The sequence below is a fragment of the Leptolyngbya sp. FACHB-261 genome, from assembly GCF_014696065.1.
In the GTDB taxonomy this organism is placed as follows: domain Bacteria; phylum Cyanobacteriota; class Cyanobacteriia; order FACHB-261; family FACHB-261; genus FACHB-261.
In genome coordinates, this window is sequence record NZ_JACJPL010000018.1 from 1 (window position 1) to 57,073 (window position 57,073).

General features: G+C 52.2%; 55 protein-coding genes and 3 pseudogenes (1 of these 58 cut by a window edge). 25 read left to right on the plus strand and 33 right to left on the minus strand.

All coding sequences use genetic code 11. The features are described 5' to 3' along the window. The 5 genes and pseudogenes from hetR to H6F94_RS09335 form a co-directional block, all read left to right on the plus strand. A pseudogene (gene hetR, locus H6F94_RS09315) lies at positions 1-541 on the plus strand (heterocyst differentiation control protein); the annotation flags it as partial. A gap of 345 nt (positions 542-886) precedes the next feature. Then, positions 887-1,630: a hypothetical protein gene (locus H6F94_RS09320; RefSeq protein WP_190801969.1), complete on the plus strand. Its 744-nt coding sequence runs from the start codon at positions 887-889 to the stop codon at positions 1,628-1,630. A 195-nt stretch (positions 1,631-1,825) separates the two neighbouring features. Then, positions 1,826-3,652 carry a peptidoglycan D,D-transpeptidase FtsI family protein gene (locus tag H6F94_RS09325; protein WP_190801970.1) on the plus strand — a complete coding sequence of 609 codons (1,827 nt, stop codon included), beginning with the start codon at positions 1,826-1,828 and terminating at the stop codon, positions 3,650-3,652. A gap of 496 nt (positions 3,653-4,148) precedes the next feature. Then, positions 4,149-6,569: a WD40 repeat domain-containing protein gene (locus tag H6F94_RS09330; protein WP_190801971.1), complete on the plus strand. Its 2,421-nt coding sequence runs from the start codon at positions 4,149-4,151 to the stop codon at positions 6,567-6,569. 114 nt (positions 6,570-6,683) lie between these two features. Beyond that, a complete protein-coding gene (locus tag H6F94_RS09335) occupies positions 6,684-8,012 on the plus strand; it encodes an FIST signal transduction protein (RefSeq protein ID WP_313949254.1) in 1,329 nt (442 codons plus the stop codon). On the opposite strand, the gene H6F94_RS09340 is transcribed toward H6F94_RS09335, so the two are convergent. The 3 genes from H6F94_RS09340 to H6F94_RS09350 all read right to left on the minus strand — a co-directional run bounded on the left by H6F94_RS09340 (position 7,966) and on the right by H6F94_RS09350 (position 12,147). Then, positions 7,966-8,460: a GNAT family N-acetyltransferase gene (locus H6F94_RS09340; protein ID WP_190801972.1), complete on the minus strand. Its 495-nt coding sequence runs from the start codon at positions 8,458-8,460 to the stop codon at positions 7,966-7,968. The genes H6F94_RS09335 and H6F94_RS09340 overlap by 47 nt on opposite strands. Positions 8,461-8,662: 202 nt before the next feature. Continuing rightward, positions 8,663-10,384, minus strand: coding sequence for a diflavin flavoprotein (locus H6F94_RS09345; RefSeq protein ID WP_190801973.1), 1,722 nt, complete (start codon positions 10,382-10,384; stop codon positions 8,663-8,665). A 26-nt stretch (positions 10,385-10,410) separates the two neighbouring features. Then, positions 10,411-12,147, minus strand: coding sequence for a diflavin flavoprotein (locus H6F94_RS09350; RefSeq protein WP_199320317.1), 1,737 nt, complete (start codon positions 12,145-12,147; stop codon positions 10,411-10,413). 280 nt (positions 12,148-12,427) lie between these two features. On the opposite strand from H6F94_RS09350, the gene H6F94_RS09355 reads away from it, so the two are divergent. The 5 genes from H6F94_RS09355 (at position 12,428) to H6F94_RS09375 (ending at position 17,613) form a co-directional block, all read left to right on the plus strand. Then, positions 12,428-12,652 (plus strand): hypothetical protein, encoded by a 225-nt coding sequence (locus tag H6F94_RS09355; RefSeq protein ID WP_190801974.1) that lies wholly within the window; start codon positions 12,428-12,430, stop codon positions 12,650-12,652. Positions 12,653-12,838: 186 nt separating this feature from the next. After that, positions 12,839-14,833, plus strand: a complete 1,995-nt coding sequence (gene htpG / locus H6F94_RS09360; RefSeq protein WP_190801975.1) for a molecular chaperone HtpG — start codon at positions 12,839-12,841, stop codon at positions 14,831-14,833. 237 nt (positions 14,834-15,070) lie between these two features. Next, positions 15,071-15,226, plus strand: coding sequence for a hypothetical protein (locus H6F94_RS09365; RefSeq protein ID WP_190801976.1), 156 nt, complete (start codon positions 15,071-15,073; stop codon positions 15,224-15,226). 242 nt (positions 15,227-15,468) lie between these two features. Then, the gene (locus H6F94_RS09370; RefSeq protein ID WP_190801977.1) at positions 15,469-16,221 is read left to right on the plus strand and encodes a Crp/Fnr family transcriptional regulator; all 753 of its coding nucleotides are present in this window, start codon (positions 15,469-15,471) and stop codon (positions 16,219-16,221) included. A 1,191-nt stretch (positions 16,222-17,412) separates the two neighbouring features. Further along, positions 17,413-17,613, plus strand: a complete 201-nt coding sequence (locus H6F94_RS09375; protein WP_190801978.1) for a hypothetical protein — start codon at positions 17,413-17,415, stop codon at positions 17,611-17,613. 321 nt (positions 17,614-17,934) lie between these two features. Here the strand turns inward: H6F94_RS09375 and H6F94_RS09380 are convergent, their stop codons facing one another. Then, positions 17,935-18,264 (minus strand): histidine kinase dimerization/phospho-acceptor domain-containing protein, encoded by a 330-nt coding sequence (locus H6F94_RS09380; protein ID WP_190801979.1) that lies wholly within the window; start codon positions 18,262-18,264, stop codon positions 17,935-17,937. Positions 18,265-18,706: 442 nt separating this feature from the next. Here H6F94_RS09380 and H6F94_RS09385 point away from each other — a divergent pair, with 442 nt between their 5' ends. The 3 genes from H6F94_RS09385 (at position 18,707) to H6F94_RS09395 (ending at position 20,094) form a co-directional block, all read left to right on the plus strand. Beyond that, complete coding sequence (locus tag H6F94_RS09385; protein ID WP_190801980.1) at positions 18,707-18,853, plus strand: hypothetical protein; 147 nt, start codon at positions 18,707-18,709, stop codon at positions 18,851-18,853. Positions 18,854-19,362: 509 nt separating this feature from the next. Continuing rightward, positions 19,363-19,746, plus strand: a complete 384-nt coding sequence (locus H6F94_RS09390; protein WP_190801981.1) for a hypothetical protein — start codon at positions 19,363-19,365, stop codon at positions 19,744-19,746. A gap of 12 nt (positions 19,747-19,758) precedes the next feature. Beyond that, positions 19,759-20,094, plus strand: coding sequence for a hypothetical protein (locus H6F94_RS09395; protein WP_190801982.1), 336 nt, complete (start codon positions 19,759-19,761; stop codon positions 20,092-20,094). 34 nt (positions 20,095-20,128) lie between these two features. Here the strand turns inward: H6F94_RS09395 and H6F94_RS09400 are convergent, their stop codons facing one another. From H6F94_RS09400 to bchI, 4 genes are all read right to left on the minus strand, one after another. Further along, positions 20,129-20,581 carry an SRPBCC family protein gene (locus H6F94_RS09400; RefSeq protein ID WP_190801983.1) on the minus strand — a complete coding sequence of 151 codons (453 nt, stop codon included), beginning with the start codon at positions 20,579-20,581 and terminating at the stop codon, positions 20,129-20,131. Between the two features lie 78 nt (positions 20,582-20,659). Continuing rightward, positions 20,660-21,634, minus strand: a complete 975-nt coding sequence (locus H6F94_RS09405) for a sensor histidine kinase (RefSeq protein ID WP_190801984.1) — start codon at positions 21,632-21,634, stop codon at positions 20,660-20,662. Between the two features lie 224 nt (positions 21,635-21,858). Next, a complete protein-coding gene (locus tag H6F94_RS09410; protein ID WP_190801985.1) occupies positions 21,859-22,359 on the minus strand; it encodes an AAA family ATPase in 501 nt (166 codons plus the stop codon). A 27-nt stretch (positions 22,360-22,386) separates the two neighbouring features. Next, positions 22,387-23,478, minus strand: a complete 1,092-nt coding sequence (bchI, locus tag H6F94_RS09415; RefSeq protein WP_190801986.1) for a magnesium chelatase ATPase subunit I — start codon at positions 23,476-23,478, stop codon at positions 22,387-22,389. Between the two features lie 545 nt (positions 23,479-24,023). Here bchI and acpS point away from each other — a divergent pair. From acpS to H6F94_RS09430, 3 genes are read left to right on the plus strand one after another with little or no spacing between them, the layout of a single operon-like run. After that, the gene (gene acpS / locus H6F94_RS09420; protein WP_313949255.1) at positions 24,024-24,464 is read left to right on the plus strand and encodes a holo-ACP synthase; all 441 of its coding nucleotides are present in this window, start codon (positions 24,024-24,026) and stop codon (positions 24,462-24,464) included. Next, a complete protein-coding gene (gene pipX / locus H6F94_RS09425; protein ID WP_190801987.1) occupies positions 24,461-24,730 on the plus strand; it encodes a transcriptional coactivator PipX in 270 nt (89 codons plus the stop codon). Before acpS ends, pipX begins: the two co-directional genes overlap by 4 nt. 3 nt (positions 24,731-24,733) lie before the next feature. Then, positions 24,734-25,459, plus strand: a complete 726-nt coding sequence (locus tag H6F94_RS09430; protein ID WP_199320318.1) for a YggS family pyridoxal phosphate-dependent enzyme — start codon at positions 24,734-24,736, stop codon at positions 25,457-25,459. Positions 25,460-25,514: 55 nt separating this feature from the next. On the opposite strand, the gene H6F94_RS09435 is transcribed toward H6F94_RS09430, so the two are convergent. Beyond that, the gene (locus H6F94_RS09435; protein ID WP_190801988.1) at positions 25,515-26,417 is read right to left on the minus strand and encodes a CoB--CoM heterodisulfide reductase iron-sulfur subunit B family protein; all 903 of its coding nucleotides are present in this window, start codon (positions 26,415-26,417) and stop codon (positions 25,515-25,517) included. A 4-nt stretch (positions 26,418-26,421) separates the two neighbouring features. After that, positions 26,422-27,441, minus strand: coding sequence for a succinate dehydrogenase/fumarate reductase iron-sulfur subunit (locus H6F94_RS09440; protein ID WP_190801989.1), 1,020 nt, complete (start codon positions 27,439-27,441; stop codon positions 26,422-26,424). A 482-nt stretch (positions 27,442-27,923) separates the two neighbouring features. On the opposite strand from H6F94_RS09440, the gene H6F94_RS09445 reads away from it, so the two are divergent. Continuing rightward, complete coding sequence (locus H6F94_RS09445; protein ID WP_190801990.1) at positions 27,924-28,355, plus strand: AbrB/MazE/SpoVT family DNA-binding domain-containing protein; 432 nt, start codon at positions 27,924-27,926, stop codon at positions 28,353-28,355. 82 nt (positions 28,356-28,437) lie between these two features. Here H6F94_RS09445 and H6F94_RS09450 read toward each other — a convergent pair whose 3' ends face one another. Both H6F94_RS09450 and H6F94_RS09455 read right to left on the minus strand, forming a co-directional pair. Further along, positions 28,438-29,142 (minus strand): DUF429 domain-containing protein, encoded by a 705-nt coding sequence (locus H6F94_RS09450; RefSeq protein WP_190801991.1) that lies wholly within the window; start codon positions 29,140-29,142, stop codon positions 28,438-28,440. A gap of 54 nt (positions 29,143-29,196) precedes the next feature. After that, positions 29,197-30,543: a dihydroorotase gene (locus H6F94_RS09455; protein WP_190801992.1), complete on the minus strand. Its 1,347-nt coding sequence runs from the start codon at positions 30,541-30,543 to the stop codon at positions 29,197-29,199. A 134-nt stretch (positions 30,544-30,677) separates the two neighbouring features. Between H6F94_RS09455 and H6F94_RS09460 the strand changes: the two genes are divergently transcribed. Continuing rightward, a complete protein-coding gene (locus H6F94_RS09460) occupies positions 30,678-31,817 on the plus strand; it encodes an iron-containing alcohol dehydrogenase family protein (protein ID WP_190801993.1) in 1,140 nt (379 codons plus the stop codon). Between the two features lie 55 nt (positions 31,818-31,872). Here the strand turns inward: H6F94_RS09460 and H6F94_RS09465 are convergent, their stop codons facing one another. Then, positions 31,873-32,949: a glycosyltransferase family 4 protein gene (locus tag H6F94_RS09465; RefSeq protein ID WP_190801994.1), complete on the minus strand. Its 1,077-nt coding sequence runs from the start codon at positions 32,947-32,949 to the stop codon at positions 31,873-31,875. Between the two features lie 604 nt (positions 32,950-33,553). Here H6F94_RS09465 and H6F94_RS09470 point away from each other — a divergent pair. After that, positions 33,554-34,033, plus strand: a complete 480-nt coding sequence (locus tag H6F94_RS09470; protein ID WP_190801995.1) for a response regulator — start codon at positions 33,554-33,556, stop codon at positions 34,031-34,033. A gap of 24 nt (positions 34,034-34,057) precedes the next feature. On the opposite strand, the gene H6F94_RS33220 is transcribed toward H6F94_RS09470, so the two are convergent. Both H6F94_RS33220 and H6F94_RS33225 read right to left on the minus strand, forming a co-directional pair. After that, positions 34,058-34,771 carry a Crp/Fnr family transcriptional regulator gene (locus tag H6F94_RS33220; RefSeq protein ID WP_190801996.1) on the minus strand — a complete coding sequence of 238 codons (714 nt, stop codon included), beginning with the start codon at positions 34,769-34,771 and terminating at the stop codon, positions 34,058-34,060. Between the two features lie 306 nt (positions 34,772-35,077). Next, on the minus strand, positions 35,078-35,794 hold the full coding sequence (locus H6F94_RS33225; protein ID WP_190801997.1) for a Crp/Fnr family transcriptional regulator: 717 nt from the start codon (positions 35,792-35,794) through the stop codon (positions 35,078-35,080). A 223-nt stretch (positions 35,795-36,017) separates the two neighbouring features. On the opposite strand from H6F94_RS33225, the gene H6F94_RS09485 reads away from it, so the two are divergent. Both H6F94_RS09485 and rppA read left to right on the plus strand, forming a co-directional pair. Beyond that, a complete protein-coding gene (locus tag H6F94_RS09485; protein WP_190801998.1) occupies positions 36,018-37,217 on the plus strand; it encodes an aspartate aminotransferase in 1,200 nt (399 codons plus the stop codon). Between the two features lie 454 nt (positions 37,218-37,671). Then, positions 37,672-38,361, plus strand: coding sequence for a two-component system response regulator RppA (gene rppA, locus H6F94_RS09490; protein ID WP_190801999.1), 690 nt, complete (start codon positions 37,672-37,674; stop codon positions 38,359-38,361). A gap of 176 nt (positions 38,362-38,537) precedes the next feature. On the opposite strand, the gene grxD is transcribed toward rppA, so the two are convergent. The 10 genes from grxD to purS all read right to left on the minus strand — a co-directional run bounded on the left by grxD (position 38,538) and on the right by purS (position 45,023). Continuing rightward, entirely contained in the window at positions 38,538-38,861 is a 324-nt protein-coding gene (gene grxD / locus H6F94_RS09495; protein ID WP_190802000.1) for a Grx4 family monothiol glutaredoxin, read from the minus strand. 78 nt (positions 38,862-38,939) lie between these two features. After that, on the minus strand, positions 38,940-40,484 hold the full coding sequence (locus H6F94_RS09500) for an ATP-binding protein (protein ID WP_190802001.1): 1,545 nt from the start codon (positions 40,482-40,484) through the stop codon (positions 38,940-38,942). Between the two features lie 60 nt (positions 40,485-40,544). Continuing rightward, positions 40,545-40,874, minus strand: coding sequence for a hypothetical protein (locus H6F94_RS09505; protein WP_190802002.1), 330 nt, complete (start codon positions 40,872-40,874; stop codon positions 40,545-40,547). Positions 40,875-40,900: 26 nt separating this feature from the next. Beyond that, on the minus strand, positions 40,901-41,290 hold the full coding sequence (locus tag H6F94_RS09510; protein WP_190802003.1) for a hypothetical protein: 390 nt from the start codon (positions 41,288-41,290) through the stop codon (positions 40,901-40,903). 528 nt (positions 41,291-41,818) lie between these two features. Continuing rightward, positions 41,819-42,235 (minus strand): hypothetical protein, encoded by a 417-nt coding sequence (locus tag H6F94_RS09515; RefSeq protein WP_190802004.1) that lies wholly within the window; start codon positions 42,233-42,235, stop codon positions 41,819-41,821. Between the two features lie 153 nt (positions 42,236-42,388). Continuing rightward, positions 42,389-42,700: a DUF3288 family protein gene (locus tag H6F94_RS09520; protein WP_190802005.1), complete on the minus strand. Its 312-nt coding sequence runs from the start codon at positions 42,698-42,700 to the stop codon at positions 42,389-42,391. A 3-nt stretch (positions 42,701-42,703) separates the two neighbouring features. Continuing rightward, the gene (purQ, locus tag H6F94_RS09525) at positions 42,704-43,405 is read right to left on the minus strand and encodes a phosphoribosylformylglycinamidine synthase subunit PurQ (protein WP_190802006.1); all 702 of its coding nucleotides are present in this window, start codon (positions 43,403-43,405) and stop codon (positions 42,704-42,706) included. A 35-nt stretch (positions 43,406-43,440) separates the two neighbouring features. Continuing rightward, the gene (locus tag H6F94_RS09530; RefSeq protein ID WP_313949274.1) at positions 43,441-44,286 is read right to left on the minus strand and encodes a glycosyl hydrolase; all 846 of its coding nucleotides are present in this window, start codon (positions 44,284-44,286) and stop codon (positions 43,441-43,443) included. Between the two features lie 31 nt (positions 44,287-44,317). Next, positions 44,318-44,728: a beta-galactosidase gene (locus H6F94_RS33230; RefSeq protein WP_313949256.1), complete on the minus strand. Its 411-nt coding sequence runs from the start codon at positions 44,726-44,728 to the stop codon at positions 44,318-44,320. Positions 44,729-44,756: 28 nt separating this feature from the next. Next, positions 44,757-45,023: a phosphoribosylformylglycinamidine synthase subunit PurS gene (gene purS / locus H6F94_RS09535; RefSeq protein WP_190802008.1), complete on the minus strand. Its 267-nt coding sequence runs from the start codon at positions 45,021-45,023 to the stop codon at positions 44,757-44,759. A 260-nt stretch (positions 45,024-45,283) separates the two neighbouring features. Here purS and H6F94_RS09540 point away from each other — a divergent pair, with 260 nt between their 5' ends. From H6F94_RS09540 to H6F94_RS09555, 4 genes and pseudogenes are all read left to right on the plus strand, one after another. Further along, positions 45,284-45,457 (plus strand): hypothetical protein, encoded by a 174-nt coding sequence (locus H6F94_RS09540; protein WP_190802009.1) that lies wholly within the window; start codon positions 45,284-45,286, stop codon positions 45,455-45,457. An 87-nt stretch (positions 45,458-45,544) separates the two neighbouring features. Beyond that, positions 45,545-45,772: pseudogene (locus tag H6F94_RS09545) on the plus strand (PDZ domain-containing protein); the annotation flags it as partial. 290 nt (positions 45,773-46,062) lie between these two features. Beyond that, a pseudogene (gene lepB / locus H6F94_RS09550) lies at positions 46,063-46,570 on the plus strand (signal peptidase I). A 463-nt stretch (positions 46,571-47,033) separates the two neighbouring features. Further along, entirely contained in the window at positions 47,034-48,464 is a 1,431-nt protein-coding gene (locus H6F94_RS09555) for a protein adenylyltransferase SelO (RefSeq protein ID WP_190802011.1), read from the plus strand. An 8-nt stretch (positions 48,465-48,472) separates the two neighbouring features. Here H6F94_RS09555 and H6F94_RS09560 read toward each other — a convergent pair whose 3' ends face one another. The 8 genes from H6F94_RS09560 to H6F94_RS09595 form a co-directional block, all read right to left on the minus strand. Beyond that, positions 48,473-49,747, minus strand: a complete 1,275-nt coding sequence (locus H6F94_RS09560) for a tetratricopeptide repeat protein (protein WP_190802012.1) — start codon at positions 49,745-49,747, stop codon at positions 48,473-48,475. Positions 49,748-49,966: 219 nt separating this feature from the next. Further along, entirely contained in the window at positions 49,967-51,409 is a 1,443-nt protein-coding gene (locus H6F94_RS09565) for an ArnT family glycosyltransferase (RefSeq protein WP_190802013.1), read from the minus strand. A 159-nt stretch (positions 51,410-51,568) separates the two neighbouring features. Beyond that, a complete protein-coding gene (crtC, locus tag H6F94_RS09570; RefSeq protein WP_190802014.1) occupies positions 51,569-52,471 on the minus strand; it encodes a cyanoexosortase C in 903 nt (300 codons plus the stop codon). 29 nt (positions 52,472-52,500) lie between these two features. Beyond that, positions 52,501-53,091, minus strand: coding sequence for an HpsJ-like protein, cyanoexosortase C-associated (hpsJ-C, locus tag H6F94_RS09575; protein WP_190802015.1), 591 nt, complete (start codon positions 53,089-53,091; stop codon positions 52,501-52,503). 209 nt (positions 53,092-53,300) lie between these two features. Then, positions 53,301-53,963, minus strand: a complete 663-nt coding sequence (locus H6F94_RS09580) for a PTPA-CTERM sorting domain-containing protein (RefSeq protein WP_190802016.1) — start codon at positions 53,961-53,963, stop codon at positions 53,301-53,303. A gap of 447 nt (positions 53,964-54,410) precedes the next feature. Then, a complete protein-coding gene (locus H6F94_RS09585) occupies positions 54,411-55,367 on the minus strand; it encodes a beta-1,6-N-acetylglucosaminyltransferase (RefSeq protein WP_190802017.1) in 957 nt (318 codons plus the stop codon). A 52-nt stretch (positions 55,368-55,419) separates the two neighbouring features. Beyond that, the gene (locus H6F94_RS09590; protein WP_190802018.1) at positions 55,420-56,616 is read right to left on the minus strand and encodes a glycosyltransferase family 4 protein; all 1,197 of its coding nucleotides are present in this window, start codon (positions 56,614-56,616) and stop codon (positions 55,420-55,422) included. Beyond that, on the minus strand, positions 56,613-57,073 hold the 3' end of the coding sequence (locus H6F94_RS09595; RefSeq protein WP_313949257.1) for a glycosyltransferase family 4 protein. It continues 688 nt past the right edge of the window; only the last 461 of its 1,149 coding nucleotides appear in the window; its start codon lies off the right edge, out of view; its stop codon occupies positions 56,613-56,615. Before H6F94_RS09595 ends, H6F94_RS09590 begins: the two co-directional genes overlap by 4 nt.

The window sequence follows — 57,073 nt, forward strand, 5'->3', positions numbered from 1 at the left end:
GGGCAGTCCTCGGTGGCAAGCAAGGCAGCTGAGTGCGCGGCAGCGGTGGGAGATTGAGCAGAAGTTGCCCGCTAACCTCCCCGATGCCCAACTCATCGACTCCATTCAGCTGAGAGATCTACTAGAAGCCTTGCACCAGTGGTCTCAGGCCAAACTGCCAGCAGCAGAGCGGGTGCCGTTGAGCGATGCAGTGGAGGAGCACATCATCAGTCGTTTGCTGCACTCGCAGACCATGCTCAAGATTGAGAATGCTTGGGGCTTGCCTCTGTTCGCTCTGCTCAAAGCCTCCTATGCCCCTCAAGGACTCGAAGAACGGGTCTTTACCTCCGTTGAAGACACGGCTAACTACTTCCGCCTGATGAAAGAGTGGGCCAATCGTTCTCCTCACACCATGCGCATTATCGAAGAGTTAGATGTGCCTCTAGAGCGGCTCGAAGAAGCTATGAATGAGCTCGATATCTTGGTCCGTTCCTGGGCTAATCGTTATCATCAAGCAGGCAGCAAAGCCATGACTATCCAAATGGCTTTTGGTGAAAAATAAGCTTCATTTACAGCCTATTAGGCTATCGCTCGTTTCTGGCTCGTTATTGCAGCCCAACAGCCCAAGTTTTTGTCTACTTAATAATGAATTAGCCTTAAGAGTGCTAGCTCTTATGATTTCTATTAGCTAGTTCTAGTGCTAGCACGCTATCAACCTCTAATTTGAGATTAAAGCCAACTAGTTGCTTAGCAGTTGCTTATGTTCGCTCTGGCTGAGCCCAGTTTTTGTTGCCCAGATGAGTCCGAGAATCTCTAGATTTAGCGCGAGCATCAAGTTGGATGCCTTTAGTACACAACAGTCGAGGCAGCGTTCGCTAGTTAAGCAAAAAGCTTGGGAGATGGCGCAGTGTTGCAGGAAATCAAAATTACTGGTTACTGGTTATTGGCTCACAGTCTAAGCTGCGCCTTACTCAGTCAGCCGGTACTAGCGCAGACCAGCTTGAGCGTGCAGTTGGGCGCACTGGTTTCGCCGCCCTCCCTTCGCCTCGCCGCGCAGACTCCCTCTGCCAATACACTGCCCCCGCCCCTCCCAGCTCCCACTCGTCCCATTGAGCTGGAATTCCGACGACCGGAGCGTTCAACTGAGGCAGGGCAGTATTTAGTTTACGTTCCTGCTGCCAGTGGGGCCTTGCTCAGCCGAGTTCGCACTCTGGTTCCTGACGCCTTTGCCACGCAATTGGGGGGGCGCAGTGTGGTTCAAGCTGGGCGCTTTGCGCAGGAAAATAACGCCCGCAGTCTGGTGCAGGCACTCGCTCAGGCAGGCGTCTCTGCTCAAGTGATTCGCTTGGCCCAACTGGGGATCACAGCCGGATCTGCCCAAACTTCTGGCCAAATACCTGGCCAAATACCCGGTCAAGCACCTGAATCGCCATCTAGCAGTTCTGAAGCCCCCGAAGCAGCTTCTGGCTCAGCCACTCCAGGTGTTCCCCCTCTCGCTTCGGCCTCCGAAGCCAGCCGCATCTGCCCTCAAGGTTTAGTGATCAACGGCTCCCCGGGGCAAATGATCCAGGTCGTTGTCTTGCCCGCCGGTTCAGGGGAACCAATTGTGCGGCAATTCACGCTGGGGCCTCAATCCGCTCTGCGTTGCTAAGGTTTTATGCGTTCTGCTTTACAGCCCTTGCGCGCTCCGCGCCGATCAACGCCATCTAGGCGACGCCGAAGTCCATCCAGATCCCCTCACTCCCCAACAAGGAGAGAAGCCAGAAGTCTAGCGACGCCTGCGTCTCTCAGGCGGCCCCTCAAGAGATCCCTCAGTCCAGCCCGCTTGCTCGCGGCCCGCTTAATCGTGACCTGGGCAGTATTGATGCTGGCTGTCACGGTGCTGGTGCTGCGGCTGGTCCAGGTTCAGGGGTTCCAGGCTTCAGATCTACGTCGTCAAGCTCAAGCTCAACAAACGGCCAGCCTTCAAACCTTAACCCCCCGTCGTCCCATCGTGGATCGGCAGGGTCAAGTGCTGGCGATGGACGAATTAGTCTACACCCTCTACGCCCACCCACCACTGTTTCACGCTGCCCTCGCCCATTTAGCGAGTGTTTTAGCGCCCTTGTTGAACCGTTCTGAACTAGAGCTGAGCACTCAGTTGCAGCAACCGGAAACGACCTTAACCTTGGCCTCAACCCTCTCGGAAAGCCAAGCTAAACGCATCGCCGCGCTGCAACTGGCGGGGCTAGAACTGGTGCCGAAATGGCGGCGGCGCTACCCCAACGGCGAGGTAGCTGCCACAGCTCTGGGGTACGTGGACCTAGACCACCAAGCCCAAGCGGGTCTCGAACTCAGCCAAGCGGCCCTGTTGCAATTACCCGCCCCCCAGATCCAGGCGCGCCAAACCGGGCAGGGGCTATTGGAGAGCGCTAGCTTACCAGCCGGTTTTAGTCGGATTGACACCAGCCAACTGCAGCTCAGCCTGGATCTCAACTGGCAACGCCTCACTCAAAATTTGCTGCACCAGACCGTGACTCAATATGCGGCCAAGCGGGGCTGTGTCATCGTCATGGATCCGCTGACGGGCGAAATTCGGGTACTGGCCAGCGAACCCACCTACAACCCTAATCATTACTACGACGCAGCAGTTGAACAGTTCAAGACTTGGGCGGCTACCGACTTGTTCGAGCCCGGTTCTACCTTCAAGCCCATCAACCTGGCAATTGCGCTAGAAGCAGGGGCCATTCAGCCCAGCGATCAGGTAGAGGACAGTGGCCGAATGACCGTTGCAGGAGAGCCAATCGAGAATTTTGACTATGCCACAGCTGGAGCGGTTGGGCCTTCGAGCCTCACCGACGTTCTGCGCCGCTCTAGCAATGTCGGTATGGTGCGCATCATGCAACGTCTGAAGCCAGAGACTTATTATAGTTGGTTGCGCTGGATTGGTTTAGAGCAGCCGACCGGCGTTGACCTGCCCCTGGAAACAACCGGTCAATTGAAGCCTGCTGAGGAGTTTTTGAACTCAGGACTGGAACCAGCTGTCGCCGCGTTTGGCCAAGGCTTGGAGTTGTCTCCGCTCAAACTGATCCAGTTGGCAGCAGCAGTAGCGAATGGCGGTTGGCTCATACGCCCTCATTTAGTGACGGGTTTGCGTCGGGCCGATGGGCCAACTCATTGGCAGCCGGAGGAGCCACCAGCCCGACAAATCTTTTCACCCACTTCGACCCAGGCCGTTATGGCCATGATGAAAGCCGTGGTCGAGCAGGGAACTGGGCAGAGCGCTCGCTTGCCGGGTTATTCTTTGGCAGGCAAAACGGGAACCGCACAAAAGGCAACCGCGGACGGCCAATATGGGACAGCACCGATTGTCAGTTTTGTCGGGTTACTTCCCATTGAGGCACCGTGCCTTGCCATTTTGGTTGTAGTCGACGAACCGCAAGGCGATGATGCCTCCGGCTCTACGGTAGCAGCACCACTCGCTAAGGCTGTATTGGAGCAAATTCTAGCAGTGCAAGGAATTGCCCCCGCCCCGCCTTCTAACGCTGCTCCTACCCCTACTGCGCCTAAACCGACAGCAGCCTCTGCGCCTGAGGCAAGCCCTAATGCACCTAACTCTGATACAACTAGGGCTGATGAGATTAGCGCTGATGAAATTAGTGCCGATGAGACGGGCGCTGAAAGCCAGTTTTAAGTGCTTTGGCTTTTCAACTCTTAATAGTTCATCGTCCCATCGTCAATGATTGCCAACTACTGAGAGCATTTAGCCGATCTAACATCACGACACAAATATTCCAGCTAATTTCAAACCAAGTTAACGGCAGCGTTTCAAACTTGTTTCCAGTTTTGCTCCTCGTAAGAACTACAGAAATTTCTCCGAGCAGTGTTAGGAAAATCACTTAACAAGCTAGTGACGATCATTACTCATTTCTGGGAATTCTTATTTCTGCAGCGTGATTAGAAGAGCAAAATTTGACCTGTTCTCCTTTTAGAGCTATACCCAGCTTCATAGGTTACACAGCTAGAGCTAAGACCACTGCTCGGCTTATTGCAATTTGCCCCATTCCGAAAGTGCCGCTGCAAATGTGTCTCTCCTTGTGTCGTTCCTGTTGATTTAGAACTTCCAATGCCAAGTCCTCAACGATTGAATCACAGCAGAGCAATTGCACTGCGGTTTGGAAGACCAGCCCATGCATGATGCCAACCAATCTCCCTTTGAGCCTTTGTCAGATCAAGTGCGACCAGACCAAAAGCAACCAGACCAAAAGCTACAGGACCATTGGCAAGCAGCCCTCAACCAAGCTCAAGAACGGGAAGCCAAACTGCGCTGGCAACTAGAGCAGAGTGAGCAGCGCCGCAAGCAAGCGATGTCCCGAGAATGGGCATTGCGAGCACTATCTTTGCTCTCGCAGGATTGGCAAATTGCGTTTCTAGTGGCGATGGCAGCACTAGAGGTCTATCCCAGCATTGAGGCCCAAAACAGCCTGCGGCGTATTCTCGCGGGTCCCCGTTTGCGTGCCCAGCTCAGTGGTCATGCCAATCAGGTTTGGCAGGGGGCTTGGAGTCCTGATGGTCAACTGATCCTGACGGTTAGCAACGATCACACGGCCCGACTTTGGCATGGTGTGACTGGGGAGGCGCTTGCCGTTCTTACTGGTCATGAGGGTGCAGTCTGGCAAGGAGCTTGGAGCCCTGACGCTCAGCAAATCCTGACCGTGAGCGATGATCACACGGCCCGGCTGTGGGATCGTAGTGGTCGGCTTTACCGTTGTCTGGAGCAGCATCGAGGCCCGGTAAACTGCGGGATCTGGAGCCCCGATGGCCAAGGGTTAGCAACAGCCAGCAGCGATCGCTGCATCCGACTCTGGGACTCCCAGGGCCAGGAGACCATGACCTTAACCGGGCATCAAGCGGCAATCTGGCACTTAGCTTGGCAACCGGGTCGTCAGCGGCTAGTGAGTGTCAGCTCCGATCACACAGCTCGGCTGTGGGATCTTCAGCAGGGCCAGCTCACGGTTTTAGTTGCCCATGAAGCTGCGGTTAATTATGCAGAGTGGAGCGCCGATGGGCGACGGCTGCTCACGGTTGGCGAGGACTGCACGGTTCGCCTCTGGTCTGAGGCTGGGGAGGAGCGAGCCGTTCTACAAGGCCACTCCGATCTGGTTTCCCATGCCACTTGGAGCAGTGATGGCTCAACGATTTTGACCGCAGAGGCCGATGGCACCGTCTGCCTCTGGGAAGCAGATGGTAGCCTGCGAACCACGATTCAGGCTCACCAAGGTGCCGTTAATCAAGCCATTTGGAGTCCCGATAGCAGCCATTTTCTGACGGTCAGCAACGACCACACAGCTCGCCTCTGGGACGAGACCGGCCAAGCCTTAGCAGAACTGCACGGCCATCACGATTGGGTCAACCGAGGTGCCTGGAGCCCAGCCGGGGACCGCTGTCTAACCTTGAGCAATGATGGCAATGTGCGTTTGTGGGAGGCCGCCTTCCAGGAAGTGGCGCTGCTCGATCAGCACCGGGGACCAGTTTGGACAGGCAATTGGAGCCCCGATGGCAGCCTGCTCTTGACCACCAGTGACGATCGAACCGCTCAGATTTGGGCTAGTTCAGAGCAGACTTATGACCTAATTCAAGTTTTGAGCGAGCATACAGGTCCTATTTGGAACGGCAGTTGGAGCCCGGACAGCAGTCGGCTCCTCACTGTTAGTGATGATGGTACAGCTTGCCTGTGGGACCGCACTGGTCAGTTGCAACTGCGTCTGGTCGGCCATCAGGGACCTATCTGGAACGGGGCATGGAGCCCAAACGGCCAGCAGATCCTCACGGTCAGCGCTGATCAGACCGCACGGCTATGGGAGACCCGACAAGGCCAAGAACTCTGCCAATTGCAAGGCCATCAAGCCTCGGTCTGGCACGGAGCCTGGAGTCCCGATGGTGCACAAATCCTGACCAGCAGCTTGGACAACACGGCTCGTCTCTGGCATCTGCACAACCCAGCACAGGCAGCGACCCAACTGCATGGCCACCAAGGTTCGGTCTGGCATGGAGCTTGGAGCCCGGATAGTAGGCGAGTTTTGACTGTCAGTTTTGATGGCACCGCTCGACTTTGGGACCGCACTGGCACCGCCCTGAGTACCTTACAAGGTCATCAGAATTCTGTCCTACATGGAGCCTGGAGCCCCGATGGCAGCGCGATTTTGACCGTGAGCGCTGACCACACGGCCCGGATCTGGGATGCTGAGGGCAATTTAGTCACCTGTTTGCAAGGACACCAGGATGTCGTGCGCTACGGCGCTTGGAGCCCTGATAGCCAACAGGTTGTCACGGTGAGCGACGACCATACAGCCCGGATCTGGCGCCGCGAGGGACAGGAGCTAGCCCAGCTCCAGGGACATCAGAGCGCTGTGGTTCACGCCAGCTGGAGCCCTGATGGTCAGCTAGTCCTGACGACCAGTTCTGACCAGACAGCACGCTTGTGGTACGCAACGGTTGAGGGCTTGTGGCAGCTGGCCCGTCCCTACCGGATTCGCTCGCTCACCACCCAGGAGTGCCAACAGTTTCTGGGCTTATCGCAGCAAGAGTACCAGCAGTTGATTTGCAGTTAGTTTGGTTAATTTAGTGATTCAGTAGTTGCTCAGCAGTTGCTCACTAGTCACTGAGCAGCTGACCAGAAGCCCAGTTTGATGCAGAGTGATTAGGCCAGCTGAAGAAAGGCCCGGATGGCCATCACTCATGATCGTTTAACATTTATGAACTGGGCCGATGGTTCTAATGAGGACAACATGGACAACCCAAGAGCCGATGCAACCGTTAGGGATCCTGGTGCAGCAACCCAAATGCACTGGGCCTGTGCACTCTCCAAACGTGCATCCCTTGAGGCGGCTGTTGCCGAAGTTGCTGACCAGGCCCAACAAGACTTAGGCCCCTTTCCCCCGCACTTAGGGCTATTCTTCGTCTCCAACACGTTTAGCAGCGACTATCCTCGCCTGCTGCCTCTGCTGCAAGAGCGCTTCCCCGACACTCTGTTGCTTGGTTGCTCTGGTTCTGGAGTTTTGGGTGCAGGTCACGAAATCGAGGGTGAACCGGCGCTCTCCCTCACCCTCGCCCATCTGCCTGAAGTCAACCTAACGCCTTTTTATCTGAGCGGTGAAACCCTGCCTGACCTCGACTCGCCACCGGAGCGTTGGGTTGAGCTAGTGGGGGTGCCTCCCCGTGACCAGCCTCATTTCATCCTGCTAGCCTCTCCTAGTTCAGCGGTGACTGACCTCCTGCAGGGGCTCGATTTCGCTTATCCCAGTGCCGTTAAGGTCGGCGGCTTAGCCAGCGGCGGTCGTGCCCTCGAAAGTTATGGGCTGTTCTATAACCGGCTAGAGCACACCGGCATTCTAGGCTTGGCCTTGACCGGCAATATTGCTGTTGAGTCTGTGGTCGCTCAGGGCTGTCGTCCGATTGGTGAGACGCTTCAAATCACCGAAGTTGAGCGCAACAACATCATTGTCAAACTCGATAGTCGCTCTCCCTTGGAAGTGTTGCAGGAGACGGTAGCATCTCTCAGCGAGGCAGACCGGCAATTGGCCCAGCAAGCGCTGTTCGTTGGTGTGGCCACAGACCCCTTCAAGCTGAAGCTGGAGCATGGCGATTTTTTGATTCGTAACCTGATGGGGGTGGACCCGCGATCTGGAGCTTTGGCGATAGCCGATCGGGTTCGCCCTGGTCAGCGCATTCAGTTTCACCTGCGCGACGCCCGAACTTCAGCGGAAGATCTTGAGTTAGTGCTCAACCGCTTTTTGCGGAGTCGCTCTGACCGGGAGCCGGTAGGCGCTCTGATGTTCTCTTGCGTCGGTCGGGGCGCTGAGCTCTACGACGAAGTTGACTTCGATTCGAACCTGTTCAGCCGTCATTTCCAGGATGTGCCGCTTGGTGGCTTTTTCTGTAACGGCGAAATCGGTCCAGTAGGAGGCACCACGTTCTTACATGGCTTTACCTCTGTCTTCGGTATCTTCAGCCCAGCGGCGCCTGAGCCAGACGAGCCAACGACTCACCTGTGACGCGGCAGATGCGCCACTCATTCATGATCTGCGCGCCACAGCGCTGGTAGAAGCCGATTGCAGGCTCATTCCAATCCAGCACCGACCATTCCAGGCGACCGCAGCCTCGCTCTACGGCCAGCTGTGCCAGGTGGGTCAGCAGCGCTTTGCCAAGCCCTAAGCCTCGATACTCCGGCTCAACAAATAGGTCTTCGAGGTAAATGCCGGGTGCGGTCAAAAAGGTGGAATAGTTGTGAAAAAACAAGGCGAAGCCAACGCTTTTGCCTTCTACTTCCGCCAGGATCACTTCAATATAAGCTCGGGCTCCAAACAGGTGTTCATGCAACTGCGTCAGGCTGCCGGTGACTTCATGAGACAGTTTTTCATAGGCCGCTAATGCCTTGATTAAGTGAAAGATAGTCTCGGTATCATCGGGCGTTGCGGGACGAAGCGTGTAAGTAGCGGACATAGCACCAGACATAATGGCAAGCACTGAGCAAACAGTTTCCTCATCATGCCTGCTCCATCGTGATCTGAATAGTCTGAGTAATCTGAATCGAACGGCTGCTCGCCGCTTCAACCCACAATCAAAAAGCCCTGCAAGAAAAAGCCCTGCAAGTCTGAATCACTTGCAGGAGCCTAAAGGGAGAGGAACAGGAGCTGATCGGCAATCAGTAGTGATTACCCACTTTGCGGTGGTGCGTAGCCGTTAAACCCTCGGGGTGCGAGACCTTGCCCGACTCCACCACGGCGTAGACAATCCAATGGTCGGCTGTCTCCATTCGGCTTTGCACCTGGCACTCCAAATAGGCCAGGGCTTCGGCCAGGATCGGGCTACCATTGGCGGCCTCATAGGTTTTTACGCCAGCAAAGCGGTCTTCTCCGGGTGCAAATCGACGCAGGAAGTGACGCATGAGCGGCAAATAGTTGCCTTCTTCGAGCACGTTAAGCACGAAGCGGTCGTTAACCTGCATCAGCGACTCAATAGCACGGTCCTTAGCCACAGCAATACTGACACCCAGAGGCTCAAAACTGGCTTGAGACACCCAGGAGGCAATCATGGCACTGCTGACCCCAGCCCGACGAGCCGTGATCAAGTAAAGCCCACCGGCTAAACGGCCCACGGCCTTGTCTAGGTCATGGCTCAGGGACTTTGACTGTTGGATCAGCTTATCGCGGCTGAGTACTTGAGCCAGGTCAGTCCCGGCTTCTTCCAACACTTGCAACGTGGCGTTGGAGGGCTCGGTTTCAATGCGAATTGGCTCAAATGCCTGGATAAAGCCAGCATCTTTGAGTTGGTTGGCAATCAAGGTAATGGATTCGTCCTGGCCACCGCAGGATTCGAACAGGCCCGCCAGTTGCTTTTTATTGCCTGCCGCCAGAATGCTGCCGAGCGCTTGATAAGCCAGGTTGGGTCCCTCGCCCATAGCAGGCGGGGTACTCAACACAAAACCCGCTACCCGGCTGAGCACCGCCTGAATCTCATGGTCATCAGTGGAGCCTAGATTGATCATCTCAGTAGCCACACCGGCCTTGCTGATCCCGTGGGCAATCGCCTGAGCTAAGGACGCACTGTGCCCGTAGTCTGCAATGTAGAAGACTGCAACTGTAGTCGTGGCCTGATCTTGCTTCTGGCTCCAATCGCGATAGCGCCGAGTTACCTCGACCACGTTGTTGCGGATCAGGGGGCCGTGTCCCGTGGCCAACATACTGATACTGAGCGGCTCCATACGCTTGAGCGCAGTCAGAACCGAACGGGCGTTGGGTCCCATCAAGCAGTCGTAGTAGTAGCGCAGGTCAGTTTCAAACTCGGCCAAGTCATCATCTGCCAGACGCTCACTGCAATAGTGGGCACCAAAAGCATCACAGGTGTAGAGAATTTCGCTGGCTGGGTCGTAGGTAAAGATCGTGTCTGGCCAGTGCAAATTGGGGGCCATGATGAACTCTAGACAATGGCCATTGCCCAAATCTAATTTGTCACCGCCCTTCACGACCTGTAGTTTGAAGGGTCGGTGGATCATGTTTTCCAGAAATTGCCCCGCAATTTTGGAGCAAACCACTGTAGCATTCGGTGCTAATTCTAATAGCGTGCCGATCAAGCCACTGTGGTCCGGCTCAGTGTGGCTAGCAATAATGTAGTCAATTTGAGCCGGGTCGATTTGTTCGTGGAGCGAAGCCAAAAAAGGCTCCCGAAACTTCTCGTGGGAGGTATCAATTAAGGCAACTTTTTCGCCCTTAATTAAAAAGGCATTGTATGTGGTGCCATGTTCTAGGGCGTACTCAATATCAAACCGTTCGCGGTCCCAATCCTGGGAGCGGAACGCTGTGGTTGCGACACCAATTTCTGCAACCTGAACCGTTTTGAGGCTCTTTTTATCAGTCAGCATCACCATGATGTTGCATCCTCTCCAGCTCGGGGTTAGTAGTGGCTACCAGATTTGCGATGGTGAACCGCAGTTCGGCCCTTTTCATCAAAAACTTTGCCGGTATCGGCTGTGCAATAAAGCAGCCAGTGATCGCCGCACTCCATCATCTGAGTCACGGTGCATTCGAGATAGGACAACGAATCTTTTAAGATCGGTGCGCCGTTTGTTGCCTCTTGGGTTTCAATCTCTGCAAAGCGGTCTTCGCCAGGGCCAAAGGGCTTGAGGAAATGCTTCATCAAGCCAATGTGGTTGCCATCGGCCAAGGCATTGAGCACGAAGCGGTCACCGGGATACATCAGAGAGCCGACTGCCCGCTCTTTGGCCACGGCAATAGTCAAACCGGGGGGGCTAAAGCTCGCCTGCACCACCCAGGAGGCCAACATGGCACTGCGCACGCCATCGCGATTGGCAGTTACCACATAGAGGCCATTGGAAATGCGGCCCACTGCCTGCTCGGTATCGGTTGCGGGCTTCCGGCCTTGCTTGGCTTTGCGAGTCTTGCGTAGCGCTTGGCCAAAGTCAGTACCAATTTCTTCGCAGGTCTTGAGAACAACCTCGGTCGGTTTGAACTTCACGCGCAAGGGCGGAAAGCCAAAGGAGAAACCAGCGTCCTGAAGCTTGCTCTCCAACAGATCAATCGCCTCACCGCTCCAGCCAAAGGAGCCAAACACGCCTGCCAGTTGGCTCTTCTGAGCTGTGGCCAGAACAATGCCCAGGGCCGTCTGTACAGGGGTGGGAGCATGACCGCCCAGGGTTGGGGAGCCAATAATAAAGCCTGCCGAACGCGCAATGGCTTCGCGAATTTCTTCCGAGTCAGCAAACTCGCAGTTGATCATCTCTACGGCAGCGCCGGTGCGCGTGATGCCTTGAGCAATCGCTTGAGCCAGGGTGGCAGTGCTGCCATAGGCCGAGGCGTAGAGCAAGGCCACGCTGGTGGTACGGCTGTTTTGCTCGTTCAGCCAGCCTCGGTAACGATTGGTCAGCTCATGCAGGTTGTAGCGGCTCAGAGGGCCATGCCCGGTGGCGTAAGTCGTGGCTTCTAAGGGAGTAATGCGATCCAAGATTTGCGTGACTCGCTTGGCATGCGGCGCCATCAAGCAGTCAAAGTAATAACGCAAATCGACCTCGAAGCTGGTCATGCCTTCATCGAAGACCTGATCTGTGCACAGGTGTGCGCCAAAGAACTTGTCGGTGTAGAGGATGCGTGTGCGCGGATCAAAGGTCATCAGACCATCGGGCCAGCGAGGGGTGGGAGCCGGGATAAATTTCAGCTTGTGGCCTTCACCTAAATCCAGAACTTCATCACCACGTACCGCTTGAATCTCAGGCAGTTGGGGCAACTCCCGCAACAGCTCACGCAGAGATTGTTCGGCTGGTCCTGAGCAGAGAATTTTTACTTGAGGGGCCAGGGCCAACAAGGCTTCTAGAGTACGGGCGCGGTTTGGGTTGACATGTCCCAAAATCAGGTAGCGCAGCTGGGCCAGGTCTATCCGCTCCTGCAGGGCTTCGAGAAACAGGGCTGTGAAGGTCTCGCCAGGGGGATCAAACAGGGTCAGGCTGCCATCAGCGCTGCGAATCAGATAGGAATTGGCGGTGGTGCCGTGTTGCAGGGCGTACTCAATCTCAAACTTGATGCGCTTCAAGCTGCGACAGCGCAACACGGTTGTGTCAATACCAATCGGTAAAACCTGGACGTTACGCTGCTGTGGCTGAGCGATCAGTGAAACCATCAGTCTTGCCTCAGTTCCAAAGATTTATCAAGAAGGTTTGTTGAGAACTGTTACCTTCTTTGCTTTCAACTTAGTCCTTTTTTGTTCAGCAGTCCAATTAGAAAATGCGATGGCTGAGTTTAGAAAGATTGCGAGAGATTAGTTGTCAAAACCAGAGGACTGGAGTAGAAAGGGGCTAGCCAATCTCAGAAAACACTAAATCTAGGGTTCCGGTACGTCAGGGTGTCTTCGACGCTCGTGGTTCGTTTGGTCCTCACAACCAGTCATCGGTGATTTTTCTATGGCAACTCAACCTTCAGCGGCTTCTTCCAAGCTCCCCTCCACGATTTCGTCTGTGCAGTCCGAGCAGCTCGATACTGACCGCGAACTGCTATTAGATATTCGACGCCGACTGTCTCTCTTGATCAACACCCGAGACCGGCAGGCAGTGACTACAGCGATGTATCACCTGCTTCAATCTGCGACCTTGCTGCAACGGGTATCGGCAACGCAACAAGGTAAATAACTAGACCTGTTTTCAGGGACCTGATTAAAGGGACCTATTTAAGCTTAGCGAATGGAAGGGAGACTTCTCGGCCTCCCTTCCGGAAAACCGACCCTAATCAGTACGGCTTACCGTGTGCCTTCTGGGCGACGGTCGGGCATCATGGACGGTGAAAAATCCAACCGATGATGGACTGGGACTGCCGCTATGCTGGAACAGGGCACAATCAGTATTCATACTGAAAATATCTTCCCAATTATCAAGAAGTGGCTCTATTCAGATCATGAGATCTTTTTGCGGGAGCTAATTTCTAACGGTGTAGATGCCATCAATAAGTTGAAGATGGTGTCTTTTTCGGGTGAGTTTAGCGGCGAGGTCGATACCCCCGAAATCAACATTGCGATTGATAAAGACAAAAAGACCTTGTCGGTTACAGATACTGGCATTGGCATGACTGCCGATGAGGTCAAGAAGTACATCAACCAGGTCGCCTTTTCCAGCGCTGAAGAGTTTGTCGAGAAGTACAAAGGCAGCACCGATCAGCAAATCATCGGTCACTTTGGCTTGGGCTTCTACTCTTCGTTTATGGTGGCGTCCCAGGTTGAAATCGACACGCTGTCCTACCGTGAAGGCGCTCAGGCCGTTCATTGGTCTTGTGATGGCAGCACTGAATTTTCGATTACTGATTCTCAGCGCGATAGTCGAGGCACGACAGTCACCCTGACCCTACAGGATGAGGAAGCTGAGTATCTCGAAGAATCACGCATTCGCCAATTGATCCGCACCTATTGCGATTTCATTCCGGTGCCGATCAAACTCAATGGTGAAGTGGTCAATAAGCAGCGGGCCATCTGGAATGAGTCGCCTAGCAACTTGACCAAGGAAGACTATCTAGAGTTCTACCGCTATCTCTATCCCTTCCAGGAAGAACCCCTGTTCTGGATTCACCTAAACACGGATTATCCCTTCATTGTGAAGGGCATTCTGTATTTCCCGAAGCTAAAGCCCGACGTTGATGTCACGAAGGGTCAGATCAAGCTGTTCTGCAATCAAGTGTTTGTCAGCGACAACTGCGAGGAAGTCATTCCCCGTTTTCTGTTGCCTCTGCGCGGTGTGATCGACAGCTCTGACATTCCTTTGAACGTGTCGCGGAGCTTTTTGCAAGCTGACCGCACCGTGCGTCGCATTGCCGATTACATCGCCAAGAAAGTTGGGGACCGGATCAAGGAACTGTACCGGGATGAACGCGAAGAATATATTCGCTGCTGGCAAGACATCGGCACGTTCATTAAGTTCGGCTCGATTAACGACGAAAAGTTCAAAAAGCAAGTCGAAGACATCCTGGTCTATCGCACTACCGCTAAAGTAGAACCCTCAGAGGCAGAGGCGGCTCCGGTTCAGGTGCAAGTCGAGGGTGAGGATGATGCTTGGAGCGATGTTAAACCTGGTTCGTCTACTAGCGAATCTAACGGCATAACCACCAGTCCTCAAGGCAATTACACCACGATCAAGGATTATCTGGAGCGCAACAAAACGCGCCATGAAAACCGGATTTTCTACAGCACTGACGAGACCAATCAGGCGACATACATTGCCCTACATACTTCACAGGCATTGGAAGTCCTGTTTATGGACTCGTTCATTGACTCGCACTTTGTGGGCTTCCTGGAGCGCGAGTACAGCGATGTCAAATTCTCGCGTGTGGATGCCGATCTTGATGAGAGCCTGATCAACAAAGACAACAACACGGAGTTGGTTGATCCGCGCACCAACAAAACACGCAGTGAACAGCTTCAAGAGCTATTCAGAGATACGTTGAATAAGCCGAAGCTGGTGATCCGTACAGAAGCACTCAAATCGGAGTCAGTTCCAGCAATGGTGCTGCTGCCGGAAGCGCTGCGTCGTCTTCAGGAAATGAATGCCTTGATGATGCAGAAGACGATGGAGTTCCCCGAAGAACACACGTTGCTGATCAACACAGCCCACCCATTAGTGCAACACCTGACCACGCTCAGCCAGGGCAGTGTGATTACCGGCGAAGGCAGTTCTCCCAATCAAGAGCTGGTTTCCTTGATTTGCAATCACATCTATGACCTGGCTCTGATGGCGCAAAAGGGCTTCGATGCGGATGGTATGCGCACGTTCCTAGAGCGCTCCAATCAGGTGCTAACCCAGCTAACCGCTAAGGCGGCGAATGGCTGAGCTTAAAGCACTGTATCCAGCTCAATTCAATCTATAAGCATGAGGGCACCCAACTGGGTGCTCTTTTCTTTGGGAGTTTTTTGATCTCTGGCTAATACCAGTTCACCTTTGAATCGCTACAGATTGACCCCTCCTAACCTCCCCTTAGCAAAGGGAGAAGCTGTAGGCGGTGGGGTTCTGTGAGTAGCTCTCATTGCAGGTAAGTGGGTATCAGCGTGAATTATTCTCTTTGAGTTTGTGCTGCTGATTGTCAGTGAGACGAGGCAGAATGCAGGCTGGGTAACGATTATTTCATTTCCGGCAAATCAGTGGTTGCCACAATTTGAGAAGGTTATGAATGATGTGCTGATGGTTATTTTTGAGCAGAAAAAACCATCAAGATTCAAATGGTGAAAGCTCGTATCAACTCATATTGATGAGAATGAAGTGCTAAGGACACATCGCCTCAAAAATATTCGTTACTGCTGTTTATCTTGATCGTTAATTTTAGCCGTTAATCATTATTGATCCTCTGTAAAAGAATCAGTTAACCTTCCTAGGGAGAGATAGCGAGCTCTAACTTTTATGAGAGGTTTTAAGACTTTGTTTTAGATAAACTCCACACAGGGTCAACTGGTGATTTTCTAAATGTTGCCATGCTTACTGAAAACCGATTGCTTGCCGCCTTGCCCCAAGAGGTGTTGGAGAGATTAGCCCCTCACCTGCAGCTAGTCGCGCTGCAAGCGGGGACCAGGCTTCACGAGGCTGGTGAAACTATCCAGGCTCTCTATTTCCCCATCGATTGCGGCCTCTCAATCACGATCACCATGAGTGATGGCAGGACAGCTGAAACGGGGCTGACGGGCAAGCGTGACGTGATTGGCATCAATGCGATCATGGGCGGATGCACAACCACGCAAACCGCTTACGTTGTACAGCTTCCAGGCAACGCAATAAAGATCAACGCAAACGTGTTGCTGGACGAGTTCGATAGCAATAAGGCAGTGCGCGATGTGCTGTTACGTTACACTCAAGCCCTGATTGCACAGCTTTCGCAGACCACCGCCTGCAATAGCCTGCACCCTTTGGAGCAACGCTTGGCACGCTGGCTACTAGAAGCGCATGACCGCGTTGACAAGAAAAATCTGAGGCTGACGCATGAGCTTCTATCCGAGATGCTAGGCGTGCGCCGAGCTGGAGTTACTCAAGCAGCCCAAAAGCTTCAGGAAAGTGGGTTTATTCAATATGGTCGCGGCAGCGTTCACATCCTCGACTTGCCTGCACTGGAAGAGTTTGCCTGTGAGTGTTTCAGGACCGTCAAAGACGAATACGATCGCTTGATTGTCCCTAGACAACGGTTGTCTAGGGACAATCAAGCGATCAGAAATAGTCAGCAAGCCTTGGCTTGAGGTCTTTCCCCGCTTCTTTCTCAGCTTCTATGGCAGCAGGCCCAGACCCTGCTGGTTCTGCCGATTGCTGGTCCTGATTTAGTTGCTTCCAAGTCATGGCTCGTTAGCTTGTAAGAAGAGGGAAGGGTACCGAGATACGCTCAAACTGAGGCCAAAACCTCAGTACGGAACGTGTTTTTTATTACGATCCCCATTTCAAAATTTCTATGCCCATAGCTCCACACGTTTCTTAAACAAAGTACAACTTCTGAGGGGGAGAACAAAATCCAACCCGCGCTTAAACTGCAACAAGTAGATTCACAACTTAGCCTGAGATTGTTAGATTGACTTCTACAAGTTTGTCCCATCTACTAAGCAAGCCTAATGTGGGGAAACCAATGAGTAGCCTCCGTATTGCAGAACCTATATTTAAGCAAGCGCAGAACGTACGAATTGCAGGACCTAGATTTAAGCAAGGGCAAAACGTATGTTTTATCGGAGGTGTAGGCATAATCAAAAGTTACCAGCCAGATATGGGAACCTGGTCTTATGCGGTGAGGATGGAGCTAGGGCCAGAACCGGATTTTGGCAGAATAGGAGACGAGACAACGGTATTGCTGCTTGAAGAAGACCTTCAAGAGCATTCAGCTTAATTCTCCTGAACACTATTCTGCTTAGACTGTATCTGCAAGCAAGGCTGATTTAGCTGTCTGTTATGCAGGATAAAAAGATTTAGGATAAATAGGAGTTTTATGGGCACTCAAAGAGGGCGCAGGTATAGAGTGCCTGTGCCCTCTTTGAGTGCCCCTATATTTAGCCCCCTAAATCCCCCAACTCTGGGGGACTTTTGCTTTGATTCCCCCCAGAATTGGGGGGTAGAGGGGCTTACTGAGTAAGGCGTGATACTTCTCAGGCAGCCTCTGAGCCGACTCTAAGCTAACTGAGCGGGAGGGAGCCAAGTGCGTCCTAAAGGCAAGCGTGCTCTGTATCACACAAGACAAAACTGACCCAAGGGTTATATAATTTCTTAATAATCAGATATACATTGAAACAGAAGGACATGTGTCAGTGTTACTGATTAAAGTCGCACGTCCCGGTAGTTATGAGAGCTGGCAAGAGATGAACAGGGATGGGAGCAGCCCGGACTAAATGCCAAAAATCCATGTCAGCTTCTTCCCAAGGAAGCTTGGGGAGACAAGGTCGTGGTTGAATGTGCCCTCCGATCAAGTTTTAACGGTGGAGCAATTGCCCAAAACAGGGGACTATCTGGTGTATGGCAGCGAAACTGACTACTGGCAGGTCAAAGCAGTGACGTTAGCGGAGGGAGACTACCGCAGCTATGACGCAAGGATTGAAGCTACGCAAGTATTACCCGAAGACATCTTGCCACTCCCCAGGCACAGGGTGTGGTAGTCATGGTTGGCGTCAGTGACTGGGTGAATAGCGCTTTTGTTTAGTTTGAGGCCGCTGAAACTAGGTTTGAGGGCGACGACATTTAGTTTCATCCCGACAATATTTAGTTTGCGGACGCTGAAACTAGGTTTGAGCACGACAAAACTAGGTTTCAGCGCGCTTTAACTTGATTTCAGCGCGACAGCTTTTAGTTTGAGGGGGATTTAGCTTGATTTTTGGGCTGCGAAGGGTTGTGCAACAGCCACTTACCAGCTATCAGTCAAGGCAGCCTGCCAGAAAAGCTGCAACCAGTTAAAGACTGTAGAGGCTGAGGGAATACTTCTAAGCTTTAGAGCGCAGCACTTTCAACTGCTCCTCAATGATCTGTGCCTGCCACTTAGCATTGCGTTCAATCATTTCGAGGGCACGGGCAGCAGTTGCCTCATCCAGGTTGCGGGTTCGCAGCAACTGAGTCAAGCCGAGCATTGTAGTCAGGGGCGTTCGCAGTTGGTGACCAAGAGTTGCCAGAAGCTCATCGCTGATGTTGCTTGCTATCGCGTTTCCACAACTACAGCTCCGGCTGCAATCAGAGGAGGCAGTACCTTGCTGCGGGTCTTCAGCCCAGGTAGCAACCGTGCGGCTGTCTTGAGTAGTGAACTGCAAATGATCCATCTGAAAATGCTCTTTGTTCTCTCAAGATCCTAAGCGATTCTAAGAAAAAGGCTATAACCCAAGGAGGGGTTTTTAGCTTGACCTTGTGAGCGGACTGATTAATAACCTTCTAAGTACTGGAAAGCCCAGGTTATTGCCGATACTTCTGATTAATTGAACTAACATATCTGCTCTGTGAAAGATGGAAGAAAAGCCTACAGATTGTTTACCTTAGGCAACTATTTGTACTGGCTTTGTCTTAGCTAAAATTTTTGAGATTACTTTTTAATGCTCGTGGCAGCCATCACATTTAGTAAAGTTGTGAGTTCTCACAAAACCTCAAGTAGTATTGAGGGATTGAGAGGTTTTTCCCGATTTAATGAATGGCTTTGGGGGATGCGTCGCCTCAGATTAGACCCTCGAACCAGCTCGACTCCGGTTGTTGCGGTCGCAGTGCCTAGCAATGGCGGGTGATCGAGAACGCATCCTAGCCGCTGGCTGCAAAGGTTATTTGCGCAAGCCCTATGTTCCGGAGGAGGTAGATGCAGTTATTAACCGGGTTCTGCGGCACTTCTACACCGTTCCTTCGAGCTATCGACAAGCAAGCTAAGCAACCGCAATAGAAAGCTATTGCATCTGACCAGTGACTCTGGTAAGTTAATATCTCAATTATTCAAAGGAGCATTTGCCTTACGAAAAAGCCGACCAAAAACTTATGCGCTACCCAAAAGCCTTAGCAACTTCTGGATAGCTAACCCCCCAACTGTTCTATGTACAGTCAGGCGGCTGACAGGTGATTTTAACACCTCATTAGCCACCCCGGCTTGCTATGTCAAACCAGAGGGTGGCTAACTCTTTAGCGGTAACACCCGGTAAGGGCGAGGCAACCTCGCCCCTACCCACAACCGCATTGAAGGCCCCCCTAACCCCCCAATTCTTTAAACCAAAACCTCACCACCTACGGCACCTTCCCTTAGCAAGGGCGAGGCAACCTCGCCCCTACCTGATACCCGAAGCCGCAGGATTTTCAACCCCTCGATTTCAACAACGAATTTCGTAGGGGCGGGGTTTCCCCGCCCGGTGCAACACTACTGGTTCCCTTCTACAACCCGCATTCCCATGCGCCATCTTTCTGCTGTCATTAATCCGCGTCAGCTCAAAATTCTGGCTACCGATATCGCCAACTACTTAGGCATTCCTCAAAGCCTAATTCTGCGCTTCGAGCAGTGGGCCAATGTCTTGTTTGTGCATCGCCAAGATCGCGGTGGTCAATTTATCAGCTATCGCCAACTCGCCTGCTGGCTCGAAGCCTGCATCGCAGCCATCCGCACCTGCCAAACTCATCAAGCCTTGCAAACCCTAGGCCAACTGCTCAAAACCGAAACTCAACGCTTCAACTATCCCCAAGACACCATCGCCTACCTGCGTTGCCTCTGGCAGCAACACAAAGCACAACTCGATCTCAACCTCAACCTGCGCAGTTTCTATACCCCCATTCTCTAATCTCTAAGCCCCATGACCTCTAATCTCTCCCCCGCCCAAATTCGCCTTGCCCTCTGGGACACAATCAGCCGGGATTTAACCCTGCCCGCTCAATCCAAAATTATCTTGTTAGTAATCGCCAATCTCACCGAGCCGCGCAGCTTCAAGGCCCGCATTCCCATTTCCCTTATCGTCGTCCATGGTGGTTTACAGGAATCAGACGTGAGCCGCTTACTGCCAACTTTAGAAGCCAACCGTTGGGTCGAGAAAATGTTAGTGCCCTCTAGCTCAGGTTCTCCCCCGGTTACTCTCTATAACCTGACCCCTCCCTTAATTCGAACTGCTTTGCGCCGCGCTGGCAATTGCTAGTTCCCTATAGCTAATCTCGTCAGGCATAACTCAATCAGGGCTTTGCTAATAATCCTTCCGCAACCCGTTTTAACCGGCGCAGTTGGGCTTGCATATCTTGCTGAGTCAAAGCAGCCGCAAAGGTGTTGAAGCCAAAACGCACCAGCGGATTGGGAATTTCAAACTCAAAACGATTGAGCAGACACGTACCACTGGCCTCTGGCTGGCACTCCCAACGATCGCAGCCACTAAAAAAACCCTGGAATCCCCAAACCACTAGACCCGGTTCGCGTTCTAGTACGACATTTTCCAACGTGGGTTTCAAGATCGGAATCTGCACCACAAAACGGCTGCGAGTCCCCACTTCAGTGCTCCATTGACCCACAGGTTCGCAGCGCAAAGCCGGATTCAGCCAGCGATGCATTAGAGCCTGCTCCGTAATGCATCGCTCAACCAGTGTTGCCGGAGCCGCAATCTGAATCGATTGCTCAAAAACCTGACGACTCAAGGGCTTTTTCTCAAGGTTTTTCTCAAGTGCTTTTTCCTGCCTTTCCCAGGCCAGCTTGCTCTAGTTCAATACGCAAACTCAAACTAAAACGGGTCGGTGGTAAAGCGGAATGCGCACCGTCACAGTCGAACCCAGCCCCTCACCCAAACTGTAAAAATGCACCTCGCCCCCCATCGCCTCCATCAATTGACGGCTAATCGTCAGACCGAGACCCAAGCCGCCATATTGCCGCGTACGAGCGCCATCCACCTGATAAAACGGTTGGAACAAACGCTCAGAGCGTTCTAAAGGAACGCCAATACCGGTATCGCAAATGTAGAGCGTCAGCAGATCGCTTTGCCAACCCACATTCAGGCTGATGCGAATGCTTCCCTCAGGCGTGAATTTAACCGCATTCCCCACCAGGTTGAGCAGCACTTGCAGCAGTCGATGGTGGTCCCCCTGCAAAATTATTTCGTCCTTAAGATTGGGGTGTTCAACCACCAATTCCAGACGCTTATGTTCAGCTTGAGGGCGAACAATCCGCTCCACTTCAGTTAACAGTTCGCGCAGATTCACTGGCCCTGTATGCAATTTCAGATTACCAGCGTCTAGATTCCCTAAATCCAGCACGCCAGCAATACATTCCAGCAGTCGCAACGAGGATTGATAGGCCTGTTCAATAAACTGGCTCTGCTCCTCGCTGCCATCGGTCATACCGTCCAGAACTAACTTCAATAGCCCGATCGTGCCATTGAGCGGCGTTCGCAGTTCGTGAGAAATATTGGCCAGAAATTCGTTGCGAATTCGCTCTGATTCTTGTGCGGCCTGACGCGCAGACACCAATTCCTGCTCGCAGTGGCTCAGCCTCAGGCGAATCAAAGCCATTTGCTCACGCAAACGCTCAACTTGGTCCCAAGGATTGCCCTCTAAAGCGGGGTGACGTATGAGCTGCCGATCGATTCCGGCCAAACCTGAGCCACTCAGCTCGGGTGAGGACGACTCCGAAAATTCCGGTGCGAAAACACCAATCTGGCAGTCCGATGATTCTGGACGGCTGTGTTGACTCTTCATCTGCACTCTGACCGAAGCGACCGCTTGAGGGATGGGGCAATCCTGTCTAATTCAAAGTCTAATTGAGCTGTCTGTGACCTCGACCACAAACTGCGTCAAATTCATACAAAAAATACATATTGTTAATCACTCTCAAGGATGAGGTAAAAGAAGATTGTACTAGCCTAGTCAAGCCGGTCAGAAGGGGAGATCCCCCCCTCTGACCGGCTATATCTAGTGCTATTTCAAAAGCTGGAAGGCTCCACAGAGTCTACCTGGCATCGGTTAGTTTGGCGGATTAAACCATCAAACCCCTCTGCCAGACTCGGGGGTGCCCCACTCAAGCGTCGATGCATACGCTCAATGACTGCTTCAGGAACCTGACGCAAACGGTCTTGGTTTCGTTGCAGACAGAGACACAGGGGCACATCTAACCACCAGCCCAGCACTCCCTCAAATCCGAAATTTCGGGCTTGAACAATCAAGCCGCGACGCTGGCGACGCACCACATTTGTCGCATCGTAGATGACACCCACTTCATCCTTTATCGCCTGATACCAGCGCTGCTCCACCTGCCTCCAGATAGAGTTCCACGGGCCTTGAGTCGATTCGTCGCCAAATAACTCAGCCCGAAGCGCATCTGTCGAAACCAGCAACCATTGCGAGTTTTGAGCATGCAGCATCCGGGCTAAAGTCGATTTGCCACTGGCGGGCAGACCAATCAGAATAATCAGTTGGCTAGGCAATTGGCTGGGTAATTAGCTGGGCAGAGCTTAACCTCTAGCCGCAGCAGGCACGCTACCGTTTTGCTCAAGCTCAGCCTCACTAATGCCAAACACCCGGTTGAAGACCTTATCGACCTTGTAGCCGGAGTCAATAGATTCCAAGGGGTCTTTGCGCAGACGGTGGCGCAGGCAGAGCGTGATCACCTGCTTAATATCACTAACCGTGACTTCGCTACGACCTTCAAAGGCGCACAGAGCCCGAGCAGCCCGATTGGTGACAATATCACCGCGCAAGCCATCAACATCTAGCTCAGAACAAACCTGAGAGATTTTGACCCGCAGATCGTAGGGCACGGTCACAGAGGGCAAGCGCGTTTGTGCTTCAACAATTTGCGCTTGCAGATGGATTTGAGCCTCGCGTTGAGCATCTAAAAACGACTGCGGGTTTTGGTCAAATTCGGTGCGCTGCTCCACAATTTGCACACGCAGGACCGGATCCTTAACTGTGCGAATCTCAGCATGCATGCCAAAGCGGTCTAACAACTGGGGCCGCAGTTCTCCTTCTTCTGGGTTGCCGGAGCCGACCAGCACAAACCGAGCTGGGTGACGAATAGAAATCCCTTCCCGCTCGACCGTGTTCCAACCGGAGGCCGCCGAGTCGAGCAGCACATCTACCAAGTGGTCATCAAGTAGGTTGACTTCGTCAACATAAAGGATGCCCCGGTTAGCTTTAGCCAATAGGCCAGGTTCAAAGGCTTTGACCCCTTCTGCCAGCGCTTTTTCAATATCAATCGTGCCGCACACCCGATCTTCGGTTGCGCCCAGAGGCAAGTCCACCATAGGGACCTGTTTTTTGGCAATTCTTCGTTCCCCAGTAGCAGTGTAGGCGTCATCACCCATCAGCTCGGGATCGGTAGGGCTGGAATTAAAGGGGTCGTCGGCGATCACCTCGATTTCGGGAAGCAGGTCCGCTAACGCACGAATCGTGGTTGATTTGCCGGTACCCCGGTCACCCATAATCATTACCCCACCGACTTTGGGATCAATGACATTGAGAAGCAGCGCCAACTTCATCTCTTCCTGGCCGACGATGGCCGTAAAAGGAAAAACAGCGCGTTGGGCAAGGGCAGGGGTTGTCACAGCAGGCCTCAATCTCAGAAAGGGTGGCAAGGATGCCCTCAGGCATCTCTTATCTTGCCACGAGTTCAGTCCCTGCTTTGAGCTGAGCTCAGTCTCGCAATTCTACCCAGCTCAAGCTCAAGAGCTGCACTTGTAGAGAGGCTTGTAGAGAGTTAGCCCTGCTGCGATCTCATCTCTGTGATCTCATTAGGATTTCAGGTGTGCTTAGCATTTGGCAGGTCTCGCCAATGGTTGAGGAGTCGTTGAAGAGCAATCCTTAGAGGAAGCCGAGCAGTAAACCTGGTTTTAATTCTCAGTAAGGTTTCAGTAACGTTAAAGTGGAGTAGAAGGAAAGGGTTTACCTTTCAATTAGTGAGCATATTTGCGTACAAATGGAAGCCTCAGCGCTTGGCGGCCAGGACTCCGATATTGAAATGATATTGAGGTCGCTGGTTGGCGATTGCAACAGTTTCCCTTAGAGTGATGTGAATGTACCGATCAGTGATGACCTATTAAGAGTTGCCATTAAAGCCAATGCCTAACATTGTGGACAAGGGAGCGTAGCAGTGAGCGCCAGTCCTCGATTGCCGACCACTGCCCAGATCGGTACAGATATTGTCTACATTCCCCGAATTGCTGCTGTAGTTGAGCAGTTCGGCCAACATTTTTTGGATAAAGTTTACACCCCCCAAGAGCAACAAGACGCCAAGCGTTCGGCTCGCCAAATTAACTCTCGTCTGGCTGGACGTTGGGCCGCTAAAGAGGCTGCCGTTAAGGCGCTGGGTACAGGCTGGCGTGGTGTAGGCTATCGAGATGTAGAAATTAAACGTAAGCCCAGTGGTGCACCAACCATCACCTTACACAACCGGGCATTAGCACTCGTTCATACGCGGCACCAAGAAAACTGGGAGTGGCAGGTGAGTTTTAGCCACGATGGAGACTATGCCATTGCGACAGCCATTTTCGCTCCCTCTGTGGATTCGCTGTCCTCTAGCACACCGATATGAGTCCTGAGAATTATCTCAATCATCCGACCTTTGGCCTGTTATCGAGCGTCTGTATCTTAGAGGAGAACCGCCAACTCTTCACCACTCTTTATGCACAACGATTATTCTTTTTAGTTACAACCAGTCCTGATGGTTTAGAGTTCGAGCCTCTGGGTCGAGTGGAGGCACGACTACTGATGGAAAACCATCTGCGCCGACTCCGCCGCAATGGGCAGCAAAATGAATATGCAAAACTCCAAGACACCTATAAGCGAACGTTTCCCTGAGCAATGACTGCGCCGAATGCTCAAGATTTTGCCCCACAAGACCCAATTCAAGACTCAATTGCCCAACGGCTCCAACTGATTCAGGCTCAGCTGCCTCCTCAGGTACGCTTAATTGCCGTGAGCAAACAAGTTTCGCTGGAGAAAATGCGCTTGGCCTATGCGGCTGGTGTGCGCGACTTTGGCGAAAGTCAGGTGCAAGAAGTCGCCCACAAACATTCAGCTCTGAGCGATTTACCTGGGATTCGCTGGCACCTGATCGGACATCTGCAAAGCAACAAAGTTCGTCCGGCCATAGAGCTATTTGACTGGATTCACTCAGTTGATGATTTAAAACTGGCGCAACGCTTAGATCGGTTGGCGGGCGAATTGGGCAAGACCCCTAAAGTTTGCCTCCAAGTGAAGCTGCTGCCAGATCCCAATAAATATGGTTGGGAGGTTGACGCCCTACTCCAGGACCTCAAGCTGTTGAACCAGTGCCAACATTTGCAGATCCTGGGCCTAATGACGATCTTGCCGTTTGGCTTGGCGGCAGAGGAAGCGCTTCGGGCATTTGAACAGGCTCGCGAATTGGCAGACCGCATTCGAGGCTTAGCTCTGCCTCAGATCCAAATGCAGGAGCTGTCAATGGGCATGTCAGGCGATTATCCCCAAGCCGTTGCGGCTGGGGCCACGATGGTGCGCTTAGGGACAATCTTGTTCGGCGACCGTCCCCTTGCAGGCACGAGGTAGGGACGCAGGTCATGCGCCCCTACCTCGTGCCATAAACATCCTTACTGCCTAGCCACTAAGCTACAGCGACTCTGAGCTTGTCGAGCACAGGACGAGTGGAGACAATATGCCGGTCCAGGCCCAGCTTCTCCGGTTCGATCCCTAAGGCCAAGGCGACCAACTGGGGCAGGTGCAGCACTGGCAAGCCCAGCTTGCGACCGATCACCTTTTCTACCTCTGGCTGTCGCGAGTCCAGATTGAGGTGACACAGCGGGCAGGGAGTCACCAAACAATCAGCACCTGCTTCAATGGCAGCCGAGATGTGATTGCCAGCCATAGTGAACGACTGCTCAGTGGCGTAGCTGGAAAGCGGCCAGCCACAGCATTTGGTTCGTCCAGGGTAGTCTACGGGCTCGGCGCCCACAGCACGGAACAGGTTCTCCATTGACTGTGGGTTGTAGGGATCGTCAAAGCGGTTAGTCAGTTGACCCCGCAGCAGATAGCAGCCATAGAAAGAGGCGCATTTGAGACCACTGAGTTTGCGCGTGACGCGTCGCTGGATCTCCTCTAGGCCATAGTCGCCGACCAGAACCCACAGCAGATGACGCACTTCGGTGGTGCCGTGATAGCAGGCACCCTCAGGCTCCAGGAGACGGTTCACCTGATCGACGTAATCGGGGTTGCTGGTCTTGAACCCCTTCAGTCGCTCATCCACATGGCCAATCACGCCTTGGCAAGTGCTGCAATGCGTCAGCATTGGCAGATTCAACTCTTCAGCTAAGGCAATGTTCCGGGCATTCACTGAATCTTCGAGCAGGCGAGAGTCCTCTTTAAAAGTGCCTGAGCCGCAGCAGGAGGCTTTTTTGAGTTCGACTAACTCAATTCCTAAAGCACGGGTGAGTTCAGCAGTTGATAAATACAGTTCCCGGCAGGCGCCCTGAGCAACACAGCCGGGGTAGTAAGCGTAGCGGTGCGACATAGGTTTAGTCTTTTAAGTTTTCTTGTTGTTCGACGGTTTCAATTAGCTTGCGCACAGCTGGCGTTCCTTCTGAGCGATCAAAGCGCCAGGGAAACTTACGATTGCGCAGCATTGCTAAGCCTAAGGGCACTAAGCTAAACAGGCCCTTGAGGTCGCGGAAGGAGTTCCCTAAAACCGTTAAGCCAAAGCGACGTTCATCAACCCAACCACCCTGCTTAACTAGGTCAACCATCGTTTTACGGTGGCGAATTGCGCGGGCAGTTTGCGGGGTTGGGTCTACTGGCATTTGATCGCGCTGCAAAATCTCGTTCTTGATTTTGCCAATTTGATCCATTGGCGCGACATCCATCGGGCACACTTCATTGCAGTAGAAGCAACGAGTACAGCCCCAGACGCCAGCTGTTCCTTGGCTATAAGTTTCAAGGCGAGCTTCAGTTGCAGTATCTCGGGAATCGGCAACCCAGCGGTAAGCCTTTGCCAAGGCATGGGGCCCGACAAAAGTCGGATCGACCTCACGGGCATTGCACTCCGAGTAACAAGCTCCACAGAGAATGCAATTTCCCATCTGGTTGAGACGGTCTCGATCTTGAGGGCTCTGCAAAAATTCCCGTTCGGGTACCTGGCGTGCAGCTGTACTCACATAGGGTTGAACTGCCTCCAAGTTGTCCCAAAACGAACTCATGTCTACAACTAAATCTTTGATGACCGGCATGTTACCCATAGGCGCGACCGTAATTACAGGGTCTTCGCCGGGTTTTACCTGTCCCAAGCTTTCGAGGCGCTGTACTTCACCAGCTACATTTTCTTTGCAGGCTAAGGCAGAACGTCCATTAATCCGCATTGAGCAACTGCCGCAGATTGTGTTGCGACAGTTTTTACGGTAAGCCAAAGTACCGTCCTGGCTCCACTTGATCTGGTTCAGACAATCCAGGATTGTGTTGGCTGGCTCAACGTCCAAGTGGTAGCTGGCAAGGTGCGGAGACTCGCCCCGATTCTGGCGGATGACCTTAAACAAAACTTTCATAGCGACTTAACAGGCTGAAACAGCCGATGCAAACAGGGACTTGCTGATCTGGTCTTAGCTCTGGCTAGGATAGCCTCTCAGAAAATTCCTGTGTCTCTTAAGGTTTGGTGAAAAGTTTGATAAAGGGTTTGAGGCAACGCTTCCATCGGGGTTCAACCAAAGGTTGGCCAGAGGTTCAACAAGATTGCCAACGCTTGGACAAAGATTTGAGCGCCTAGCTAAGCATTGCTCAACCGATTGAGCTAACCGATTGACCTAACCCGTTGAGCTAACCTGTTGAGCAACGGACAGACCAACTCACGGTTATTGAAATAAGCCCCTGCGAGTTCTTACTGAGCCTGAACCATATCTGCCTCAATTGCTCCGCTTGAAATTTGTGATTTTTGAATCAATCTTGGTTTAAACAAAAAATATTTTTGTAAGCAGATTCCAGTTAGCTCTTTTCTTCGCTATTCTAGATTGAGTAAATTTCTGCACGCCCTATGAGCAAAACGGCTACTGCCCCCCTGACAGGCAAAGCTTTGCTGCAAAAAGTAAAAGACCTTGCCTCGCTTCCACGCCGCGAAAAGGCAAAACGTTGTGGTTACTACACCAAGACCAAAAGCGGTCAGGTTCGGGTCAATCTAACGGAATTCTACGATGCATTGCTGGCTGCTCGTGGTACCCAGCTCAGTCCTGAAACCAGCAAAGATGGTCGGGGTCGTGAACCAACCTATAAGGTTACGGTGCATAAGAATGGGCAGATCGTCATTGGTGCTGCCTATACAGAAGAGATGGATCTCCAGCCTGGTGATGAATTCATTATCAAGCTGGGCTACAAACACATTCATCTCGTTCCGGTTGGTCCAGAGGACGAAGAGGATGCTGTTGAGGTTGCTGCTTCTAAGAACGGACGTAACGGCACAGGCAAATAAGCCGGCAAATAAGCCATTGGCACAGGGACTGAGCCTTAAGCAATTCGCTTTTTCTGTCATCGGTCCCTGATTTGTTAATGGGTTAGCGCCAGCAATAGGGCACGCAGATGCGCATCGGCAGATCGCGACTATCTGTTTCGGGTGGACCAATACTGATCAAGTCGCCAGCCAAAGCAGCGAGTGCACAAACGCAGGCGTCGAGGATATCATCTCGCTGAACTTGTGAGCGCTGGGTGGCCTTAACCGCCTCCTGGTAAAGCTTCTGCAATGCCTGGTTTCCTAGCAAGGACCAGCGTATCTGTTGCCCCTGCTGCGTCTTTTTAGACGGTAGGGGATGCCCGTTATTTAGAGCTGCAAACAGAACCTCTGGATGGGTTTCATAAACCCACTCAGAGGCTCCAGGTGTTTGCAGGTGCTGATGGTCAATTTGGGCGATCTTGTCCGTGATGTTGAACGTCTGGTGCGAAATTCCTTTGCCTGCATACTGCCGCGAAAGTTGATTGGCAGCGCTGTAGTTTAGCGGCCATTGCTCGATCACTCCTCGTACCGGAACTGGAAACACACGACTGGTTGCTCCTGGTAGATATTGCCGAGCAACCCGGTCGCAAGCACGGCTTTCTAAACCATTGGGCAAACCAATGGGTATATCAATAGCTAGGCGGACAACACCCAACTGCCTTAAAGTAGCCAAGTTAAGTTCAGCTTGAATCTGCCAGGAAAATCGTGTTGAACTGTGGGCAATCACACAGAACCAACCCTGACGACAACCATCAACTCCCCAAAACACCGGTCTAATTGCTCGCTCAGTAGATGTAGATGATGAGTAAATTAGTGAGCCAGATTAATCGGCCAGGAGTTGGGGGCTAAATCGTAGGGCTTGCCCTCGCACCTCAGAATTGACCTTGCCATGCTCGTACACAACTTGGCCTCCCACAATTGTGATTACAGGCCAGCCCGTTAATGGCCAACCCTCAAAAGGGCTCCAACCAGATTTGGTCAGTAAGTCCTCACGTTTCACTGGCTTGACCTGATCTAAATCCACCAGAACTAGATCGGCATCGTAACCAACCGCGAGTTTACCTTTATTGGCAATTCCATAAGCGGCTGCCACATTGGTTGACATCCAAGTTGCCACTTGGCTCACTGAACAACGGCCCTGTTGAGCAGCAGTCAGCATGAGGGGCAATGAAGTTTCTACTCCCGGCATACCGGACGGCGAGTCAGGATAAGTTTTGGCTTTTTCTTCTAGGGTGTGAGGCGCATGATCAGTCGCAATGAAGTTGAGAATCCCCTCCTGTAAGCCCTGCCAAAGTACAGCATTGTCGTGTTCAGAGCGCAGGGGCGGATTCATTTGAGCCAAAGTGCCAATGCGCTCGTAAGCGCTGGTGTTCAGCAACAAATGTTGGGGAGTTACCTCAGCGGTTACCCAGGCAGGTTTATCTTGCCGCAACAGCTCCACTTCTTCAGCTGTAGAAAGGTGCAAGATGTGCAAACGTCTTTGGTATTTCTTAGAAAGTTTAAGCGCCAGTTGAGTAGCTTCCAATGCCGCCTGATTGTCTTGAATTTGCGAATGCACTGCTGGTTCTGTACGACCGGCAAATGCTTCTCGCCGGGCTCGAATACGTGCTTGATTCTCAGCATGAACGGCAATCAGTCGCGTACCGGTAGCGAAGATTGGCTCCAGCGCAGACTCATCATCAATTAATAAAGGTCCTGACATTGAACCCATAAATATTTTGATCCCGCAGGCGGGCGCTGCCGTATTCACTTCCATCAAGTTGTCAACAGTCGCGCCAATGAAAAAGCCATAATTGACGACGCACTTTTGCGCAGCCCGATCCAGCTTGTCTTGCAAAAGTGCTTGTGTGGTGGTTAGAGGTCGAGTATTGGGCATCTCCAAAAACGACGTTACCCCGCCCTTGGCACAGGCATGGCTGGCGGTTCGCAAGTCTTCTTTATGCTCCAAGCCTGGTTCTCGAAAATGAACTTGGGGATCGATCACACCGGGCAGCAGCCACAATCCTGTGGCCTCAATCACCCGGTCTGCACCACCCGAAAGCTCAGAGCCGATCTCGACAATTTGCCCCTGTTCCACCCGCAGATCGCCCTGCATGGGCTCTTGGTCGGGCAAGACTAGATGAGCACCTCGAATCAATAGGCTGGGTGTTGGGCTCGTTGGTAGGTTCATGACAATAGGCTCCTGTATTAGTGGCGTTTGGTGCTTAAGACTAAGGGGCGTTGCTAGCAGGATCACTACCCCACTCGATAGAGTTGGAGAAGGGCAAGTTACTCCCTAATCCCAATATCCCAGTCTTCTCTGTCATGAGTTCTGACTATTCCAGTGTTCTGACCGCTTTAAGTGTGGCTCCGGCTCAAGTGGTGCGCGGCAATGGTGTGCTGGCTCAAGCAATTGCCAGCATTACTCGCCTGGGCCAGCGGCCTTTGGTGCTTGGCGGTCAACAGTCTCTGCCCACCGTTCACAACTGCTTGAACACCGCTTTAGGTGAAGCAGCTCACTGGACCACCTACGGTCGCGATTGCAGTGAGCCAGAACTAGCGCGTCTGCGGCAAGAAGTGAGTGCGCACGCGGCCGATCTGATCATTGGTGTCGGCGGTGGCAAAGCGCTTGATACAGCCAAACTAATTGCCCATCAGTGCGGGTTACCAGTAGTCACCATTCCCACTACCGGAGCGACCTGCGCGGCCTGGACTGCCCTGTCTAATGTTTACTCGCCAGCAGGCGCCTTCCAGTACGATGTGCCTCTGCCGCACTGCCCTGAATTGCTGATCTTGGACTATGAGCTAGTCGCCACGGCCCCCCGCCGCACTCTGGTCGCTGGCATTGGCGATGCGCTGGCCAAGTGGTACGAAGCCTCGGTTAGCAGTGGCTATTCGAAGCAGACCCTCGTAATTGCGGCTGTGCAACAGGCTCGCGTGTTGCGGGATATTTTGTTTCAAAGCTCGGCAGACGCATTGGCGCAGCCTGGTTCCGATGTTTGGCGGGAAGTTGTCGATGCCACAGTGCTAATGGCCGGCATGATCGGCGGATTAGGCGGAGCTCAGTGCCGTACCGTGGCTGCTCACGCCGTACACAATGGCCTCACGCACCTGCTGCAAGCGCACGATATTTTGCATGGGGAGAAAGTTGCTTACGGCATCCTGGTGCAGTTACGCCTGGAGGAATTTGAAGGCAACCAGTTGGCTGCAACCGCGCGCCAACAGTTGCTGAAGTTCTACAGCGAGTTGGGATTGCCATGCAGTCTGGCCGACCTAGGCTTAACTGGCATCACGCTCACCGAGTTGCAGCGGGCAGCTGAAGTGGCCTGCGCACCCGCCTCGGACATTCACCGCCTGCCGTTTGAGGTTACGCCAGAGGTTCTGCTGGCGGCAATGGTGTCTACCACCAGCCGTCTGCCTAGCCGCCGGGACGAGAGTGGCATCTCTGCCCCGACCGCTAGCTGACGCTTCACAGGTCTGTATGTCTCTGGGTCTCTAGCTCGACTTTTCTGGCTCAGCTCTAGGCAACCAAAACCGGCGCGCTCTTGAGCTTGCCATTGCTCGCCATGCGCTCGTCGATCACTTGACGGTAGGCTGCCTCATAGCGGTCCACCATGCGCTGCACGCTGAACTGGTTGACGACATGCTCCCGGCAATTAGCACGGCTGAGAAGGCTAGCTGGCCCAATGAAGTCAACCATCTCGGTCACCTCATTGGCCAGAAAACCGGTCTGACCGTGAGCAACCAGCTCTGGGGCAGCGCCCTGACGCATTGCGAGGACAGGCGTGCCGCAAGCCATCGACTCGATCATCCCCAGGCCAAAAGGCTGAGGCCGGGTGATGGGACACAGAGTTGCCAGGGCTCCTCCCAGCAGCTCATTCTTTTCGGCACGGGAGACTTCGCCGAGATAGGTGATCTGCTTGCCGTCGATTTGCGGGTGGAGCACGTCGTGAAAGAAGTCTCGGTTTGAGGCATCTACCTTGCCTGCCATCAGCAGCGGTAGCCCAGCTTCCTTAGCAACTTGAATCGCCAAGTGCGGTCCTTTCTCACGAGACATGCGTCCTACAAAGGCTAAATAGGCAGGCCTCTGTGCTGTTGCCCGAAAGGGATAAGCAGCTGGGTCAATGCCGTTGTGGACTGTGCTGATGTAATTCAAGCGAGGGCAGGGATTGCGCTGAGCTTCACTAACTGAGACGTAGGGCTGATGCGCAAATTGATTGAATACTAGCTCCGTCTCGGGCGTGAACATGTGGTGGAGCGTGTGCAGAGTGGGCGTTTTGACCAGTTCTGCCAGGGCTAAGGCTGAGTGGTCTACATGGCTGTGTAGAATATCGAATTGATGCAATTTGCCGTAGGCTTGAGACAGTTGCAGAACCTCAAAGGCCCTGTAGTCCTTAACACCTGAATCCTGACGCAGGGAATAGGAGCAGGGAGCACAGAGGGTAGCGCGAGTTTTGGAATCGCCCGAAGCAAACAGAGTGACCTCGTGCCCACGCCGCACCAACTCCTCAGTTAGCAGACTCACGGCCAATTCCACGCCGCCATAGCCGGAGGGAGGCACTGGCTCCCACAGAGGCGCGATTTGCGCGATCCACATTTTCAAAGCTCCTTTTATTTAATTTGGCTCAGGCATTCATAGAGTCCTAGCTAATAAAGAATAAAAGTTTAACAGCGTGATCTCTTCTTCCAAGAGAGAGAGCCAGCTTTCGCTGTTCTCTAGTCTCAAAGCCCTATCAATCACTTTGATGTATTTGATACAAAATGGTCCTCACAGAAATCATACTTGGTAGTCTTGAGCATTAGAAATTAGAAGTTTTTGGCTAATCTCAACCCACCTTCTAAACTTTTGATTGGTCTTCAATAGTCACAGCAAACAGTCAAAAATAAGCGTCAAGATGTCCTAAAACCCAACTGGAGTCTAGGCGATTAGATCAAGTAGCAAGATGTTGTTTTGAAATTGATTGCACATCCTAAATTCTTTTAGTACACAACCGGACGGATAGAAGCATGGTTGAGCCTAGTTACTAGTAACGACTAGACGAGCGACGTTTTTATGTACGCTACAGTACACGAAAAAGGTTTTTGATAGCTTGCTTGCTGTTGCTTAATTGCTTTTGATTTAGCTAGAATGCTTGAGGCAAAGCACAATTTATGACAAGATTGTCTAGCCTAAAGTGTTCACCCAAATCAGCATGAACAGTATGAATAGAGAGGATGCTGTTCTTCAGAGTTCAGCTCAAGGGCTTGTCCTCAGCGCGGAGGTGAACATTGCAGAGGTGAACATCATTGATGGTCAGCCCCTGATCCTGACGGTAGACGATCAAGATGACAATCGCATGCTGAGTGCGCTCATCCTAGAAGGGCTGGGTTGTTCTTACATCAGTGCCTGTGACGGAGAGACCGCTCTAGAGCTTAGCCGGTTCTACCAACCCGCCTTGATCCTGCTCGATATTACATTGCCACATCTAAGTGGTGTAGAAGTGCTTCAGAAGCTCAGGCAAAATCCTGAAACCTCAAAAATTCCAATCATTGCGGTCACAGCTATGGCTATGGCTGGTGACCGTGAACGTCTTTTGGCAGTAGGTTTTGATGACTATGTCAGCAAGCCCTACACGATTGAGGAGCTAGAGGCGCGGATTCAACATAACCTCAACTCCTCCTCTGCTCCTGCCTTGTGCTAGTCGCTTGTGAGTTGCTCATGGCCCTTACTGCAGTAGACGATTAAACTCTGTCTTGGCCACTCGGTAGCATTCGCAAGACACAGCTTCTAAGCTCTGGCGATCAATTACTGTTATTTGCCCCCGGCTATAGCGAATCAGCCCAGCTTTCTGTAGGGCGCTGGCCACTTCACTGACTCCCGCGCGGCGTACGCCCAGCATTTGAGCCAGAAATTCCTGGGTGAGTTGAAACTGATCAGAGCGCACGCGGTCATGGGTCATCAGCAGCCAGCGACCACAGCGTTGCTCGATTGAGTGCAGGCAATTGCAGGCTGCAGAGCGAGCCATTTGCACCATTAGGGTATGGGTATAGCGCTGGAGCAGGTTATAAAGTGCACGCTTGCGGTTCTGGCTCACTTCCACCCGAAAGTTTTCTGCACTGATGCGCACCCCTTCACCGCGAACTTGTACAAATGCTTTGACGGGGGTTTTGACTGTCCCTAGAAACACTGGTAGGCCGACCATGCCTTCACTACCCACCGTTGCTGTTTCGACTGCTGTTCCATCAGCCATCAAGGTCAATAAGGAAACAATTCCAGAATGCGGAAAATAAACATAGTCGATGGGTTCATAAGGCTCGTAAAGAACTTGTTTAAGCTCTAGAGAGACAGGCTCCAAATAGGGAAGTAAAAGCTCGTATTCAGCTTGAGGTACAGCGGCCAGAAGCCGATTCTCAGTTCCAGGCGACAGATTTGCAGACACTCAAAGCGCTCAATAGTGTAGCTAGCTGTAGAAATCAGGGCAGCTCCCAACATTAAGCTTTATAACTCTGGCACCTGCATCTGTCCAGGCAGGCAAACGAGTCTGTGCCCTAGGTCACGAATAAGCTTAATACTTTCTCAATTGCCATTGGCAAACCAGAATGAGTCATCAATCCACAGCAATACAACAGCAATATCACAGCAATAAAAAGGCCGCTCAAGGTTGCTCGATATGCTGGCGTTTAGGATTCATTTAGCGTTATCAATGCTTTAGTAAAGATGATCAAAACTGCCTTGAAGGTTTTGATCAAATGTTCTTCAGCAGTAAACGATCGAACTCTGCCTTAACCACCTGGTAGCATTCGCAAGAAACCGCTTCTAAACCAGGTCGATCTAACACCGTAATCTGACCCCGGGTGTAGCGAATCAACCCAGATCTCTGCAACACACTAGCAACCTCACTGACCCCTGCGCGTCGCACTCCTAGCATTTGGGCCAGAAATTCTTGGGTGAGTTGAAACTGATCAGAGCGCACGCGGTCATGGGTCATCAGCAGCCAACGACTACAGCGTTGCTCGATTGAGTGCAGACGATTGCAGGCCGCAGAGTGAGCCATTTGCACCATCAGGGCATGGGTATAGCGCTGGAGCAGGCTGTAGAGTGCACCGTTGCGGTTGAGCTCTGCTCGGAATACTTCCGCATTCAGGCGTAGGCCCTCACCAGGAACCTGCATTACAGCTCTATCAGGTGTACGAGCAGCTCCTAAGAATACCGGCAGACCGACGATGCCCTCGTTGCCCACCGTTGCTGCTTCTACCGCTGAACCATTAGCCATCGGCGTGAGGAGAGAGCCAACGCCACGTTGAATGAAATAGACGTAGTCAATGGGTTGGTTAGACTCATAGAAAACCCACTTCAGTTCTAGAGAAACAGGCTCCAAATAAGGAAGCAGCCGCTCATATTCGCTCCGCGGCAGACCTGCTAGGATTCGGTTCTCAACTTCGGTTTGTAGATTGTTACCCACAGTCGTCAACTGATACAGCTTGACCGCGTGACCTCATACCCAGACAATCACCGTCGAAAGAGTGACTGCGACTACTGATCTCACTCGATTGTTCCGCTCTTGTCATCCTCCCAACGAAGGGAGCGACCTACAGCCTATAAAGGACAGCTACAGCTCCGTAGTAAAGTTTTAAGATCACGAGTTTCACACCCCAGCTCCGAGCTGCCTGCTCTCTAGACCCGCCATGATGAACGACTGGCTCAATCCTGCTCAACGCCTAGGTAGTCTGCCGCCCTACGTTTTTGCCCGTCTAGACGAATTGAAGGCCCGAGCCAGAGAACAGGGACTAGATTTGATCGACCTAGGCATGGGCAACCCCGATGGCCCTACCCCAGAACCCGTGGTCGAAGCAGCCGTTACAGCCCTGCGCGATAGCCGTAATCATGGTTACCCACCCTTTGAGGGCACTGCCAGCTTCCGCCGCACGATTACTGAGTGGTATCTACGCCGCTACAACGTCTCGCTAGATCCGGAAGGGGAAGCTCTACCCTTACTCGGCTCGAAGGAAGGCTTAACCCATTTGGCGCTGGCCTACATCAACCCTGGCGACCTCGTGCTGGTGCCTAGTCCTGCCTATCCAGCCCACTTCCGCGGGCCGTTGATTGCTGGCGCTGAGATTTACCCAATTGTGCTTAAGCGCGAGCAGGACTGGTTGATTGATTTAGGTAGCATTCCTGAAGATGTGGCCCGCCGCGCTCGCGTGCTCTACTTCAATTACCCCAGCAATCCCACTGCTGCGACTGCACCCCGCGAGTTCTTCAAAGACATTGTCGCTTTTGCGCAGAAGTACCAGATTCTCCTGGTCCACGACCTTTGCTACGCCGAACTAGCCTTTGATGGCTATCAACCTACCAGTTTGTTAGAGATTCCTGGCGGTAAGGACATTGGTGTTGAGTTTCACACCCTGTCTAAGACCTACAACATGGCCGGTTGGCGGGTGGGCTTTGTAGTCGGTAACCGACACGTGATCCAAGGCTTGCGCACCCTCAAGACAAACCTGGACTACGGCATCTTTGCCGCGTTGCAAACGGCAGCAGAAACCGCTCTCAATCTCCCTGAGCACTACCTGCAAGCGGTGCAGCAGCGCTACATCACCCGCCGTGATTTTCTGATCGAGGGCTTGGCTAAGCTAGGCTGGTCAGTTCCCAAAACTCGCGCCACCATGTACCTTTGGGTGCCCTGCCCACCGGGAATTGGATCCACTGACTTTGCGCTGAACGTGCTGGAACAAACTGGTGTGGTTTTGACCCCAGGCAATGCTTTCGGCTCTGGCGGCGAGGGCTATGTGCGGGTCAGCCTGATTACTGACTGCGACCGCCTGGGCGAAGCTCTACAGCGTTGGCAAAAAGCGGGCATTCACTACGGCATGGGCTCTACAGCCTGAGCTATATGCCTGAGCTTTACGGCCTGAGTGTAACAATCCATGAGTGACTGCTCCTCAAAAGTGAGAGAAAAACTTAAAAAATGAACTAAAAGTGAAAAGCCGCTACACTGGGATCACTCAGTGAAGGCCTGTGACGGCTGGATGGCTCTATGACTCCTGCTCAAATCTTCTCCTTGTGCGCTTTTAGTTTTATTTTGATCGGGACTGGGCGTCGGCTTAGCTCGTCGGTAGGAGTCCAGTCAACTAGTTCCAGCCAAAGTTGTTCTGGCCTCGAGCAGATCGCAGCCGATCCCTGGCAGTAGGCAGTAGCTTTAACCAGCAGCCGTTTCAAGCATTGGTTAAGTCTTGGCCTGTTGGCTTGAGTGACCCGTTCGGCCCAAAGCCCTTTGACTACTTCTGAATACTTAGTTGTAACTACTTTCAGGACAGCGCACCAAGGTTCTAGCATCAAGGCATGCGGATCCTCTTGGTTGATGATGAAGCTGAACTGGCTGACCCTCTGTCGCGGCTGCTCCGGCACCAGGGTTACAGCGTTGATGTGACCTATGACGGAAACCACGGCGAGCTGCTAGCTCAGCAAGGCGGCTATGACCTGCTGATTCTAGATTGGATGCTGCCTGGGCAGTCTGGTCTCACCATTTGTGAAGGTCTGCGACTCAACGGGGACTCAACCCCTGTACTCTTTCTCACAGCCCGCGATACGGTTGATGACCGTGTGCAGGGTCTCGACAGCGGCGCAGACGATTATTTGGTTAAGCCCTTTGAGTTGCGCGAGCTGTTAGCGCGGGTACGGGCTCTGCTGCGACGACCCATCACATTAGAACAACCCCGCTTGCAAGTTGATGACTTGACGCTAGACCGCAGTAATCAGGTGGCCTATCGCCAAGGCCGTCTGATTGACCTATCGGAGAAGGAGTACCAACTGCTGGAATACTTCATGCGTCAACCCGGCCAACTTCTTAGCCATGAACAGATTCAGCAGCACCTCTGGCCGACCAAGGAGGGCAATGAGCCCCCTGCTAGCAATGTTTTGGCGGCGCAAGTCCGGCTGCTCCGGCGCAAAATCGAGGGTGCGGGTGAAGTGTCCTTGATCCACACGGTGTATGGCAAAGGTTATCGCTTTGGGCCGACAAAATTGGAATAGGGGCAAAGCAACGCTCTACCCCCGAAATCTGGCTACTGAATCTAGTGTGTAGCTTCTGCCCTTTTATTCCAGCTGGTCAATTAAGCTGGCTAACGAGTTCTAGCTCAAATCAGGCTCGCTTGGCGAGTCTGTCTAGCTGGCCGCTTTAGCCTGCCGGTCTAGCTGGCCAATCAGGCTCAGGAGGCGATGGCCACTTCCACCATGGGTTGCAGTTCGCCGTTTTGGTACAGCTCGATCAGAATATCGGAGCCGCCGACAAACTGACCGTCGATGTAGACCTGGGGAATTGTGGGCCAGTTGGAATACTCTTTAATGCCCTGGCGAATTTCTGGATCTTCGAGCACATCCACGGTGGAGAAGGGTGCTCCCAAGGAGTTGAAGATCTGGACAGCGTTGTTGGAGAAGCCGCACTGGGGCATTAGCTTATTGCCCTTCATGAAAATGACGATTTTGTCTTGAGCAACCAGGCTCTCAATGCGCTGCTTCAGTTCTGGAGTCATCTTTAACTTCTACCCTCAGTCTTAAGTCTCGGCTTCCATTGTATGAGCCATTGTCAGGGTTCGGAGTTGGGCTGTGCTTCAGGCCTCGCTGGGATTATGCACTGGCAATAGGACGCTGAAGTTGGACCCTTCGCCCTCGCGGCTGCGTACGGTCACTGAGCCACCACAACGCAACAGCAAGCGCTGCACAATCGCCAACCCCAGACCCACACCCCCGGTATCTTGCATACTGGTGCGCACCCGATAAAAGCGGTCAAAGATGCGGGGCAACTCCTGCGGCGGAATACCAACGCCCGTATCACGAACTTCCAGTTGGACATATTCGCCCTGCGCCCTTGCCCGTACCCAGACACGACCACCAAAGGGGGTGAACTTGATGCTGTTATCAATCAGGTTGATCACGATTTGGCGCAGGTCGGAACTGTGGCAGAGGACGGTGGGCAGGTCAGTCGGAATCGCGTAAGTCAGCACGATGCCTTTTTCTAGGGCAACGGGTTGGTAGGTGCTGGCTAGCCCCGGCACGATTTCTGCCAAGTTCAGAGGTCGGATCTCAGTTTCGACCAGACCTTGATCGAGGTTGACGAGAGCGACCAGACCATTCACCAGCGAGCCCTGACGGACGCATTCATCGCTGAGCACTTTCATGTAGCGCTGTCGCTGGGGCGGCTTGAGGGCCGGAGCTTGGATTAAGGATAGAGCGGTTTTCATGTTGGTGATTGGTGTGCGCAATTCCTGAGCTACCAAGCTCAGAAACTCGTCCTTTAAGCGCAGACTGTTAAGCAGCTCTTCATTTCTCAGGCGCAGTTCTTCGGCCACGTCTGCCTGCTGCCGCAAGGCGGTCCCTTCCTGGCTCAACTCTTCTTGCTGTGCCAGCAGACCTGTGACTAGGCTGCTGACCAGCTCAGGCACTTCACCCGGTTGGGGAGCCAGTTCAGTGACCAGCTCATCCCAAGTTTGAATAGCGCTGGCTCGGGTGGAGGCCGGTAACGCTTCGAGCAGGACAGGACGCAGACCATCCAGACTATTGCGCACAGTTGTCATATCGAAGGAGCACAGGGTCAGCAAGACGCGCTTATTGCTGGCCGTGCTGGCCGTACTGGCCAGTTGGCTAAGACTGGGTGCTGGTACTGGTAGTGGGCTGAGGGTTTCGTCGTCGGTGCGAGGGTGATGGGCAAGCAGCAGAACTGCAAACTCAGAGCAGAGTATTAAGAGAAAATCCTCTCGGCTCAGCCGATGCGCCGCCGGGAGACGGACCCAGGTGAGCTGCGGCAAATCGATTAGCCCTTCTAGAAGCTCTTCAGTCGAGTCCAGTGCCTCTAAACCATTGGTTGCGGGCTTAGCCTTGCCCTCTTCAGAGGTGCCTTCAGCGCTGCTAAACAAATAGAGTTGGCTCGCTGACTCAGCCAAGTTCTGATAGCGTTCTATCTCGCCCAACTGCGGAAAACTACCGGGCAATTTGGCGCAAACCAAGGCCGGAGCGCGCCGCTCAATCAGCAGATCCATCAGCAACCGACAGGCCGACATCAGAGTTCTAGAACTGATTTGCAGGGGTTCGGCAACAGTGCCAGTCTGATTTAAAACCAGCTCATAGAGCGAGGCGTGGGGCGGCAGAGTTTGACTCATGGGGGCAGGCACTGAGGGCGACTGCCCTTTATGATGCCCAAGTTGCTCGATTCCGCACATTTACGGTTCGGGTAGGCCCGTACTCCCACGCAAAGCTCGCTGCCACAGTTGAGGGGAAAGGTTGTAGAGCCGAAGTCTGTGGCCTGCGTCAGATAAGAATCTGCTGCTCTCAATCCAATGGCAGGCTTCAAGAGGCGGCAGTAACCTACTCAGTTCGGATTGCTGCAAGTTGCACTTAAGAACGAGCAGGGAGATAGGAATATTGGCACGGCTACTGCGCGGATCGGTGTAGTTAGCAATGACCAGCAAAATGCTTTTGGAGGGGGTGGAGAGATGCAAGTCACGGGTGATGCAATCCCAGAGGGCAAGGCGGATTTGGTCGGGATTCATTGGAGGTTGAGGTTAGGGATTGGGGGTTAAGGGTTGGGATTGGGTGTGTAGAAACTGCGCAGATTAAGGTTGAGATCTAGCTGGGCTTTGTGTTGCTGCCAGAGACGGCGCAGATAGGCAATGACATCGGGGGGATAGCTAAACCGTTGGATTTCGGTTTTGAGCAGTTGGCCCAGGTCTTGCAAGGCTTGGTGAGTTTTGCAAGCCTGAATAGCTTCAATGCAGGCTTGCAGCCAGCAACCTAATTGGCGATAGCTAATGAATTGCCCACCGCGATCTTGGCGATGCACAAACAAGACATTGGCCCACGGTTCAAAGCGCAAAATTAGGCTTTGGGGAATGCCTAGATAGGTAGCGATAGATTCACGCAAGATCTTGAGTTTGTGCGGATTAATGACAGCAGAAAAATGGCGCATGGGAATGCGAATGGTAGAAAAAACGTTGAGCGTTTCTGGCCCCCCGGCTCCCAATTCTGGGAGGAGGAAGAGAATGATTGAAGGTTTAATGCAGTGACAAAAATCAGTTCCAGTTCCCCCAAGGATTGGGGGGGCTAGGGGGGCCAGTATGCGGTTGTGGGTAGGGGCGAGGTTGCCTCGCCCTTACCGGGTGTTACCGCCAAAAAGTGTTAGCCACCCCGGTGATTTGCCAATGCAAGTCGGGGTGGCTAAGTCGGTGTTAAAATCACCTGTCAGCCGCCTGACTGCGTCTCGTGCAGTTGGGGGGTTAGCTACTCAGAGGTTGGTCATAGCCTTTGAGTGGCGCTAAGTTTTTTATGTTCTTTGGGCTCTTTTCGTTTAGACAAATCCTCTGCTGACAATGGGGTTAAATTATCAGAGATAGAGAGCCCACGCAATAGTTACCGACCAAATTCTTCGGTAGGGGCGCGGAGACCGCGCCCTGTTTTCAGAAATTAAGCAGTTATGGTCTTGCTAATATCAGGCACCTTAACGCGGCTGTTGGCCCATAAATACAACGCGAATTTGGTTGCGCTGAAATACGCCTGGAACGCTAACTTGAGCCGAAGCTTTGGGCATTGCTACACATCGCGCCGCGTCAGAGGCTTCATTATGGGCATTGAGAGCCGTCACATAAATTGTGGCGCGATTACCCTGCACTACAGGTTGAGAAATCAGAGGCATTAGCGAATCAAGACAACCTTGCAAAGCAAACTCAAGTATGACGCGAGTTTCGGATCCTGTTACGGCCTCTCCAAGGGGCACACGCGCGCGCTCAATCTTGGTAATTCTGCCCTCGATTGGCACCAATTGAGTGGTTCGCGCCGGTGGGGTTAATACTTGTGCTGAAGCACTGGCCGCAACTGCAAGCAACCCAACCGTCAAACCTAAAACACGAGTCAACATAAATATGTTCCCAAAAACAGGACTCCTCAGCAGGAGTGCACATAAATCTTGCTCTGCTGAGGAGTTGGACATAAGCTGTGAGACGCTATCGGCTCATAGCAAGTTCCAGTTATGAGCCCCAGTTATGAGCCGAATGGAACCTGCCCAATTTGGCTATGCCCAGTCTTCGCGCCGCGCGCCTTCGCCGCGATACACTTGCGCTGCCGCGTGGATGATGCGGGTGCGTTCAAGCAGTTCTGGCTCTGTTAAGCTCCAATTCTGCAGCACTTTGTCCAGATCGGTCTGGATATCTCGCGCACCCGGAAAACCCTGGTAACGGATGCGCAGACGAGCCAGCTCAGCCAGGTTGCGGTCGTTGGGCTCCCCTTCTAGCAGTTGATTGACAATGTCTCGGTCAATCCGATAGAGCGGGTGGTCCTGATCTTTGCCCTGAGCGTCTTTTTTCGCGTTTTTGGCGTCGGCCATGCCTTACCCCGCTAGTGCCGGCACTGCACTCAGCACACTCTCAAACAATTTCACGCCGTCAGTCCCACCCAAGCAAGGATCGGCAGCTCGCTCTGGATGCGGCATCATACCCAACACATTGCCCGTGCGGTTGCAAATACCTGCGATGTTGGCCAGAGAGCCATTGGGGTTGCTATCAGCAGTGACTTCGCCAGTCGCTGAGCAGTAGCGGAACACAATTTGGCGATTGTCTTCTAGCTCAGCTAACACATCGGGCTCAGCGTAGTAGCAGCCTTCGCCGTGGGCAATGGGCAGAGTAATCGTTTCGCCCTGGCTGTACTGGCGTGTCCAGGCTAGATCTGTGCGTTCAACTCGCAGCGCAGTGCGGTCGCAGATGAAGTGCAGATCGCGGTTGCGAATCAGCGCCCCAGGTAGCAGCCCCGCTTCGGTCAGAATTTGAAAACCATTGCAAACACCCAAGACGTAGCCGCCGCGGTTAGCATGCTCACGCACCGCTTGCATCACTGGTGCGAAGCGAGCCAGCGCCCCGCAGCGCAGATAATCCCCATAGCTGAAGCCGCCTGGAATCACAATCACATCCAGGTCAGACAGATCCGTTTCTTGGTGCCAGACCATACGGGTCGGCTGGTCCAGAATGCCCCGCGTTACCGTCGCCACGTCCCGGTCACAGTTAGAACCAGGAAACACAATGATGCCGAACTTCATGCTTTAACTCTTGCCCAGCCTCCCCATGATAAGCTTCACCGCTCCAGCAAGAGTGGCGTCTGGCCAATCTCAAGTTGCTGCGCAGTTAAGGGGCGGCGTTGACCCGATAGATCACGGACCTGCCGCACGTTCCAGGCAGGGGGAATCTCTAGTGCAGTGGGCCCGTGAGGATTCCAGACAACCCAGCCGCTGTAGCCACCCGGACGGGTAATCCGACAGATCCAAGTGTCATCCAAGGTCACTCGATAGTCCGGCATAGCCGCGCCGACTAACCAGCGCTGAATCTCGATATAAGCTTGAGCCGCAGCCGTGGGCGTCTTGCGATCCTCGTTAACCAAGCGCAGACCCACGAAATTGAAATTGTCCCAGGCATACCAATAGAACCGGCTCACTCCCAAGGCCCAATGCACCAGGCAGGACCGGGCAACATAAGCTCGCCCCACTTCATCAGAGAGCAAGCCGTCTTCTAGGGAACCAAAGCCCAGTTCGGTATCCCAAAGCGGTTTACGACTTTGGCCGTGGCGAGCCATGATCGTCTGCACCTGCCGTACTAAAGGCACCAAACTGCTTTCCAGTTCTAGCTGGCCGGTATAGAAATGAAAGCCAATCACGTCGGCATAGTTGCCGCCACCTTTCGCGAGGTATTGCTCTAGCCAACGAGGTCCGCCGATACCCGCTTGGGCACTGCTGCGGTTGGGCAGAGTGGCGGAAGGCGACACCACCACAATCGCAGGATCCACAGCTTTAAGAACGAGATAGGCTTCGCGCGACAGTTCCAGCATCTTGTCGATGCTGCCCGTGTAAAAGCCCTTAAGGTTAGGCTCGTTCCAGATTTCGTAGTAGCGGATTTTGCCCTTATAGCGTGTGGCAACGGTGCGCACATAATTGCGCCAGTCTTCAAGGTTGCGCGGCTCAGCAGCGATGCTGGGGATGTTGTAAATCGACTCGTCGGTAGGGCGGGCCGAGGCCCAGGCCGGGGGGGAACTGTAGCGGCAGCAGGATCTCGACTTGGTGCTCCTGGGCCAGCGCGACATAGCGGTCCAGCTTGCTGAAGTCCCAGCGGCCTTTCTCCGGTTCTAAGTAGGACCAGCCCACATAAGCGTCGTGCAAGCGCCAGCTGGCGAATGGCACTGTGGGCCAGGGCGTTACCCCTGCCGCCTCGTGGATATGCATGCCAAACAGATCGGACGGGATAGCTTGCCTGCGCAGAATGTCTGGTCGCTGGTCAGCGGCTTCAGGCACCGAGATCGACCAGGCAACCAACGGGCTGCCAGTCGCGATCACAGCTGTCAATGCAAATCCCAGGCAGCGAGCAATGTTCACGGGTGGCGCAGGGGCAAGCCAGGCTCCTTCAACCTGCCCCCACCTCGGTCAGCTCAAACCGATAGTTCTCGATGACTGGATTGGCAAGCAGCTGGTCGCATAGACGGTCGATCTGAGTCCGGGCGCTGTCCTCCGTGTCTGCCGCTAGCTTTACCTCAACGTATTTGCCAATGCGGACATCGCCAACACTGGCATATCCGAGTTGCTGCGCGCCTGCCTTAACGGCAGTACCAGCCGTATCTAGAACCGAGGGGCGTAGCGTGACGTAGATTTGGGCTTGATATTGCTTGCTCAAGACAGTACCGAATGACAAGTGCAGTAATCCCTGATTTTATCTTGTTCTCTGTAGGTGCTCTGATCTAAATTCTGTGAGCCTAGAGCAATAAGGGCTTTTAAACTAGCCCAGTCGGGTGATCTTAGCGAATTATTAGTCGCGTTCACAGCACTAACACATCTCTAACAAACGACTGACATAGTGCAAACCTAGTTTGAACTTAGAGCAAGGGATAAAGATTAAACCCTAGTTCGTACAATAGTTCTAACAGGAGAAAGACCATGAAAGGAATATTCAAAGGTGCATTATTAGCCGGTGTATTAGTGACAGGGCTAGCCGGAACAACGCTGATAGCAACCCAGCCTGCAGAGGCTATTGTGCTACCAGCACAGCGCGTCCAATTTGCTCCCGGTGCCGACGCAGTTAGGGATTTGGATGGCAACACTGACGCCTGAACTCAAGCAGGAGATCAATAGCGATCCCAATAGTGGCATCACAACGCAAGAAGATCATGGCGTTTTGATTGTTGGCGTTACCCTAATCCTCCAGCGGCACAAGCTGGGGTGCGAGCTGGAGATATTATCGAGCAGATTAATGACCAACCCGTTACTGACACCGATGCGGCTCAGAAACAAGTTCAAGCTAGTTCAATCGGTAGCAATCTGACATTGCAACTTCGTCGTAACGGTCAGGAGCTGAAGATTAACGCACGAATAGGCAATTTCCCTACACAGCCCGCCATCCAGGAGCAAGAGAATTCAGCGAACTGATTGAAATTGCAAATCGAAATTGTGTACACATCGGCCCAGTTCTAGTCAAGCTTGTTGCGGTCTGGGCCACGATACCAAGCTAGAACTAACGATGATACTCACCTCAAGTAACCACACCAGGTACTCACACCCGAAATCCAGCTTTTGTGAGGGGCTCAAATAATGATTAAGAGCGCTTTTTCTGCCTCTAATCCCTGGACGGAAACTGTTAAAACCTTAGGCATCAGTATTCTGCTACTCTAGGGATTCAGACCTTTGTTGCTGAGGCTTTCTATATTCCTTCAAGGTCAATGCTGCCCACCCTACAAACCAATGATCGACTGTTAGTTGATCGGCTAGTTACGACTTTCAGAGCCGCAGCGGGGAGATATTGTAGTTTTCAAACCGCCTATTTCCGCAGAAGAGCAAGGTTTTCACGATGACTTCATCAAGCGAGTCATCGGTTTGCCAGGAGATCTTGTTTCAGTTCATAACGGCCTGGTTTTCGTCAACGGTAAGCCTTTACAGGAGCCCTATGTTGAAAGCCCCCCAAACTACACTTGGGGACCGGAGCGAGTTCCCCAAGGTCAATATCTAGTCCTAGGCGACAATCGCAACGACAGCTATGACAGCCATTTCTGGGGCTTTGTCCCCCGCAACCAGATCATCGGTCGAGCTGTCTTCCGATTCTGGCCTTGGCAACGACTAGGCGAATTAGGACCGACCCTCAAGCAGGCCGAGGCTCAGTCCATTCCCGTACAGACAGACACTGTTTCGCAGTCTACATCTCAAAAAGTTAATTTCAAAGTTACGGATTAAAAGTTATAGATTGAACGATGTCGAACAGACATCAAGCTTGTTCACGAAGCTAACCTATCGCTACCAAATAGTTAACGCACACCAGCAATAATTTAAATTCAGACAGTCAGTTTTGGAGAATCTCTGCTGCTCCAATGCTCAGTAGGTGCCGCACGCCATTAGCAATTCATTGCTAAAACTTTAGCAGGAACCAAACATATCTAACACTAATCAAGCCCCCGCAGAGGGATTAGTCTGCCTCCCTTTCGCTAACCAGTTGAGTAAACTATGTCACATTACAGCTTATCCTCTCGCTTTTAGCCAGGACATCACTTCTGAGCCTCAGAGGAAGCAAGCTTTCTGACACGGACTGCTCCCTCAGGGCTATATCGTCAGGAGCGAAATGTCTCATCATTTGAGAGGCTTTAGACCTGTAAGCCAGATCCTTTAAGCTAGAGCCTTCCCTTCGTTCCTCCCTGTTCTGATGACGCCTAACCCCTTCCTAACCCTCAACTACGAGCCAGCCCTAGAAGCGCTAGGCAATGACTATTTTGATGAGGTCAATGCGGCGGAATTCCCCACTCATCTCCTGAGATTTCGCAATAATGACCTGCTGCCGCTCATGGGTCTAAACCCTCACGCAGTGAGCGATCAAGATTTCATTGAGGCGTTTGGCAAGTTTGAGGGCAGACAACCCCTATTGGCCCTGCGCTACCACGGCTATCAATTTGGCGAATACAACTCACGGCTGGGTGATGGTCGCGGTTTTCTCTATGGCCAAATTCGTGGCACTGACGGCGAGCTTTACGATTTGGGAACTAAGGGCTCTGGTCAAACTCCCTACTCACGTGGCGCTGATGGACGACTGACCCTCAAAGGTGGAATGCGCGAAGTTTTAGCCGCCGAAGCGTTGCATGAATTGGGCGTACGCACATCCCGTTGTTTGAGCATGATCGAAACCGGCGAACAACTCTGGCGCGGTGATGAGCCTTCGCCAACGCGATCATCGGTGATGGTGCGTTTTAACCGCTCACATATTCGCTTTGGAACCTTCGAACGGCTGCACACTCTAGGACGTAAAGACCTAGTCGAGAAGCTACTGCGCCACGTAATCGAGCAGTATTATCCGGACCTGCGCGGTGAGACCGATGCCTACGCACTGTTCTATGCCCAACTGGTCAAACGGGTGGCAGAATTAGCTGCGCAATGGATGTCAGTAGGCTTTTGTCATGCTGTGCTCAATACCGACAATATGTCGATCACCGGTGAGAGCTTCGACTATGGCCCCTATGCCTTCATTCCCACTTACGACACCCGTTTCACCGCTGCCTATTTCGACTATTACGGACGATACAGTTACGGCAATCAACCTGGTATTTGCCGCCTGAATTTGGAAATGTTGCAGCGTCCTTTGGCAATGGTGATTCCGGAAGCTGATTTGGAGACAGGGCTAGCTCCTTTTGTTGAGCATTACTACTTGGCCTATTACCAGTGCATGATCAACAAACTGGGATTTGATCTGCCTCAACCCAGCTCCCAAACCGAAGATTTATTAGAGCAAACCATTCGCTTTTTAGCAGAAACTCAAGTCGGGTACCACCGCTTTTTCTGGGAGCTGGCCCGACAGTTTTCTAGCCTCTGGCGCGACGATCCAGGCCATATTCTCAGTGAAATCGATTTTTTACCTGAGCCAGGACAGCAGGCATTGCTAGAGCCTTGGCGCGTCCATTACCATCAATTGCTCTCTCAAGTTCCCGAAAGTGAACTGGAGCAGGTAGCGCAGCGCTTGCGCCAGCATAATCCTGAAACTGCCCTACTTAGGCCCGAAATTGAAGCCGTTTGGGAACCGATTGCACAAGAAGACAACTGGCAACCCTTCTATGATCTGCTCAAACGGCTGCGGGTTCCCCACTAGGCTTACCGCTAACGCGCCTTGAGTCGCTGAAGACTGGACAGAGCCTGCTGGTAAAGCTCCCCCGTTTTGCCCTGGGCCTGAAGCAGCTCTGCTGCCTTCTGCAAATTTTTGAGCGCTGGCTGCCAATCGCCTAGTTGCTCGTAGGTTAACCCCCGCTCCAGATAGGCCTTGGCGAAATTTACATCCAGGCTCACTGCCTTGGTGTAATCCTCCACAGCAGTTGGGTATTCGGCCAGTCTAGACCGGAGATGCCCTCGGTTGTAGTAGGCAATCGCGTTATTGGCGTCAATGCGGAGCACCTGGCTGTAGTCCTCCAAGGCACCCTGGAGATCGCCCAAGCTTTCGCGAACCTGACCTCGCAGGTTATAAGCAGCAATATAGTTCGGGCTAAGCTTGAGGGCTTGATTGAGATCTTCTAATGCCACTTCTGTGTCACCCTGACGATCGAGCACAGCAGCCCGCTGGTAATAAGCCGTATGGTCTTTGGGATTAATGCGCAAAGTCTGGGTGAAGTCATCGATAGCCGCCTGTGTCTCCCCCTGCTCAGCTAGGACTGCTCCCCGGCAAAGGTAACTGCGAGCGTGGTTAGCATCAAGCTGAAGCGCTCGGTCATAGTCAGCGATTGCGTTCTGCAGTTCACCCAGGCCGAAGTAAACATTGCCTCGATCGCAAAAAGCATCCACAGAACTGGGGTTGAGCTGCACAGCTTGGCTCAAATCTATCAGTGCCCCCTGATAGTCGCCCAGGTTGTAGCGGCAAATGCCCCGACCATAGTAGACATCGGCATGCTCTGGTGCTAGCGCCAAAGCCTGGTCATAATCGGTGATTGCTCCATTGAAATCTCCTAGACTACGGCGCAGATTGCCACGGTTGATATAAGCACTGAACAGCTGGGGATCTAACCGCAGAGCCTGATTAAAGTCCTCAAGCGTTTTCTGGATGTTGCCCAAATAGTAGTAAGCTCCTCCCCGATTGGCATAGGCATCGGCATTATTAGGATCCACGCGTAGCGCTTGATTAAAGTCGAGCACAGCACCGCCGTAGTCCCCCTGCCGCATCTTACTGATGCCCTGGCCCAAAAAGTCCGCCAAAAAGCCTGGCGGTGGCGCCTGGCTCTCGCCCGGCTCGGCTGCTGACGCGGTCGAACTGGGTTCGACGATACTGCTAGCCTGCTGCTCAGGAGTCGCAACCGGGACAGGACGTTTCTTCACTGCTTGCGACCGCCAGTAAACAAGAGCAGCCACGCTTGCTAGGACCAGCAACACGACGAGCAGAACTTCCATGCAAGCTCCTCAAATCCGGGGGAACAGGCTGCCTAACAGCACCGGATCTTATTGTATGGGTCTACTCGAGGGCTCAGTCATCAGGCACAAGGGTTAGCTGAACTAAGAGGCTTAGGCGCTACTGCTGAATATTGCCCGTACCATCCTTGATTACTGAATTGTGGGAAGCTTGTCATTGCAAAGCATGAGTCGGTTTGGAGCGTGAAAATAGAAAGGCTACTAAATTTTGACAGCATCCAAGACAGAGCCCAATTCACCTCTGTGCTCATAAATGTAAAAGGCTCTAGATCCCGATCTCCACTGATAAGAGTAATTGTCTAGCACGGTTTGCAAAAATCTTTCTCGGAGAAGAACTTGTGAAGAACCAGCAATAGCTTGACTCGTTCCTGTTTCCAGAGGTTGATTCAATTGAACAACAGGGAAATAGCCTGACTTCAAAGCATCAATGGTTTCGCCTTCATCAAGTTTACCTGTTGCCGTCATTTGACCTGCCATAAACGGATCATAAACAAAAGGCTTTTTAGCCAAGTAACAAAGCAGGAGGTCCTCACAGATGGCTAAACCAGGCTGGTTAGCAAGAAATTTTACATCTTCAAGATAAATTTGCTCTAAAGCCTCAAGCCTATAGTAAGCGGCTAGAAAGTTGTTCTCTTGCACAACATATCTAACTGTCATTGCCAATATGCTTAAGCTTAAGACTATTGGCATTGCCGAGCAAGCTACATCAAGCAACTGCTTTTGGAGTTGATTGATCACATTTCCGGCTTGGCGTACTCTAACTTGATTCAAGTAGGACAAGAGCATGCCAGCAGCAATCGACAGGCTAATATAGGCATCAAAGAACATATTAAAATTTGTTCCGTCGCCACCTATGGCATAAAACCCAACTAGTATAGATAGGAGCAAATACAGGGAGACAACTCTAAGCTGCTCTCGACTGAGAGCATAAACTAACCAAGGCATAGTAGCTAGCAGAGGAATTACTAGCCTTTTTGTCATTACTAAACCCTTGCCCACAAAGAGTCGATCTAAGCGATAAAGCCGACTACTGCTTACTTGGTCTAGAAAGCCAATACCTGCTACTGTACAAGTGATGACGGTAAAAGCTCCAATCAGCAGAGCAAAATAGACAAGCCACCTTAAAAATTTTTGGCGAGAACGCAATAGCAGATCTATTGTAATAGCGATTGGTAGCGCGATTAAATTGTGTTTCGTAAATAGTCCCAAAGCAACGAAGCTTGCAACCATTAAAAGATTGCAATTATCGGCGGGCTTACGCAAATAGCACAAAAGTCCACCTGTCACAAAGGCATGCGCAAGCAATTGCGGATCATTCATGCCAACATAATCATTGGAAAAGGCCCCAAACAGAGCCAGACAAAAAATACCAGAGAAGACGGCATCAAAGGGTCTGCCGCCCAATTGCTTGACAGCTTGACTAACACCTAGAGATACTACTAAAAGAGCAAGGAAAGAGATATAACGCCCTGCTTGTAACGGATCGCCCAAAAGCTTGCCAATGCCACCAACAATATAGAAAGATAGAGGTGGATAGTTTACTGCGGTCCATTGGCTCTGACTTTGATACAAATCTAGGTTAGAGAATGCTTTGAGAGCATAATATGCGTTCCAGCCCTCATTGTAATTGATAGGCAGTTTCAATCCGATTCTTAAAATCGGTAACACCAACAAAAAGGAGGAAGCTAAGACCAACAAGCACAAGGCTATCAGAGGCAAAAATTTTAGCCATATGGGGCTATGGCCTAAGACGTCTTGGCCTCTTAGCTTATTAGTAGGAAGCACTCGTATATTTTTTCTAAACTACTTAATAGATTTCTGAGGCAAGATACCCATCACTGCATAGTAGTAAATGGTGAAAAGGATTGATGAGAAGATCTGTCCGCCCCAAGCACCATGCCAAAACTTGAAGGGCTCTGGTCCCCACTCAACCGCAGCAATCGTTACCAGCATGATTCGAGGCACGTTAAAAATCAGGGCTAGGATTGCTCCTACAATGGCTAGTCCTGTAGTCATGCGCCAGTTTTGCCTCAAAACCAAGCCTAGAAGAATGCCGGTCAGAGCCATGGTCACTGCCATGTTGAAGCCATTACAGCCCCACTCAACCAGGACTGACCCCTTGGGTAACGAGATATAAGGCCCTGTAGCGGTAGCTTGTTTCCCGATCAATTGCAGGGCATAACTTCCCAACCAAGCCATTAACCGTTCGACACACTGAGGGGGAGTAAGCGCCCGCCACAAGTGCTCAATCATAATATCTGGGGCTGGATGCACACTCAGAACTACCAGAAAAACAGGGCGTGGGTAGTTTTGAAAAAAGGCCAGGCCCCAAGAACTCAAGGCAATACCCACTAAGACCAACAAGCAGAGCAAGGACTGGGGCCAAAAAGCAAAGCGGCAGAAGGGAAAAAGAGCAGAACTTGCCAGGATTAGAATGTACCCTAATTGCCGGTCTTCGCAAGGAGCTTGGAGACTACTTAGCCGTTGCCGTTGCTGCCACAGCTCTTGAAGAGCTAAGAACATGGCAGCCACAAGAATCAGGGGGGTTGCAATACCCTTTTCAGTTCGATGAAAGGATTCAACAAGCCACACTGGCAAATAGCACAGCCCTATCAGCAGACCGCCCAATACAATCTTGGAATGAGCGGTCCTGAGGCTCTCTCGTAGCAGCCCCCAACTCATTTGGTCTAATTGTGGCCAATTCATAGGACGCGGCTCCTGGTTAACGCTCAGGATTAGCCCTTAGATAAACGTGCTCCGCAACGGCCCAAGCTAATCAGGCCGAATCCGACTGCAATTAAATTACCAATGCTGGAAATACCTGTTTTGAGAATGCCAGTCTTGGCCCCTTGTCGTAATGTCTCAGCACGGCTGGCAACAATATTTGAAGCTTGTTGCAATTGCTCCGGTGTGAGATTGCGCGCAGCTTGAGGGTTAGCCTGGGTACTCTGAATTTGAGTTTGTAGTTGAGCCGCTTGCGCAGTGATATTCTTGTCAGTCTGCTGTTGTAGAGTTAAACTATCACGAATCAACAAAATACAGGAAAGATGAAAAACAATCCCCAAAATCAAACAGATTAAGGTTAGTTGCTTTATTAAGTTGCGGCTACCATAAATGGTTAGAGCTGTGCCAAACAGCAAGATTATGCTTCGGTCACCTAATTGTTGCAAAAAGCCGATCCGCCACTCAAGGTTACCAAAATCTGGTGGAAAGCCCAGCGCAAGCATATCGATGACGAAGCCAGCCAGACAGGTGAAACCCACAATTCGGCAGAGAATTTTTGCACCGGACGAACTTCCAGAATTGGGGACAGAGGTCGTGGCCATAGGTGATGACTCGCTGTGATAGAAGGAGAAACGCCATGCAGGCAAACACTACATCCTACAGGCGTCTCAAATAGAATTCCGGAACTCTCAAACTCACGAAAAAGGGTGGCGCTCGGATCAGGTATTCAATGAGGAGCAGCCACCCCCCAACGACTTGCTAATGGTTAGCGACTAAGCCTTGTAATTGGGCAATATCACTAGCACTAACATTAAGCCTTGGCTTCAGCTTTCTCAGCCTCACCTTGCTTGCGCTTGCGCACAATACCGAGACCGAGACCTACCAAGCCGGGAAGCAGGGCAGGCGCAGGAACGGCGGTGATGTCACCAGAGAACGAGCCATTAGACCGAAACTGTGAAGTGTAAGCGCCTTCGCCAAACAGTTCTCCACCATTGCGGATGAAGTTGCCCTCAATACCAGCAATGAAGCCATCAACGTTACCACCGAGAGGGTTGGTGACCGTCGTTTTCCTCAGGGCGAAATCAGTAAGATCGAAGCTGAGGGCTTTGCCGTTTAAAGTTAAGCCTGAGATAAAGCTAGTTACCGGTGAGGTGATGCTTCCATTCTCCAACGTCAGGGTCTTGAAGATAGCAGAGCCTGTTAAGCTAGTAAAACTTCCCGTACTGCCACCTTCAGTACCACCATCGAAGATATTGATAGTGTTGAATTTTAGAGTGGTAGTGCCACTCAAATCCCTTGTCGCTCCCGATGCATTGGTGAGGGAGTAGGTGCCAGCAAAGCTAAGTACACTATTGCCCAAAATTTGGGTTTTGGGACCTAGTGAAGCAGCTTGAGCAGGGGCAGTTGCCATTGATGCACCAGTCACCAGTGCAGCAGCAAGCGTTGCCTTAAGGCCAATCGTTTTGAGACTCATGTTTGGAACCTACCTAAATGTGCGTTTGTTCGGTTTGGAATCGTTCAGAACGTTGGTAGGCTACCCAATCCCAATGGGCTGACACTTATTATTTCGTGTCAATTGCAGTAGGTATTCAGATTGAGTAACCTACATTGCCCAACTACTTCCCTGTTCCAATTCTGTTTGAGGTTTTCAGGAAACTTCTCAGCGGGTAGCCTAACACTGCACCCCTGGGTAGAACCCGAACAAGCCCCAGCATCTGCACTACAAGAGTAGTTAACAAATTCACTGAGGCAGCTTGATGGTAGATATTCCCATACTAAGTGAAATTACTGGTCCAGAGCACCAAAGGGCTACAGCTTCACAAGATTTTTATATAAAAGGAGTATTTAGCACTATCAGAAGAGGTTAAAACTCTTGCCAATCTGCATTTTGTTCCAGGGTGTTCGGATTCGCCTACTTTATTTAGCTGCTTACATTGGTTGAGGGAGCTGTTTGCAGATGTTGTTCCAGAAGATCCAAAATCTTTGTGTCTTGTCGCTCATCGAATTTGCGAGCAAAGTGCTTATTAGAGGCTACTAGTTCATCGAAGTCCTCAACGCCCAAAATGGCTGGATAAGGCGGTCTCCACGAGACATAGCGCTTATTCTCATTACAGATTTTTAACGAGTCCTCATTCAGCAAAATTGTTTGAAAGAAAGATTCATCTGGAATCAACGTGTGCCGGTAGTGATCCACAAAGGCTGGATGGCTTTGCACAAATTGGTGGATATGTTCGATGCAACGATAGGACAGTGTATGCCATTGCGAACCTGCATAGCAATGGAAATCAGAGCTAAATGGAGTCACAGCACAACGTAAGCCTAATCTGGCACCAAACCGTCCAGACTTGACTCGCAGGAGAGGCTGCCAGTCACGGTTGACGATGCGATATAGCTTATAGAAAACTGGTTTTAACTCTGAGGGCATTTTGTAATAGCGATAGAAATAGCGCTCTATACCCTGGGTCTTACCCCAATTCCAAGCCGTAGAGGGCGGATCCTCTGATGGGAAATACTCTATAAAGCCGTCATACTCAGTATTCTGTAAAAACTGTTCGATTTGGTTGACAGGTTGAATCGGATAATCTTGACCTGAGAGCAGAACTAGCCAGTCAAACTCAATTTTATTAGCCATTAACCAGCGAATACAGTGAAGCTCCATCTCAATCATGGAGAAGTCTCCCCATAAAACTGAAACGTAATCTTTCAGGATGTAGACCTGGCTAAGCGATTCAAAGGCAGCTGGATCAAGACGGGAGCTGGAGTGGTCATGGTGAATCAGAATTTGGCACTCAGGGCTACCCGCTTTTAGAGTTCTCACCAATCTGATGACTTGTTCTGGATTACTGTGGGATGCAATCAGATAGAGAACTTTAGTCATGACTCTGCTTCTAAGCTTAAACGTGGGCTCAAACCAAGCTGAATGGGTATAGCTAATTGGGTACAGATTGCAGGGCTTGGTCAAAGGTTGCCAAGAGCGCTTCTAGCGAGAATGTTGCTCGTGCATGAGCCGCTCCCCGTTCTGCTAATGCTTGAGCTGCGCCAGAGTCAGCTAGTAGTTTCTCAATCGCGCTGGCTAGAGCTTGAGCGTCGCCCGGTGGTACCAGACAGCCAGTGACACCATCCTCAATTAACTCCGTCGACGCACCGGCTGCGGTCGCTACGACAGGTCGTCTTGCCAACTGACCTTCCACAATCACTCGACCAAACGGCTCTGGCTCAGTAGAGGTATGGGCCACAATGTCGCATGCAGCCATGAGCGCAGGCACATCACTACGAAAGCCAACCCAATGCACCCGACCTGCTAACTCAGGCAAGGCAGCCAGAGTTTTGAGTTGGGCCGTGTACTCCACCTCACCAAACAGTGCTTCGCCAACTAAAAGCACATGCACATTTGGCAGCTGGCGAGCTGCTTCTAGGAGGACATGCTGTCCCTTCCAATAAGACAAGCGGCTAAACACCCCAACGAGCGGAGCTTCACCCACGCCAAGCTCATGGCGAATTGCTAAGGACTGCGCCGGGTCTAGCCGGTCAAACACCTCGACTGGCAAACCGTTATAAACCAATGTCACTAGGTCCGGCCTGCCACCCGCAGCAACAAAAGCTTGACCCGTAGCGCGTGAATTAACCAAAACCCGAGCGGCACAGCGATTGGCCAGGGTTACGGCAAGGCGACGGTTCAAACCGCTGAAGTGGCGAGCGGTTAAAATATCACGCAGGTGCCAAACCACTGGTGGACCGCCGATTAGCCTGGCCAGTGCCGCCGCCACAAACGCCTTTTGGGAGTTCGCATGCACCAACTCAAAGTCGCATGCTAAAGTCGCTACTCGATGTGCCATCCAACCCAAGGCTGGAAAGACTTTGAGGGCACCGAAGCGATCAGAGGTACGGACAGACAGGGCAGCCTCAGGCGCAAGGTTAACCACTACCGGCACCCCGGCAGCCTCCAATCGCTCCCGGAAGGGACCATCGGCAAACAAAAGCACCTGGCTTGTTTGCCGATAAGCCGTCGCCAAATCGAGCAAGCTTAACTCTGCACCCCCCAATACCGCAGCATGGTCGACAAATAGCACTCGACGGCGGGTCGAGGGTTCAGACCTCAAGCCTTCAAACTTCTGCTCACAGTTCATACCGCATCGCCTGTCAGAGCCGCTTGGTACACTGACTTGACTCGACTAGCAATCACGGGCCAAGTGTAGTGTTGCTGCACGTAATCTATGCAGGCTTGCTCGCTGGGTAGCTGACGCAGCCCGGAGAGGGCTTCCGAAATCCCTTGAGCTAGGTGCTCAGCTGCACTGCTCTCAAACACCAAATCTTCAGAAAAAGGCCGCAGAATTTCGGGAATGCTGTCGACTGGTGTTCCCAGAACTGGCGTTCCAGCCGCCAGTGACTCGATCACAATCAAGCCAAACCCTTCTAGAGCCACGGTTGGAACGACTGAAAAGTTAGCGGCGCGGTACGCTAGTGCCAAATCCTGGTCGGAGACAAAGCCTAGCAAGCGTACATTTTCAGTCAGGTTTAGTTCTTCAATCTGAGCTTGCAGCGTGGTTCCTAGAGCGCCTTTACCGGCAATCATTAACAGGGCAT

What these genes read in the sequence shown, in the direction of transcription:
- H6F94_RS09370 (WP_190801977.1), top strand. Translation starts at nt 15,469, where the DNA reads ATGCTTACTGAAAACCGATTGCTTGCCGCCTTGCCCCAAGAGGTGTTG.
- H6F94_RS09485 (WP_190801998.1), top strand. Translation starts at nt 36,018, where the DNA reads ATGATGAACGACTGGCTCAATCCTGCTCAACGCCTAGGTAGTCTGCCG.
- H6F94_RS09385 (WP_190801980.1), top strand. Translation starts at nt 18,707, where the DNA reads ATGGCGGGTGATCGAGAACGCATCCTAGCCGCTGGCTGCAAAGGTTAT.
- H6F94_RS09500 (WP_190802001.1), bottom strand. Translation starts at nt 40,484, where the DNA reads ATGAGTCAAACTCTGCCGCCCCACGCCTCGCTCTATGAGCTGGTTTTA.
- H6F94_RS09430 (WP_199320318.1), top strand. Translation starts at nt 24,734, where the DNA reads ATGACTGCGCCGAATGCTCAAGATTTTGCCCCACAAGACCCAATTCAA.
- H6F94_RS09585 (WP_190802017.1), bottom strand. Translation starts at nt 55,367, where the DNA reads ATGACTAAAGTTCTCTATCTGATTGCATCCCACAGTAATCCAGAACAA.
- H6F94_RS09540 (WP_190802009.1), top strand. Translation starts at nt 45,284, where the DNA reads ATGAAAGGAATATTCAAAGGTGCATTATTAGCCGGTGTATTAGTGACA.
- pipX (WP_190801987.1), top strand. Translation starts at nt 24,461, where the DNA reads ATGAGTCCTGAGAATTATCTCAATCATCCGACCTTTGGCCTGTTATCG.
- H6F94_RS09455 (WP_190801992.1), bottom strand. Translation starts at nt 30,543, where the DNA reads ATGAACCTACCAACGAGCCCAACACCCAGCCTATTGATTCGAGGTGCT.
- H6F94_RS09555 (WP_190802011.1), top strand. Translation starts at nt 47,034, where the DNA reads ATGACGCCTAACCCCTTCCTAACCCTCAACTACGAGCCAGCCCTAGAA.
- H6F94_RS09345 (WP_190801973.1), bottom strand. Translation starts at nt 10,384, where the DNA reads ATGGTGATGCTGACTGATAAAAAGAGCCTCAAAACGGTTCAGGTTGCA.
- H6F94_RS09560 (WP_190802012.1), bottom strand. Translation starts at nt 49,747, where the DNA reads ATGGAAGTTCTGCTCGTCGTGTTGCTGGTCCTAGCAAGCGTGGCTGCT.
- H6F94_RS09330 (WP_190801971.1), top strand. Translation starts at nt 4,149, where the DNA reads ATGCATGATGCCAACCAATCTCCCTTTGAGCCTTTGTCAGATCAAGTG.
- htpG (WP_190801975.1), top strand. Translation starts at nt 12,839, where the DNA reads ATGCTGGAACAGGGCACAATCAGTATTCATACTGAAAATATCTTCCCA.
- rppA (WP_190801999.1), top strand. Translation starts at nt 37,672, where the DNA reads ATGCGGATCCTCTTGGTTGATGATGAAGCTGAACTGGCTGACCCTCTG.
- grxD (WP_190802000.1), bottom strand. Translation starts at nt 38,861, where the DNA reads ATGACTCCAGAACTGAAGCAGCGCATTGAGAGCCTGGTTGCTCAAGAC.
- H6F94_RS09340 (WP_190801972.1), bottom strand. Translation starts at nt 8,460, where the DNA reads ATGTCCGCTACTTACACGCTTCGTCCCGCAACGCCCGATGATACCGAG.
- H6F94_RS09505 (WP_190802002.1), bottom strand. Translation starts at nt 40,874, where the DNA reads ATGAATCCCGACCAAATCCGCCTTGCCCTCTGGGATTGCATCACCCGT.
- hpsJ-C (WP_190802015.1), bottom strand. Translation starts at nt 53,091, where the DNA reads ATGGCCACGACCTCTGTCCCCAATTCTGGAAGTTCGTCCGGTGCAAAA.
- H6F94_RS09350 (WP_199320317.1), bottom strand. Translation starts at nt 12,147, where the DNA reads ATGGTTTCACTGATCGCTCAGCCACAGCAGCGTAACGTCCAGGTTTTA.
- H6F94_RS09445 (WP_190801990.1), top strand. Translation starts at nt 27,924, where the DNA reads ATGAGCAAAACGGCTACTGCCCCCCTGACAGGCAAAGCTTTGCTGCAA.
- H6F94_RS09335 (WP_313949254.1), top strand. Translation starts at nt 6,684, where the DNA reads ATGGCCATCACTCATGATCGTTTAACATTTATGAACTGGGCCGATGGT.
- H6F94_RS09460 (WP_190801993.1), top strand. Translation starts at nt 30,678, where the DNA reads ATGAGTTCTGACTATTCCAGTGTTCTGACCGCTTTAAGTGTGGCTCCG.
- H6F94_RS09520 (WP_190802005.1), bottom strand. Translation starts at nt 42,700, where the DNA reads ATGGCCGACGCCAAAAACGCGAAAAAAGACGCTCAGGGCAAAGATCAG.
- H6F94_RS09465 (WP_190801994.1), bottom strand. Translation starts at nt 32,949, where the DNA reads ATGTGGATCGCGCAAATCGCGCCTCTGTGGGAGCCAGTGCCTCCCTCC.
- H6F94_RS09435 (WP_190801988.1), bottom strand. Translation starts at nt 26,417, where the DNA reads ATGTCGCACCGCTACGCTTACTACCCCGGCTGTGTTGCTCAGGGCGCC.
- H6F94_RS09440 (WP_190801989.1), bottom strand. Translation starts at nt 27,441, where the DNA reads ATGAAAGTTTTGTTTAAGGTCATCCGCCAGAATCGGGGCGAGTCTCCG.
- crtC (WP_190802014.1), bottom strand. Translation starts at nt 52,471, where the DNA reads ATGAATTGGCCACAATTAGACCAAATGAGTTGGGGGCTGCTACGAGAG.
- purQ (WP_190802006.1), bottom strand. Translation starts at nt 43,405, where the DNA reads ATGAAGTTCGGCATCATTGTGTTTCCTGGTTCTAACTGTGACCGGGAC.
- H6F94_RS09515 (WP_190802004.1), bottom strand. Translation starts at nt 42,235, where the DNA reads ATGTTGACTCGTGTTTTAGGTTTGACGGTTGGGTTGCTTGCAGTTGCG.
- H6F94_RS09390 (WP_190801981.1), top strand. Translation starts at nt 19,363, where the DNA reads ATGCGCCATCTTTCTGCTGTCATTAATCCGCGTCAGCTCAAAATTCTG.
- H6F94_RS09580 (WP_190802016.1), bottom strand. Translation starts at nt 53,963, where the DNA reads ATGAGTCTCAAAACGATTGGCCTTAAGGCAACGCTTGCTGCTGCACTG.
- H6F94_RS09355 (WP_190801974.1), top strand. Translation starts at nt 12,428, where the DNA reads ATGGCAACTCAACCTTCAGCGGCTTCTTCCAAGCTCCCCTCCACGATT.
- H6F94_RS09510 (WP_190802003.1), bottom strand. Translation starts at nt 41,290, where the DNA reads ATGCGCCATTTTTCTGCTGTCATTAATCCGCACAAACTCAAGATCTTG.
- H6F94_RS09380 (WP_190801979.1), bottom strand. Translation starts at nt 18,264, where the DNA reads ATGGATCATTTGCAGTTCACTACTCAAGACAGCCGCACGGTTGCTACC.
- H6F94_RS09405 (WP_190801984.1), bottom strand. Translation starts at nt 21,634, where the DNA reads ATGAAGAGTCAACACAGCCGTCCAGAATCATCGGACTGCCAGATTGGT.
- H6F94_RS09470 (WP_190801995.1), top strand. Translation starts at nt 33,554, where the DNA reads ATGAATAGAGAGGATGCTGTTCTTCAGAGTTCAGCTCAAGGGCTTGTC.
- H6F94_RS09590 (WP_190802018.1), bottom strand. Translation starts at nt 56,616, where the DNA reads ATGAACTGTGAGCAGAAGTTTGAAGGCTTGAGGTCTGAACCCTCGACC.
- H6F94_RS09395 (WP_190801982.1), top strand. Translation starts at nt 19,759, where the DNA reads ATGACCTCTAATCTCTCCCCCGCCCAAATTCGCCTTGCCCTCTGGGAC.